Consider the following 49,921-nt stretch of genomic DNA (forward strand, 5'->3'; position numbering starts at 1 on the left):
TAAAATCGATAACTGACACCTTTTATTTCTTTTCAGAGACTGTTTTGTCCCAGCCTCTTCTCCGGTTTTGAAAAGTGGGTTAGGTAAGGGTAAATGTTCTCTAATCTTGGTAGCAGTTTATAAACATAAATCCAGCCAAAGAATATTCACCTTGCATACGAAAAGTATGACAAACATATTTTTTTATAAGCAAAGTCCATCCTAGGCAGTGCTGATAGTGTGTTGTAATAGGAGGGTGGGAGATTTGAAAATTATTTAAAATCACCTTATAAAAAGTAGTTTGTAAGATAGAAGTCATGCAGGATAGCAATACTCACCATATAGGAAAGGATCAGTTTTATGAGTCTTTATCTGTTGGTTAATATTTTCAGAAAGCTCCCCTAGTTCGATTCATCACTCGCAAGCTTTGTATGCGGTTAGATGGTAATCTGTATAAATAAGAGAAAAGAAAAGATCGTTAATGAGGTGGACGACTCTTCAAAAAGAAGTCCTAGAAGAAGTAAAGGCTCTTGTGATGAACCATATGAGTAGGGAAGACGTTTGTGTCTATTTGTTTGGTTCTTGGGCCAAGGGAGCGAAACATCCAATCCAGGACTTCATTATGTAGGAGAAGACAGTATTGCCGTTACTCCTTATACTATTGCTTCTGAAAGGAGTTATACCGTAAAGAAGGGCATGCCAAAATTGATTACTTAAATATCATTGGCTGGCGCAGTTACGGAGAAAGATTAGCTTAGTAAAAGATGTTGTAACTATAACGGGGAGGATCCAAAGCCGAAAACATAAGAAACAGCAAGCAACAATTCACGAGATCCACGCTGAAAAAGTAAAATACGATTACAAGACTACAAACAATGTTGAAAAATAACTTTGTAAGGGCAGACCAATGTATGGGCTGCCCTTTTTTTACTATCTAACTTAGTGAAGCTGGTTGCCGCCTAACCGCTTTCTGCTACCTGTACTAGACGCTTGGTGATTTCTCCACCTTCATTCCCCTCCGCCAGTCACACATTTTCTTTGTACAGACTAGAGGTATGTAGTAGGGGAAAGCGCTCAAATCAATCAAGCAGTAACTGTTCAACTTAGTCTAGCAGTTACAACATTATAAACAATGCAATGGAAGCCATGACAGCAGGTGGCGTTTTAGAGATTAAAACCAAAGAGTTGCATCTCAATAGCTGATTGAGATCATTGATCAAGGAGTAGGAAGTGAACCTGAAAGAATATAAAATATTGGGGAACCGTTTTATTCTTTAAGAAAAAGTAACTGGGTTAGGTTGAATGGTATCTTATAAGACCATAGAAGACCATCATGGAAAGATGGTTATTGAAAGCGAGGAAGGAGAAAGGAACTACAGTTAAACCAAAATTGTAATAAAGAGATTTCTTTGTCTCTTATATTTCTATGTTTTTATCTACTTCTTTTTGAACCTCCAAAGTTTAGACCATACTATGTGAAAGCAGTTTTATTTTGAGCTTTTCTTAATAAAAAACCTCCAATTGTTAGATGTCTCTAACATTGAGGGGCAATTCAAAAATATAATCTATTCAGAGCGTGAAATCACTAAAACAGAAAGGGATTTTAGTCCTTTGTTAACTGGAAGGGAATTAGTTACTTTAGGGTTTTAACGATAATTCTCTTTTCTAATGCCCTTTTATAAAGGTGACATTTATTTCTAGCTGATAAAATTTTCAAAATACGGGAAACGTGAGCGTTTACAGTCGGTAAAGCTAAAAAAACATCATTAGCAATTTGTTTGTTAGACTTTCCCTCTAATAATTCACGAAAGATGATCGATTGTGCATTAGTAAGAACTTTTCCTAGTTCTTTTTCTTGAATTTTCAGTAAATAAATGTCGTCATCTAGTACATCATGCTTTTCAGAGACAAGGGGAAAACTCTCCGGCTTTCTAATTATTTGGAGCAAGTAATTTTGAAAACATGGGTCTACATAGGCATGAAAGGTGACGGATCTATGATACAAAGAGTAAAAAGAGCTTGCTAAATACTCGTTACTATAAATGTGATTAATGTTTTCCTTTAGTAAATTTCTTATCCAATTTATGTTTGACGTAGATAAAACCACACTGATATGAGTTTTACCTTCTAAAGGAAATCTATTAAGTAACGTACATAAATGGTAGTATGATAGGAGGCTAAAATGATAATCGCTCCGTTATTCTCTTCTAAGACAACTTGGTTATCATTTTCGCTCAGTGTAATATGGTTCGAAATAAACTCCTTTTTATAATATTGCAGATCTCTCTTATTAAATAAAATCAACCTCTTGTTATACATACTAATTCAACTCTCTATACCTATTATTTAATATAAATCAAGCTTTTTTAGCCCTATCATCATCCAACTCGGATACCGTTACATAAGTATATTTGTACATACTTCTTAGAACATTACTCTATGTAATGTTCTTTCATTATCAATATATAGAACATGTATCATAATTTTCAATAAACGCTAAAAATTTATTTTTTCTGATTATGATTTCATTATACTGAAAAAAAAGTCGAAAAATATGTAGGTATTTATTGTTGTTTTGTTTAAAAAGTCTGGATATAAAGGATAAAAAGCCTAGAATAAGAGACAAAAGAAGAAGCTAACTTGGGAGTAGCTACGTAAGGAGGTTGTCGAATTGCAGTTACGAAAGGTTGCTATGGGGCTATTACTGATATGGTTTGTCCTTATCGGAGGGATCGTGCTTTATACTGTATTTTTACGATAGACTTCTTCTCAAAAATACACCAGAACTTTCATTAAAATCCATTCTTTAAGCGTAAATAGCCCATCATTTTTTCTACTTGTGTATGGTAAGTATATCTATTACTGATTGACTACTTACATAGTCAATATGCAAGAATTCCCCTTGAAGTTTCTTCCACTAGTCTTCACCAATATCTGGATAAAGTAAAATCTACCTTCCTCAAAATATGGCCAATGGATTAGTATAAGATTGCAAACATTTTGTTAATCCTTTTTTTCCTTTTTTAAAAGTTGCAGGAATAATATACAAGGGATCCAACAAACTAATCGTAAAAAAGGGGGGAAGTCAATGAGGGGAAAAAGCAGGAAGTTTACAACAAACAAGAACATTCACCTTCTAAATAGAGTGCATGACCTAAATGAAGACCTTGAGACAACTTCCCTTTCCCGAAATCTTGCTGAAAACAAATATAAATTAAAAAAGATTTACAATAACTGTGCTGATGTCATCTTTCGTTCTTTTACAATTGGTGGGCAAACCGAAGCTTTAGTTATTTACATTGAAGGATTAGCAAGTGTATATGAAATTAATGAAAATGTGCTCCAACCTCTTATGCCAAAAAAAGAACCAATGACACAAGACATAGAATCCTTTATAGAAGAATCTCTGAATATCTCGGAAATTAACAAAGTGAGCACTCTAGAGGCGTAAATAAATTTATTTCAGCCGGACAACCCGTTCTCCTCATACACGGCTTTGTGACGGCTGTTTCCCTAGGGATTGACCATTGGGAACAAAGGTCTGTTACTGAACCTGAAGCCGAGCAAGTCATTAAAGGACCAAGAGAAGGGTTTACGGAAGCAATTAGAGTAAATGTATCTCTCATTAGAAGGAGGATGAGAAGCCCAAAATGTAAAATCCAGTATTTATCCTTAGGTCGATACACGCACACTGATGTCGCCCTCCTCTATACTGAAGGAATAGCCGACAAAACAATCATAAAAAATGAATAACCGATTACAACGGATAGACGTTGATGGAACAATAGAAAGCGGAATGATTGAAGAATTCATTGAGGATAACCCCCTTTCGCCATTTCCACAAATCTTAAATACGGAACGTCCTGATGTTGTCGCTTCCTATCTTTTAGAAGGCCATGTCTGCGTATTGGTAGACGGTTCTCCTTCTGCGCTCATTGCTCCTGTTTCCTTTTACTCATTGCTCCAATCTCCCGAGGATTACTATCAACGATTCATGGCAAGTACATTACTAAGATGGCTACGGTATTTTTTTCTTGTTATTGCTTTATTATTGCCGTCAATATATGTATTAATCCCTTTTCCTGCACTTATTGAAGCATTTATCATGGAAATAATGTTTGAAGTACTGAGAGAAGCGGGGTTGCGTCTCCCAAAACAAGTGGGTGCTGCGGTTAGTATTGTTGGAGCACTTGTCATAGGAGAAGCTGCTGTGTCAGCAGGGATCGTTTCCTCTCCAATGGTAATGGTGGTGGCGATCACCGGCATCGCTTCGTTTGCTTTACCCAGGTATAACTTTGCCTTCCCGATCAGAATGCTTCGTTTTCCCATGGTTTTACTAGCAGGTGCACTAGGGTTATTAGGGGTGATCCTTGGTGTTTTAGCTATTCTGGTCCATTTGTGTACCTTACGTTCGTTTGGCGTTCCGTACTTATCTCCTTGGGCACCTTTTCAATTTAATTCATTAAAAGATGTCTTTTACCGAGCCCCCAGTTGGGCCATGAGCACCAGACCCAATGTGATTGGAGAAGATGATGATCACAGGATCGCAAAGCACCTGAAACCAGGCCCAGAAAAAGGGGGAGACTAAGGGGGAAGATGGAATGGAAAAAGGAAGAATTTCAGCCTTACAAATGGCATTTTTAATGTATCCTGCTATACTTGCAACCGCAACTTTACTGGTACCTGCAATCACTGCCCAGTCTGCAGGTCGAGATATGTGGCTTTCTCCTTTTTGGGGATCTCTCATTGGGGTTATAACTGTGCTGATCGCCTATTTTCTACACACAAGATATCCTGAAGATACGTTTATTCAGTATAGTGAAAAAATTACCGGGAAATTTTTTGGAAAACTGATTGGACTTCTTTTTCTGTTATTTTATTTGCATATTACTGCCATCATTGTAAGAGAGTATGCGGAATTCATCATAGGGGCATTTTTCTTACGCACCCCGCACGAAGTCGTAGATAAGAGGGGCATTGAAGTATTAGGAAGATGTGCTGACTTTCTTGTCCCTATACTCGTTCTCTTTATTTTGCTTCTTGTTATTTTGCCCGTGGGAGAATATCAGGTTGAAAACCTTCTTCCTACCTTTGAACATGGCCTTCGTCCCAGTATTGAGGGAGCTATTGCTCCTCAAGCCTGGTTTAGTGAATTTTTTCTCATGGCTTTTCTATTCCCTCTGATTAATAAAAAGGAGCGTAACAAAAGCTTAAAATATGGGCTGTTGACGGTTTTATCTGTGATGATCACCATGACACTCGTCAACCTTTTAGCACTGTTAGTCTTTGGAGAGTTAACAGAAACCCTGCTTTACCCGGTGATGAGTGCTGGGCGGTACATAGAAATTGGAGAATTCTTTGAACACCTTGAATCGTTTGTTATGGTAGTGTGGGTAGCTGGTACGTTCTTAAAAGTGGGAGTCTTTTATTATGTGCTCTCCGTAGGGACAGCTCAGTGGCTGGGATTATCGAATTATAAGCCTCTCGTTTTTCCTTTCGGCCTTTTGCTCGTGTATGTTGCCATGTGGTCTGCGAGTAATTTAATGGAGTTAAAAGATTTTTTAGCGTCAGAAGGGGCTCTCTATCTTACATTGGTTCAAACCATCCTACCCAGCTTTCTTTGCTTGATTGCTTTGTTTCGAAAAAAAGAAAGGCGGTCAACCCAATGAAACAAAAGAGTGTCATGACTTTTCTCTTGTTATTAGCCTTTTTACAAACCGGTTGTTGGGATCGTTTAGAGGTAAATGACATGGCATTAATTTTAGCTACTGGGATAAATGTGGTTGAAAACGGCAACGTAGAGGTTTCTGCTGAAATCAGTTTACCTTCCCCACAAGGAAGTACTGAGCTGATGGGTGGAGATCAAGGGGGAGGCATAGGTACTTACATCGAGTCCGCTACAGGAGAGACAGTTGCTGATGCCGTTTCCAAAATGCAACAGAAAGTTTCCCGGGAATTATTTTGGGGGCAAAGTGATATCATTGTGATTGGCGAGGAACTAGCGAAACAGGGATAGGGGATTCACTGGAATACTTTGTTCAGCATCCACAAGCCCGCTTACGAAATTTAGTATTTTCTACTAGACGAGATCCTAAGGAAATTTTAGGGGTCAGAGGTCATCTGGAAGAAAGCACAGCAGAAACTATTGAAGAGTTAGCCCTCCATCAAATAGGACCCGTCATTTATCTGAATAACATCTTACAATCGTTTGAAAATTCATTTCAAGAAGTAGTCATTCCTTTAATAGACATTTCATCCAATCCTACAAATGCCTCCAACGGGCCAACGGAGTTAACAATTGATGGCAGTGCCGTCTTTAAAGGTGACCAATGGAAAGGTGAATTAACGATGTATGAGACGAGAGGGTTAATGTGGATAAGAGGGATATAGACACTGCAATCATTAACACCCCAACCACAGAAGGCGGCACCGTGTCCATGGAGGTCATTCATTCTTTTACTCGTTTAAGGCCGTCAATTGATGGGGGGGAAATGGGCCATAACCATTGACGTAGAAAGTGAGGACGATATCATTCAAAACGGCAGTTCACTTGACCTAAAAGATCCAGAAGTCATAAGCATGTTAGAAGTACAATTAGAAACAGAAATTAAAGAAGCGATTGAACAGACTCTAAATAAAGCACAAGAAGAGATAGGTATTGATGCTTTAGGATTCTGAGACACGTTTTATCGAAAATACCCTACTGAGACCAGTCAATATCAAGATGATTGGAATTCAAAAATGAAGGAAGTACAAGTGAACATAAACGTTAACTCTGTCATTCAGCGTCCTGGCTTATCTACCAGACCTCACCACTAAAGGAAAAGAGTGAATTACCATGGAATACGGAAAAGTCATGTTGTTAGGGTTCGTAGTCTTTTTAATGATTGCTTATGAATGGCCAAAAATAGATGAGAATGAAAAAAAAGAAAAAATAAGCTTTGGAATCTTAGTAGGAATCGCTTTTTCAGTAGGGGTACTTCTTATCTTCATTAAGGATCTTACAAATTATGGACCAACTCAGGTTATAAGCCAGACTTTAGGTTTGTTTATTAAATGGCTTCACTGGTAACAGCTGAGCGTTCTCTACTCCTTAGTTTACTACTACTTTTTATAAGGTTAAAACTCTTCGCTTATTGAATAAATTTTAAGAAAAGGGGAGAGTTTAAAGGAAGAATATTTTTACCACTTAGATCATTCCAAAGCCTCTTAGAGAGGGAGAATCGTATGACTATATTACAAAAAATAGATGACCATCCCATTTGCTTTGGATACATCAACCATTTAAATAGTCTAGAAAAATGAGAAAGATATATCATTCAACCTACAACCTCTGAGGAAAGGTATTTTGTACTTTTAGTTTCTTTCCGATAGCATCCTCTACATAGTGCATAATTTATAAGTAAACTAATTTATTCTATAATTAAATGGGAATCCATGCTCATGAAAGAGCAAACAAGCTATTGTGTCAAATGAAGCACTTATTCAAGGTTGAGGAAATTATAAAAAACTTTTGGCAACTAAATAAACATCCTTCTAACAACACGTTAGAAGGATGAACGACACCTACCTATTAAATTATATCTTTAATACAAAATAAGGAGACTATAGTATTTACCCCTTCCATAATCTCTTCACGTCTAAGGGGACAAACACTTTATTCCCATGAATTTCTCGATGAATTAAAGGACGTTCGAAAAGTTTGTCCATGACTTCATTTTTTTGTTTTTCACGCGCAGCTTTAGTCTGTTTCCTCAACATTTTTATCCTTCCATGTCTTAATTTGTCAAATTTATTTTTCCATTTTAGGATATACATATTCCGCTTTTGTATTTTCGTTCACACTGCAGAATCATATTAAAGGTACAAATTCCATTAAATAAACTTTTTGTAGAAGGGGTTGATTTACAAGTGTGCTAAAATACCTCAATACAAAAGGCATTCCAAAACCTAAGTAGTTTTAGAGTGCCTCTTGAACGCCAATAATACACCGGGGGTAATTCAAAAATACGTGACTTTCTTTATGTTTTCCTATTTTCCCCTTATTCATACATCAATACCCCAAGGCATTTAACTTTTAATAATTAATCAGTCTGAGTTTTATCAAAAACTGCTGGGTGTACTTACTGACAATCAACACCGTTCGCCTTTGATTCAATTTGCTGAGAAGGACTAGGATTTTGTGCAACATATTAATGCGAAGGCCGTGTTTTTTTCTGCCAGGCATTTGAAATAAAATGCTTGAGAGAAAGGAAGGAAAGATTGTTAATTTAGCGTCCCTTCCTTTCAAGTAGGTTTTACTGTCCCAGCCTACGCAGCGAGTAAAGGAGCAGTTGCACAATTTACAAAATTACGGGCAAATGAATGGGCGAAAAGAAGGAGTATACGTGAATGCTGTCGTCCTGGTTTATATGGCGACTGATATAAACCAGGCTTTGATTGAAGATGAACAAAGAAGCAAGGAAATTCTAAATAGGATACCCGCAGATAGGAAAATCCAGAGGATATTACAGGTGCTGTGGTATTTCTTAAAGCGAGAGCTTCTAATTATATTCATGGGGAAACCATCGTGGTAGATGGATGGGAAGATGACATCCATTTAGTAAAATAAGCAAATAGTTTGGGTTTCCATACAAAGGAATCCCTTTATCTCCATAGGTAGAACAATATCAGGAAATAAAAAAATGAACTATGTATTTATAAAGTGAGTTTATTACTCATACTCTATTTATCCCATCAAAGTTATAACGAGGGCGAGGTAATTTCAGATTCTCTGCAAAATACGGACGTCCGTTAATGTACCTTAGTAAGAACCAGTATTTCCTGAGGAACCTTACCCCGCAAGCATGAACTTAGGTTTCTACTTGAAAAGACGGCAAACAAACTCTCTTAATACAAAGGGCGCTTTGAAAGTAAGTATAGGTCTCATTTAATAACGCGAGCCCGCCAATGTGGTCGAAGAACTGCTGCAACGTCTTTGGGAAACTGGGAAGCTAAATTTGCTTACAAAACCACCGGGAAGTATAGGTAGGGAGAAGAACTGGCAATGAAAATAGCCGGGATCACTGGCGGCTAAAAACCTGAAATTGATCCAGCTATGATAGTGATAATGGCAGTAGAGCATGGTGTTACCGCTGAAAACGTTTGTTTAAAGCCGATATCATCTACTGTATTTTGCCAAGTTAGATATACAAATCTTTAGCCAAGGACATCGTAAGTCCTTGGCTTAAAACTCTTGCTATGCTTCGTATTCATCCATGGCTTCCATCTGTTTTTCCATATCTCTCATATCCATATTAGTATAAATGGTTGTGGTTTGAATCGAATTATGCCCCAGCTGTCGCATTAAAGAAATTTGATCTTTATTTGCTAGCCAGTGCTTCGTAGCAAAGGTATGCCGAAACTTATGAGGAGACATTTTCATCACAAACTGCTGGGTGTATTTGCCGACAATATGCTGCACGGACCGGACAGAGAGGGGAGACCATGTTTTCCCGTACTTAGACACAAATACATGCTTTTGACTGTCGGGAATATTTAACTCCTTACGCACCTTTAGGTATTCCTTCACGTCTTCTAAAGAAGATTTTGTGGCAAGGATCACTGACTTTTTGTTACCTTTTCGCAACACAGTTAAGGTCTGTTGCTTAAAGTTGATATCATCCAAGGTAAGCTGCACTAATTCAGACACCCGAACTCCAGAACCAAGGAACAAACTTACGATGGCTACATCTCTGGTAATGTTACGTTTGTAGTGAGCCAACGCACGAGAGCTCAAGGTTGTGGGATATTCCTCAACCATGAACTGTAAAAATTCTTTATCAGTATTTCCCTGAAAAATTTGACTCGCAACATGGGCTGCCTTTTGCGAATCATCCTCTGTATTTCGAATTAGCTCAATCTTAGCAAAAACATTCCGATAAAAATAACTTTCTCCCTGGGCATCCTCCGTCTGAGTAGTAAGGTACTTAAATAGTGACTTTAACGAAGAGATGTTTCTGTTTACAGTATCATCAGAGAGGCCGCGATCAGCCTGAAGAGAAGCGACATAAGCCTCCGCATCTGTTTTTCTAAGGTCCGCTAACACTTCTACAGGAACAGAGGAGGGAGTCTTTTCTGGACTGATTTCCTGCTTTACGATCCATGTAAAAAAACTTATGTAGTCCCTGGCATACTGGGATAGGGTAGAGGGAGACATCCTTTTTCGTTGTTTCACTTCCAGATACTCAACAACATACCAGGGAAGATGTTGTTTTAAGTCTTGCAGTTTACGTAAATGAACGGTTGTTTCACGACTAACCATGCTGCTCACCACCTTTGTCGAATAATGTCGATATTTGCGTGAAATTCAATTTTAACGAACACATGTTCTAATTAACATAATTATATTATAGTGACTAAAATAATTGGGAGGAAACAATAATTTAGTAATTCATTATCACTCTAATGTATTTTTTAAACTCGGGTAATTCTTTTTCCAATAAACCTTTTAACTTGTCGAGGTCTACGTTTCTATCATCCTTGCTCACCATATCACAATATTCAACTAGTTCCCTCATTTTACTAGCTAGGGTAGAGGAGAGAACACCTGAATTCTCTAATAAAGTAAAGGCTTCAACTCTGGTTTTTGGAAGACCTAATTTCTCTTTTGTTATAATGTGCATGGCTATTGAAATACAAGCCTCACAAGCTCTTTGAAGATTAATGATAACGGCATCCTGCTTTGTAAGATTCTTTAAATTTGAAAATGTGTTGTTATATTCCTCATCTACACGTGAAAGACAGTTTTGTATTTTTTTGATGTTATTTAAGACGATGATATTATTCATGATAATCTCACTTTCAATCTTTAAAATATGGCATCCTAAGAACACCGACCCTTATCTTTGTTTAGGCAAAAAAGAACCTTATGAGACGGTACTTATATAGTTCCTCAGACTTTCTTCCACACTTGTTGATATGAGTTTTTTAAAAGGTTTTAGGTTATGATTAACGCTTGCCTCTTCTAAGGTATTGTAATATTCTTCACGCTGATTTTCTTCCGCTTGCACTATAGCTGGAGGGTAACCCTCCTTCATTAGAATCAAGTTCATTAATAACCTGGCAGTCCTACCATTTCCGTCTGAAAATGGATGCATACAAACAAACTTAAAATGAAATAACGTAGCTAACTCTACCGGGTGCAAGGTGCTTCTTTCTTTATCATACCACTTTAACAGGTCTGTCATTTCATTATTGAGTTGGAGAAAGTGGGGAGGGTAGTGCTTACTATACCGGTAATTCTAACATTTATTGACCGATATCTTCCTGCATTTTCATCATTTATATTCTTCAGGATCAAGTAGTGTATCATTTTCACAGTGCCCTCATTTAAAGTTACTTTATTTTGCACCTGTTGTTCTATATAACAAATAGCCTCAGAATGGTTAATGACTTCAAAATGTTCAATTAATCGTTTCCCACCAATGGCTAAACCACCCTCAAATACAATTTTTGTCTCTATTAATGATAACGTGTTTCCTTCTAAAGCATTAGAATGATAGGTCCATTCCACCCGATAGTACTCTTTAAGATTTTTAGCAGCCGCTGAGGGAAGTGGTTTTAGACGGTCTAAGTCTTTTTTCAATTCTGTGATTCTTAGTCTCAGATCCTTTTCACCTACTTATTTGCATTTTTCAGAAGTGAACACGGTTTCCTATTCACTTGAAAAATAAACTTCTCTGCACAGTGACTATATAGAGTATTGAGTGGAGACTTGAGTAACAAGTATTTTCGGCATCTCCAAGTTTTCTACTTTCTTCTTTGGTAATGAGATAAATAAAAACTCACCACTTATTTCACCTGGTGAGTAAGAATCCACTTTTTTATATTGTCTATCTCTAACTTTCCACTGGCAACCTCTAATCCAAGGTGAACAAGCTCTTCTTGGGTATACTGAATAGAAATGTTATTTATTTTTAAAAGTAGGAGCATGACCGAAACACCAATCCTTTTATTACCATCCACAAAAGCATGATTACTTATTATACCAAACGTAATAGCAGAGATTTTATCTATTATAGTAGGATATAGATCCTGCCCATCAAACGTAGCGTATGCCCGATTCAAAGCACTTTCAATAAGCGCACGGTCTTTGATTCCAACAGAGCCACCGGTTTCCTCTACGATCTTTTTGTAAAAAACGATAACGTGATCAGTATTTATCATCTTCATTATTTGGAAAGTTCCTCAAGAGCTTCTCGGTTATCTTCTATAATTTCATCCATAAGAGAGTATAGGTTTTCCTCATTTTTTTTCTCTTTTTGCTGTAAAAATTCTATAAAGTCGAGGACTTCTTGTTGCCTGTCTGAAGAGAGGTTTTGGAACTTACTTAAAAATCGCTTTTCAATACTCATGATCCACCTCAATTTTTTTACCTTTATTATACCGGTTATTTACACTTAATACCAAATAATCTCCTGTGTGAAATAAAATTGAAAATTTCCCACCTAAAACATACTAGGTAAGCTTAATTTGCTATTCAATTCTTACTCCATGGAATCAGCCTTGAAGCAACCATGTTAGTTACACAAATGAGAGATGTGTTTCTATGCGCATTACGACTTATGATTGGCATGTTAAGCAGCCAATCACGGCGATAAACCTAAAGCTTGAAAATCTATCACCAATCATTAGAATATAACTATAACTCGTTGCGCCTTAGACTAACGTACGCGTTATATTCAACGTAAGAGAGTATCGCGTGGAGCCAATGATTATCCGTGCGATACTCTTTTTACTATATCATATATTAATATATTTTCGTAAAATTATTATTTCACGCAAAGATATTAATATCATCTCCTTCCCCACTTCTGTGATTAAAAAAGCGTTCTTTCCGAAAACATGTAACAGAAAATGTATTGAAACCATGAATACACTAAAATTAAATATGGTAATTCCAAGAAAGCTTATTTAGTGCCATACTGAACCTGTATGATAGTTCTATTATCAACGCAGGAAGATGCGTAGAAAACGAACCAATGGAAGAGGACACTAAACATCTAGTCTTTAAGTAGGTATGATTAAAATGATCAAGACCAGGATACTAAAGACTTCTGGTTAAACAAAGTTGGTTTTGTCTTAAAATTTGAAAAAGCTATGGGACATAACATGTCATGGATAGAGATTGGTCAAAGTGAAGACGAATTTACCACCCTAGTTCTTTACTTTAAGTCAGCAATGGAGAATCCATCTGCTTCTGGTTGCCGCCCAATATAGAGGTTTTGTTTTTTTGCATTTTTTATTTAAGTTTGACATTTTGTATGAACATCAATATAATACGAGTAATCGTCGCACAAAAAATCTGTATTTGCACGTATGTGCAGAAGAGGGTGCGTAGAAATAATGACAAGCTGGAAGATCTTATTAACGAAGATAGCTCAATTAAGCGAGGCGTTACCATGCATTGTTTATTTTCTCCTAATAATCCTTCTTTTCGCAAACGTATCATACAAAAAATTTCTAATTGAGATAGGTATTTTATGTAAAAATTAAATAAAAGGGTTTTTGTACCTTCAAGTAATAAAATGCATTCGATTAAAAATAAAAAGTGTATGACATCTATGGCTATCGCCGAATGACGTTAAATATAAACCTGAAGGACAGAGCTTTAATCATAAACGTATGCACAGCCTAATAAAAATCGGTGGTATATAGTCTGTGATAAAAGCGTTCTTTCCTACAACATGTAACAGAAAATGTATTGAACCATGAATACACTAAATTTAATTATGTTAATTCTAAGAAAGCTTATTTTAGTGCATACTGAATCTGTATGATGGCTTTATTATCAACGTAGGAAGATGCGTAGAAAACGAACCAATGGAATCATTTTGGGGAACACTCAAATGGAAAAGTATTATTTAAAATAAGTACAACAGGTTTGAGGAACTTCTAGAGACGTGGATAAATACGTTAATTTTTATAAGCATAAGGAATATCCAAAACTATTAAACGGCCTTAGCTAATGAATATAGAGCTAAAGACGCTTAGAGTTGTTTTTATTGTTTCCTCTGTCTGCTTAACAGGGGACAGTTCGAAACGCATGTGCCCTTATAATCGAGTAGAGGCTCCATTATGTTTCTTGCATGATTCTCGCTTTACCAGGCGGTGTGGAATAATAACTTTTTTATTTGGTAAGGATGGATCTTTCAACTTCTCTATCAAATGGTGACAAGCTTTATGCCCTATGTCATAAATATGAATGTCAACCGTAGTCATCGGAGGAGAAGAGAGTTTTGAAATCATGACATTGTTAAAGCTAATAATTGAAAGTTCTTCTGGTACCTTAACACCCATGTCTGACAGCATGCGAAGCACCCCAAAGGTCATAATATCATCTGACACTACAAGAGCTGTTGGCGGCTCGCTTAGTGACATCAGTTCTATAATCGCTTCCTGGCCTCCCTCTTCTAACTCTTCATGATAAACCTTATAATGGTCTTTTAGTTGTAGACCAGCTTGTTTCAACGCCTGTTCGTAGCCGTTCAAGTGATCAAGCGTGACAACAAATTCCTCGTTTCCTCCCACAAACGCAATGTCTTTATGCCCTAGTAACAGCAAATAATCTGTCACCATTTTAGCGGCTTTTATATTATCATTATTGATAAACGTGACTTGTTCCTCGGGAATCTCATAAGGTCTTCCTATTAACACACACGGAAAATTTTTCTCTACTAAATAATGCAAGATTTTGTCATTGATCTTGGAATAAAGTAGGGCAATCCCATCCACGCGAGACCCTTCCACCATATGAGTAACTTCATCAAAAAGTTCTTCTTCTGTTTGACCTGTTGATAAGTAAAGGCCATACCCCTCTTTACGAGCTTTGCTGCTAATTCCTCGGATAACTTCCGGAAAGAATGGGTTTTGAAACGCTTTCTTTGCAGAATTCGGCATGACAATACCCAAAGTATTCGTGGTGTTATGATTCGCAAGACTTCTAGCATTATAGTTTGGGTGATAGCCCAGTTCCTCCATGGCAACTTTCACTTTTTCTTTTGTACGATGACTTATCCTCGGACTATTTGCTATGACCCGTGATACAGTTGACGGAGAAACATCTGCCAATCGAGCTACATCTTTTATCGTAACCGCCAAATGCATCACCTCCTTGTCTCAATCCTTTCTTCTTTCTTATTGTAAGTGAAATTGCCGTACCATACAAACATTATTGTAATTGCTTACATACGTGCATTGATCGTGCCTGATCTGCTTTCTGATCGTCCCTTTTCTTCTCCATTTATCTTGAGAACCATGCCATCTTCCACACCATGGACCACGATCTCGCTTTCCCATCCCGGCTTATAGGAATCATTAGTAGTATCAAAGGTAAAATCAATTGTATCCCCTTTTACTTCATAACGCACATAGCTTTCAAAAGCCTTTCCTTCCTTGTAATCAAAGGTCCTCCCGTCATCTTCATAAAAAAATAATCTCCTCCATCCATGGATGGATACACGTGAAAGGTAACCCTCTTATCTTTTTCTTCCGTTGATCGTTTTTCTTGGCCAAGAGCAATGATGGCTCCCTTTTTAATAAACATAGGTAAAGTATCAAGGTTGGCTTTTACTAGATGATATTCTTGCCCTGAGTATTCTTCTCCTGTCCAATAATTAATCCAAGTGCCTTTTGGTAAATAGACGGCTCGGTGATTTTTGTCGGGGTGTAAGATTGGAGCAATAATCACAGAGTCACCGATCATGAATTCATCTGACAAATTAAACACTTCTGGGTCTGCCGGATACTCTAGGAGCAATGGCCTCATTACAGGTACTCCCGTATCACTCGCTTCCTTAAATAATGAATATATATGAGGCATCCATATATAACGAAGATTAATGTATTTCTTTGTGATCGCTTCAATGTCCTCGCCAAACTCCCATGGTTCTTGCTGGACGGTGTCTAAGGCGGAGTGGTTTCTAAAAAATGGAGTGAAAGCTCCGACCTGTGTCCAACGGGCAAGCAGTTCTCCTGTTGTGTCATGAGCAAATCCCCCTACATCCGGACCACAGAATGGAACGCCTGAAATTCCTAGGTTCATGCACATCGGAATGGCCATTTGTAAATGCTCCCAAAAGCTACGGTTGTCCCCTGTCCATACTGCCGCATAACGTTGAACACCAGCATACCCCGCACGAGTCAACAGGAAAGGACGCTTGCCGTTTAGCCGTTCTTGCAATCCTTCATATGTGGCCTTACCCATCAACAGACCATATACATTATGCAATTCTCGGTGGGTTTTTGGATACCCATCGTTTCCGTGTACAACGGCTAAGTCCATGGTTTTTGTTTCATTAAAGACGGCTGGTTCATTCATGTCGTTCCAGATTCCCTCAACTCCTTTGTCTACATAAAAATCATGTTTTTCTCCCCACCAGTTACGGGTTGTTTCATTAGTGAAATCTGGAAACGCACTATTCCCTGGCCATACGTCCCCATTATATATTTTCCCATCCATATACTTACAAAAATGATCTCCTTGGATCCCTTCCTGATAAGTAGAATATTCTGGATCCACTTTGACCCCCGGATCAACAATCGGAACTACATGAATCCCTTCATTTTTAAGATCTGCGATTAATTGCCCAGGGTTTGGATAACGTTCCTCGTCAAATGTAAATACTCTATACCCGTTCATGTAATGTATATCTAAGTATACTGCATCCAGTGGAATCTGTTTATCTTTAAAGGTTTGGACCAATTCTCTTACTTCATCTTCTGTTTCGTAGCTATACCTAGACTGATGATATCCAATAGCCCACTTTGGAGGTAGTGGCATCCGTCCTGTTAAATAAGAATACTGCTTGATCACATCTTTAGGAGAAGGACCAGCCAGAACATAGTAGTTTATAACTCCTCCTTCTGCGGAAAAAGAATACGTCTCGTCTGAACTCTTCATATCAAACACTGTCTTAAAGGTGTTATCAAAGAAAATCCCATGAGCCTTTCCTTTATTCACAGTCATGAAATATGGGATTGACTCATAGAGTGCATCGATTTCGGGGTTATGAGGAGCAAAGACATCAGAATTCCACATGGTCATTTTTTCCCCTCGTTTATCCAGAAAACTCGTTTTCTCACCGAAACCATAGAAATGATCATCCTTATCCATCTCTTTGTAGCAAATGACTTCACCGGTAGCACTGTGCCCCATCCCTTTTTCGTTTTCCGAAACAAGTCCTTCCTTCACCATCAGTTATTCTTACTCTAAACGGAACTTTTTGTAAATGCACGGTGAGCTTTGATGTCTCCATTAGAATGTAGGAATCTCTTTCTTTTACCTCTACGTCTGCCGTTGTTGGTTCGGCCACCAATGCATGGCTGCTTGATACTACTGGTTCTTTTTTAGGGTCCATCATGACACGCACAATGTCGGCTTTGTAGAAAAAAATACGAACAAACCCTTTTTCACAATAGCCTATCAAACTACCATTGTCCTTAATAGTATAAGAGACTAAGTTTCCAATATCACGGTAATCCGTTCCTTCTAATTTCTTCTTGGTACCTGGATGTATAGCAAAACTTGTATCTTTCATTGACAACTCCACTCCTTTTCGTACTTTTAGATATACACATTAAATAGAAGATATTTACCCTTTTGTTGCCCCAGAAGCAAGACCGGAAACCAACCAACGCTGCAACAATAAGAAGACCGTTGCAATCGGAATAGCGATTAAGACAGCCCCCGCGGCAAAGCGAGTAAAATTGTTAGCAAACTGGTCACTTACAAAGGTAAACAATCCAACTGCCAAGGTGTAATTTTCCGGACTTCGTAACACAATACGAGCCAGCAAAAAATCCATAAAAGGCGCCATAAAGTTAAACAAAGCGACAACCGCTAAAATCGGTTTGGCGAGCGGGAGCATGATGGTAAAAAATACTCTGAAATGTCCGGCCCCATCCATTCTTGCCGACTCATCAAGCTCTTTTGGTATGGTGTCAAAGTACCCTTTTACCAAGAAGGCGTTCATCGGAATCGCTCCACCGACATAGATCAAAATCAAACCTATCAGTGAGTCAAGAAGCCCAATTTGGTTTAATAGTAAGTATAAGGCCACCATTCCCATCAAGACTGGGAACATTTGCAAAAGCAGAAAGGTATACAACCCGTAGGTTCTTCCTTTGAAGCGATAGCGGGAAAAAGCATAGGCAACCAACGCGACAATAAAGGTAGAAAAGAAAGAAGTGGTTATGGCCACAATCAGTGAATTTTTATACCACGTTACATACATACTGCTCGGGTCAAAAAAGAGCCAGCGGTAATGTTCCAGTGACCAGCTTTCAGGGATAATGGATGAAGCATACAAACTTCTTCCTTCATTTAAGGACAACCCAAGCGTCCATAACAGTGGATAGGCAATAACAACAAACATGATAGCCACAACCATGTAAATGCAAGCTACTTCTATCCTAGATTTTGTCTTCATCGTTAGCTTTATCATTAAATTTTGCCCTCCTCTTTAAACGAACGTGTTTTTCTAAATTGGAAGAATGCAAAGATCACGACCATTAATCCCATCAGAATTGAAACGGCAGCCGCCATGTTAAACATATTGTTTTCAAAGGTCAGCCCGTAGACCCAGGAGATTAAAATGTCGGTACCCCCGGCATACTGGTTTCGAACGGGAGGCCCCCCTCCGTTAAAGAGGTAAATGATATTAAAGTTATTAAAGTTACCAGCATATTGCATGATTAGTAAGGGAGCGGTGGCAAATAGCACATGTGGCAACGTGATAAATCGAAACTTTTGTAAGCGTGTCCCCCCATCGACATCTGCAGCTTCATACCAATCACTTGAGATGCTTTGAAGAACCCCTGTAAACAAAGCAAACACAAACGGGAACCCAAGCCACACCTGTATCATGATTAAAGCTATTTTCCCCCAAAAGGTCGGACATCCAAGGAATCCCACTCCCCAGGAAAGGCACTATGATATCCCTATTCACTGCCCCGAAGTTGTCGTTAAATAAAGCAGCGAAAATTAAAATAGTTACAAACGATGGAACGGCCCAAGGCAGAATAAAAACTGTACGAATCAGTTTTTTGTACCGCACTCTTGGATCATTTATGATCACAGCTAGAAACAGAGCTAAAGCAATTTGAAGAGTAGTCGCAACAAATGTCCAGATCAGTGTCCATGAGAGAACAGACAGGAACGTCTCCCTCCACAGAGGAAGGGTGAAGAGGTTAATAAAGTTCTCAAATCCGACCCAGCTTAGTAGGTTTCCCGGCGGTGAGTTGTAACGTCCGTAATCTGTAAACGCCAACGACACCATAAATAATAATGGAAATATAACTACAAAAACTAACAAGAGAAATCCTGGACCGATAAGAAGATATGGAAAACTGGATTCCCACCAGTTTTTAAATCCTGCCCTTACAGAAGGGATCCTCCACCCCTGTTGAATCTTTTTTGCATCCCTTCTAGCGTCCATCAAACATCCGATATAATAGCCAATGGCAAATACCGTTAAAATGACAGAAAGTAGCCCTTGCACAAGAAGGGTACGAGAATCATCCACTCCCGGAAGCGTACCTAGGTAAAGAGCCCCCAATAGCCCATGTTGAAAAAATCATAAAATGTTACAATAAAAGCCAGTGTCAGCCCCAGCATGATTACCCCTTTTATGTAACGGCGATTATATAATTGTCCTATCCCCGGAATAAGACCTAAAAGTAAAGCTGTTTTAACACTATGCTTTTCTGGATCGATTTGCTTTCCAGATCTCTTCCCCATGTGAGCTCCCTCCTAATGTAATGTTGTAAGATATAGAGTCAGAAGCAAGGACGGATTCCTCTCCCTTACTTCTGACTATTCTTTATTGGCCTTGAATTTGAATTTCAGCTTCAATCTGTTCAACGGCTTCGTCTAAAACTTCTTTAGGGTCTTCCCCTTGGGAAATGAACTGAAGAGCATCACTCATTGGATCCCATACCTGGGACATTTCAGGAACATTAGGCATCGCTTCAGCATGTTGAACCTGTTGGGCAAACCCAGCAAAAAACTCATCCTCTTGTATCAAGTCAGATTCAATTACATCATCTCTTGCTGGAAGCTCTCCAGCTGTTTCAAAGTAAATTTCTGAACTTTCTTGACTTGTCATATATAAAGCCAAGTCTGTGGCCCAGTACTGACGGTCGCTTTCGATGAAATTAGAAACCAACCATCCTTTGACCCCGGCAAAGGAGTTTAATGATTCTCCCTCATCGGTCGTCGGAAGGGAGGCCACAGCTAAGTTGTCTCCTAAAGCATTCCGGTATCCAGGGAGTGACCACGGTCCGCTCACAACTACTCCCACAGAACCATCCGTGAAAAGGCCATCTAAAACGTCATCATCCAAACCTGTTGGAATCCATCCATTCATAAACCATTCTTGAATTTGCTCTGCTCCCTCTACGGCCCCTTCGTTATTCAAACCAATATCAGATGTGTCATAGTTTCCGTCTTCATCTTGTGCAAAGACATATCCACCCGGTCCACTGAAGAAAGGATAACTCCAATAGAAATTTGCCGCTTCAATGAGAAAACCAAATTCATTGTTATCCCGGTCTGTTAGGTCGTCAGCCAACGCAGTGATCTCGGACAAGGTTTCTGGCGGTTCTTCTACGATTTCTGTATTGTAGTACATCGCATACGTTTCAGTTACAGCCGGAATTCCATATAACGTCTCTTCATATGTCATTGCATGAATAGCCTCTTCTTGGTACTCGCTTACCTTGTCTTCGGAGAGTTCTAGTGGTGCTGCTAACCCTTGCAAATGAATATCTCCTATACGGTCATGGGCTGATAGAATAAATCAGGTCCTGAACCACCAGGGCCATCAAGTGATATTTGTTCTGTTTGTTCCAACATTGCCTCAGCTTGAATGGTCACCTCAATTCCGGTTTTCTCCTCATAATTTTCTAGTATTTCCCTGGTGGCTTCTAGACCTGCTTCCTCATCATTTGCCCAAATGGTCAAAGACTCTGGTTTTGCTGGCTCTTCACCATTTTCCATATCGACACTAACCTCTTCTTCCTCCCGATCAGGCCCGCATCCTGCGATGGTTAAGGCAAGTGGTACTGTCATTAGCGATGCTAATACGTATGGCTTCTTCACTGTAAATCCCCCCATTAATTTAGTAGTACAAACGCGTGCATAAAAAGTGAAGATAAGACACAAAATACATAATCTTGTTCCAATGTTATAATTTCCCTCTTTTCTAAAAACGAAGATTATAGTATAATTTGCGCAAACGCTTGCATTAGTTAAGAAAAAAATATATCTAACTTTGAAAGCGTTTCTATTATGAGTACAATCTTACAATTTACTAAAGTTTTTGACAAGTTATTTTCTTAATTTTCTTTCTTCTTGAACTCAGAAACAATTTCCACAGTTTTTCTCATGAGTCGTTTGTATTTTAATCAGAAAAAACGACATCCTTACCCTAGAATGTTTTCTAGCATTATTATTACACAAAGGAGAGATTGACATGGCTGAGATTAAATTAAACCAAATTTTTAAAACCTATGATGGAGACGTTACTGCAGTAAAGGATTTTAACTTAGATATAGAGGACAAGGAATTCATTGTATTTGTAGGGCCCTCCGGTTGTGGAAAATCAACTACGCTTCGCATGATCGCAGGATTAGAAGAGATTTCGTCTGGTGACTTACTAATTAACAATGAACGGATGAATGAGGTAGCTCCGAAAGATCGAGACATTGCCATGGTATTTCAAAACTATGCGTTGTATCCACATATGAGTGTCTATGACAATATGGCGTTTGGTCTAAAGCTTCGTAAGTTCAGTAAAGACGAAATTCGAAGAAGAGTTGACAATGCAGCAAAGATCCTAGGATTAGAGGAGTACCTTGATCGAAAACCTAAAGCTCTCTCCGGGGGGCAGCGCCAGCGTGTAGCTTTGGGAAGGGCAATCGTAAGAGATCCTCAAGTCTTCTTAATGGATGAGCCACTTTCGAATCTGGATGCTAAGTTACGTGTCCAAATGCGGGCAGAAATTACTAAGTTACATAAAAGATTAGACTCAACTACGATCTATGTAACTCACGATCAAACAGAAGCAATGACGATGGCCACAAGGATTGTTATTATGAAAGACGGCATTGTCCAGCAAGTCGGTACCCCAAAGGAAGTCTATAAAAATCCGAGTAATATATTTGTTGGTGGCTTTATAGGTTCCCCAGCGATGAACTTTATCAAGGGTAGGGTAGAAGAAGAACATTTTAAGGTGGGAGATATTTCTATAAAAATACCAGAAGGACAGCTGAAAGTACTGGAAGAAAACAGAGCCATGGAAGGTCCTATTATTCTTGGATTAAGACCAGAGGACATGCATGATGAACCAGTATTTATCGAATATTCGAAAGATTCAAAGGTTACGCTGGACATTGAGGTTGCGGAGATGAACGGTGCAGAATCGATCCTTTATAGCACAATTGGGGAGCAAAATATCGTCGCCAGAATCGATTCAAGAACAGATGTACGCTCTGGTGATACACTTGAAGTTGCTTTTGATATGAACAAAGCCCATTTTTTGATCCACAAACAGAAGAAAGAATTAAAAAGTAGTACTATTGCGTAAAAAGCAAATTTTAAAGATATTTTGACGATAAGGAAGGACGACCAACATTTACACCCAAGGGGGAATTCTGAGTGGAAAAAGCATCTATATTCCATGAACCGAAGTACAGAGACGCATTTGCCGTGGGTCCAAGAACTGTGGAAGTAAAAATAAGAACAAAAAAACATGATGCCATAAGTGTAGAATGTATTTATGGTGATCCTTACAACGTAGAAAATGGTTTGTGGCTCTCAAAATCCACGCCTATGACACACAAGGGAAGTTGCGACCGTTTTGATTACTGGTCGGTTTTCCTTAGTCCATTGCACAAACGATTGCGCTACGGATTTCGGATTTCCAACATGACCGACATTTTGTTTTATACCGAAAAAGGAATCTTTAAAACAGCTCCTCAAGATGTTGGTTCATACTTTTGCTTTCCGTTTCTTAACCAAGCAGATATCTTTACTCCTCCAGAATGGGCAAGGGACACTGTTTGGTATCAAATTTTTCCCGAAAGGTTTGCTAATGGAAATCCTTCATTAAACCCTGAAAACACCCTGCCGTGGGGGAAAACTCCTCCATCCCCCTCTAATTTCTTTGGGGGGACATTCAAGGAATCACAGAGAAGCTGGATTACTTGCAGAGATTGGGGATCACAGGCATTTATTTGACACCTATATTTAAAGCAAAATCAAATCATAAATACGACACCATTGACTACATGAATCTTGACCCTCAATTTGGTACGAAAGAAGATCTAAAAATATTGGTGAAAAAATGTCACCAACGAAATATACGAGTCATGCTTGATGCAGTATTTAACCACAGTGGATTTTTCTTTCCCCCGTTCCAGGATGTACTGGAAAACGGGGAGGATTCCGATTATAAAGACTGGTTTCATGTGAGTGACTTTCCCGTTGTCACAGAACCTTATCCAAATTACGACACCTTTGGGTATGTGGCATCTATGCCAAAACTTAATACGGAGAATCCTCACGTAAAAGAATATTTGTTAAATGCCGCTGTGTATTGGATAAGAGAATTTGATATAGACGGTTGGCGCCTGGATGTCGCGAATGAGGTGGATCATGATTTCTGGCGTGATTTTAGAAAAACAGTTAAAAAGGAAAAGCCTGACTTATTTATCCTTGGGGAAGTGTGGCATGATTCCATGCGTGGTTGCTTGGGGATCAGTTTGACAGCGTTATGAATTATCCTTTTACCCAAGCCGTTCTTGATTACGGAGCGTATGGAACTCTTACTACTACCGAGTTTGCTAAAAAGCTGGTAGCCATACAAAATCATTACCCTACAAGTGTCAATCAGCTTTTATTTAATTTGCTTGGCAGTCACGATACCCCTAGAATACTCACACAAGTTCATGAAAACAAAGAATTGCTTGAAATCCTTTATGTCATGCTTTTTACCGCTCCTGGAACCCCGTGTATTTATTACGGGGACGAAATTGGCATAACGGGTGACCAGGATCCTGGGTGCCGAAAGTGCATGGTTTGGGAAGAAGAAGAGCAGGATAGAGAGCTTTTTACTTTTATTCAGTCATTGATTCAATTGCGAACAGAAAATCCAGCTCTCACTCATGGGAAATCTTTTTCAATTAATTTGGCAGATAATGATAAAAAAATACTCATCTACAGAATACAGGGTGAGGGTGAAGACCAGGACCTTATCGTTACTCTTTGTTTATCTCCAACAGAGCAACACGTTACACTTCCTGCTGACTTACATGAATTTAATAGAAAAAAATCTTTGATGCAAAAAGGATTATCTCTCGATGGTGAAACAGTGATATTCCAACCCTTTAGCTATGCAATCTTTTCGACGTAAGTGTTCTGGAGATTCCTGGGAAGTTCAGTAAAGAGACCTTCCTCTAAGAAGGTGACTTGATGTCAGAAGCAACGAACTCAAATAAAAAAAACTAACGCTTTTTGCTTTAACGTGGCCGATTTTTATCGAAACTCTCCTCCATATGGTGATGGGAAATGCTGATACTCTAATGTTAAGTCAATATTCGGATGAAGCCGTAGCCGCTGTAGGTGTTTCTAATCAAATCCTCTCTTTGGTTATAGTCATGTTTGGGTTTGTGTCTACAGGTACTGCTATTCTTATCGCCCAACATGTAGGGGCCAAGGAAGAGTCATCTGCTGGAAAAGTGGCTGTCGTCTCCCTAGGAGCTAACCTACTTTTCGGATTTGTGCTTAGCATTGTTTTATTTAGTTCGAGCTCTATTCTTATGCAAATGATGAACTTGCCAGAAGATCTTTTTGATACCGCCAATGTTTATGTGATGATCGTCGGTGGATTCATCTTTATTCAAGCCATTATTATGACGTTAGGAGCGATTCTCAGAAGTTACGGTTACACAAAAGACTCTATGAAAGTCACAGTGGGAATGAATCTTTTAAATATTATAGGAAATTATTTATTTATCTTTGGTCCCTTTGGCTTTCCAGTTCTTGGTGTCACAGGTGTAGCGATTGCTACCACAGGGAGTCGTTTACTAGCAATGATTGTGTTGTTTGTAATTGTTTATAAGAGAGTCAAAGGTGAATTACCCTTTTCTTACCTTCTAAAAAAACCAGTACGGGAACTAAAACAATTGTTAAAAATAGGTATACCTTCAGCAGGTGAACATCTAGCCTATAGTACTTCCCAAATGATGATTACTTACTTTGTTGTTCAGATGGGAACCGAGGCACTAACTACGAGAGTCTACACTCTTAATATCATAATGTTCGTTTTCCTGTTTTCTGTCGCAATTGGGCAAGGTACACAAATACTGGTTGGTCACTACACTGGTGCAGGTGATAAAGAAAAAGCGTACTATCGCTGCATGAGAAGCCTGAAGCTTGCGGTCATCATTTCTACACTCATGGCTGCCATGGTATACCTTAATAGTTCCTATATTTTTCCATTTTCACAGCTAATGAGTCCATTATTTCGGTAGGGTCGACACTTATTCTTCTAACAGTGATATTGGAACCAGGACGAGCAGCAAACCTAGTTGTTATCAATTCCCTCCGAGCCGCAGGGGATGTACAATTTCCAGTTATTTTGGGCATCATATCCATGTGGGGGATTTCTGTTCCGTTAGCCTATATCCTCGGTGTAAATGTAGGCTGGGGATTAATCGGGGTGTGGGTCGCTATGATCAGCGATGAATGGTTTAGAGGATTAGGTATGATCTGGAGATGGAAACAAGGCAAATGGCGGAATATGGCTTTTACAAAGAGAAACACCATACAGGAAGCCCAAGGATACGAGTAGTGCCCCCTCCCCCGCCTGTTAGAGGTATTTTAAACACATTCAGCCGAGAAGTCTCCTCCCTTAAAAACCTTACACCTTTACCTATAAGGGGGAGATAAATCGGCTTCAGACAAGGACAAGCTTTTGCCTGTTCTATTTTATGACATTTTGGTACCAATAAACCTATGGTGTTCTTTGATAACTGGATATAGGAGGTGCAACAGGAAAAATGATGCGAAAACCAAGCACCTCTGTTGCGGAAAATATCCAAGGTAATAAAAGAACTCCGAAACATCGGATATCTAGGGTAGGAACTACCCAAAGCTAGGAGACGAATGATTGCTTTCGTCGGGGAGTTGAGAAGCTCCAACTTCAAACGTTAGTTAAGTGGTGAGTAGTTCACTAAAATTTTTTACCCCCTTTTATTAAATATAAGGGTAAATGCATAACCCCGTACCACTTTAGTGGTGATACGGGGTTATTTTTAGGATTCGGTAATTTCGACTTACCCTTTTGAGACAACTCCTTTGCATTATTATACAATTACTGGGAATATTTCCCCTAAACGGTTCGCACGAATAACCTTCTCTTGAGAAAAATGAGTGGAAAAATCAAGAATGTAAAGCCAACCAGGCAGCTCCTGTTACCCCTGCATCATTCCCTAATTCTGCAACCACAAACTCCGTGTCATCTTTTACCTTTTTTAATGCAAATCGACTAAAGTGGCTACGAAGAGGATCTAGTAATGCATCCCCTGCTGAAGAAACACCTCCTCCAATCACAATCTTTTTAGGATTTAAAAGAGTACAGGCATTGGCAATGACTAGTCCTAAATAAAACATGGAACGATCTATTACTTCTTTTGCCAATTCGTCCTCCTTAGCTGCTGCTTCAAAAATATCCTTTGCTATTAATTCGTTTCCTTTCTTTTGGTGAAGAAGTGAGTTGCTCCGTTGCATTAATCCCTCTAGTGCTTCATTTACCATTCCGGTTGCAGAGGAAATTGTTTCAAGGCAGCCTTTTTTTCCACAGTTACACTTCTTTCCTCCGAAAGGGTCTACAGTAATATGCCCTACCTCTCCAGCCATCCCTCCTACTCCATGGACTATTTTCCCGTCAATTATTACTCCTCCTCCCACACCTGTTCCTATCGTAAAACACATTACATCTTGTGCGCCTTTCCCCGCTCCTTTCCAAAACTCACCTGCTGCAGCCAAGTTAGCATCATTATCCATAAGGACTGGTGTCCCTAAACTTTGAGATAAAATGGAGACGAGTGGATAATCTCTCCAACCAATGTTTACAGCAGATTCTACCCTTTCATTTTCATTATCTAGAAAACCTGGAACACCAATACCCGTTCCACTAAGATTATCTAAAGAAAGCCCTTTTTCCTCTAGTTTCATCACAACAGACTGTTTAACCTGAGGTACAATGTAATTTCCTTCCTCTTGGTTATCTGTAGGAATGGACCACTTTTTTACCATTTCACCCTTTCTTGTAAACAATGCCATTTTAATTGAGGTACCTCCTACATCAATTCCCAGTATGTATGCCCTGCTCATCTTTTCCTCCCCCTCCTCGAAATGTTTCATGGTAGTTATCACCTTTAAAATCTACCTCTCATAAAACTACGAGCCTCCTGTAGTTATAAGGTGTCCCTCACTTTATCTCCTACGCTGGATACTAATTCCTCAACAGTTTGCATAGCAGGGTTCTCGATCACTAGAAAACAGAGCGACACCTCCGTTTTCCCACACGCTCATCTCTTATATTCAAACAAGGAAGAGAACCTTTCTGGACCCTACTTTCTTTAATTTGAGCAAACGGTTGCACATATTCTCATTGAACGTTCTTGTCACTCCATAACTCTATAGATTCTACACCCGGTTGGGGATATATTCCCCCAGTCATCACTTTTTCTCCCTCTTTGATAAAGATCTCAACAGAAGAATGGTCTCACAAAGATACGAAGCTTTAACAAGTTTAATCTTCGGTTCATTGGTTTCCTGTGTACATTTTCCATCCTTCTCGATTGCACTTCCAGAAACACATCCATCTTAATCATAGGCTTCCTAGGGCTAACGCCACTGGAAGGTGCTCCTAGTTTACAAGACCCCTGCTCTTTAGATGATCTTTAGATGATCTTTAGATGATCTTTAGATGGACCGACCCAATGTATGGATCGCCATTTTGGTGAATAAGGATCGTGCTGATAGAAAAGATGATATTCTCCCTTTTAATAAATAACCCATTTGGATCATTCATCCAAAAAGCAAGCGGGGCAACATATAATTCAAACGCCATTTGTTTTATCTACTTCTTCCTGGTGTCTCTGTAAAGAAAGGGTTGCCTTGTGCAGTTGTTCGTTAAGGTTGCTAATACTCTCTCTACTTTACCGCCATTCCACTTATTACAAACCTCTCTTATTAGAAGTCTACTTGAACCATTAATCTTCCAGAACGTTTATCCAACATGGTCTGTTGTTCACCTCGTAATCATAAGCTTCTCTTCAATGTGTGTTTACGTCAATTTATACACAAATGCCTCATAGGGTTGTATGACCATAACCTCCTGATCATCTGATTCCTCACGTGTTTTGTCATTTGTAATCAACAATTCTTTGTTCTTTTTGTTATACCTTGCTCCTAAGTTACGTTTAATCACCTTGTTTGAGAAATTACAAACGACTAAAAGCATTTCGCTACGGAGTGTTCTGGTGTACGCAAATATATTTTCATCTTCTTCTAACAAAGGATCATACCTACCATATACCACTACGTCTTCACGTTTTCTCAACTGAATCAATTTTTGATAAAAATAAAAAATTGAATTACGATCTTGTAAAGCGCTCTGTACATTTATCTCCTTATAATTTGGATTAACTTTTAACCAAGGTGTTCCTTTTGTAAATCCAGCATGTTCGTCGGAATTCCACTGCATCGGTGTCCTGGCATTATCCCGTCCTCGAGCATGGATCGATTGTAAAAGTTTAGCAGGATCACTATTCTTTAAAGTGATCTGTTCGTTATACCAATTTACTGTTTCTATGTCTTTGTAATCTTCGATGGACGAAAAAGCAACATTCGTCATACCAATTTCTTCACCTTGGTAGATATAGGGAGTACCTTTCATCATGTGAAGACATACAGCAAGCATTTTTGCAGACTTTTCCCTATACTCCCCGTCATCTCCAAACCGTGATACTACCCTGGGTTGATCATGATTATTCCAATAAAGGCTATTCCACCCCTCATTTTCTAGGCCTTTTTGCCATTTTGTCAATATTTTCTTTAGATCGGTTAATTTCCAAGGTTGGTCCTCCCATTTACCAGAAGGTCCATTTCCCAGGTCCATGTGTTCAAAATGAAAAACCATGTTTAATTCATTTTCGTTTTTCGCCTGTATATTGTTTTGCCTCATCTATATTTATACCTGGCATTTCACCCACTGTCATGATGTCATAATTTGAAAGAACCTTCTGATTCATTTCTTGTAAAAACTGATGAATTCGTGGACCATTCATAAAATGCTTTGCACCTGATGCAAACGGATAACCCGGCTCCCGATCGCCATCAGGAAAGTTTTGGTTTTTGGATATAAAATTAATAACATCCATACGAAACCCATCAATTCCCTTATCAAGCCACCATCTCATCATATTATAAATATCGTTTCGTAGGTTTTCATTTTCCCAATTTAAATCGGGCTGCTTTTTACTGAATAAATGTAAAAAATATTCCCCTGTCTCTTCATCATATTCCCAAGCAGATCCGCTAAAGTTAGACTCCCAGTTATTTGGTTCAGAACCGTTTTTTCCTTCTTTCCATATATAGTAATCTCTTTTGGTGCTTTCCTTGGAAGAACGTGATTCAACAAACCAATGATGTTCATCAGAAGTGTGATTCACCACAAGATCCATGACAAGCTTTAAGTCTCGCTTATGGATTTCATCTAGCAGCTCCTCAAAATCCTTCATCGTACCGAATTCTTCTAAAATCTTTTGATAATCACGAATGTCATACCCATTGTCGTCATTAGGAGAGTCATACACAGGAGAAAGCCAGATTACATCTATGCCCAGCCTTTTTAAATAATCGAGCTTTTGAGTAATACCCTTAATATCTCCGATACCATCATTATTACTATCCTTGAAACTTCTGGGATAAATTTGATAAACAACACTTTCTTTCCACCATTTTTTTGTTTCCATTTCTACATCCTTTCTAGAGTAAACGTTTACTCTCTTGAGATTATAAAAACTCCGCTTTTCGCCGAGTGTTTTACTTTTGACTCTATCTTATATGGCCTCCCCTTCGGAAGAAATACACCGCCCGTTTCAAGCCTTTTATCGTTTATGAACTCGAGCGGTGACATACACATTTCATTTTTTATGCTTAGCTAAACTCTTTATTGATTCCTGTTACTTTTTATATTCTGCTTCCTTTATGACCTTCCCCTTTCTCACTAATCCACCTTTATTACTACTGATGTCAAAGGCTCAATTGTTATAGTGCGCCCTGTCCGTTTAAAACCCGACGGTTCAGATACTTCCTCTATGCCAGCTTCATCACTATCTACTAAAACTGTACCCCTCATTAAATCCCTACTTGCGCGAGGTGGTAAAGTGAGTGCTCTTTCTTGATCGTCTGCATTGATAAATACATAATACGTTCCCGTTCCATCTGTTGATTCAGCTTTATATCCAATCATTAGATCCGTTTCTTCGATTTCTGGTGCATCAATGAATGATACATTAGACTCCACTTCATCCATCGTTCCTAATCTAAACGCATCCGTTGACCTTCTTAATTCAATAAGCCCTTTTGTGAACTCTCTCGTCAGATTATTGATTGGATATTCTTCCTCATTGGTCGCTTTTTCCCAGTCGATCATATTTATAGCGTCACTAGAATCATATGAGTCATTAATGAAATATGGATATTCAAATGGATTCCCATCTTCATCAACTCCATAATGTGATTTATATGGCGCTTCATCTGTCTCTGCTCGAAACTGTTTTGTACGACCAAATTCCTGCCCGGCATGAATAAATGCCGTTCCTTGAGAAGTTAACAACATCGTATTTCCTAGACGAATACGTTGATGAATTTCCTCTTGATGGTAATCAGGATCTTTCTGAATGGCAACAGCGATGACATCATGAAGGGTTAAGTTATCATGCTTTTCAATATAAGGAACCACATCACCTGGATGTGTCGCTTTAAAGTTGTGAGGTTGCGCTCTTACATTATCAAAAATTTGTTGAATATCTCTTGCGCCACCTGTAATAAATCTTGGCTCCCCTTCATGTCCAAAACCAGATTTTAATTCGTTTCTAAAATCATCAGAGAAAACGCCAACGCTCTCTGTATGTTGCATCCAATCTTGATCAGCTGGCATAACATCTTCATCACCATCATCACCTTCATATGTTCTCCAACCTTCACCAATCATGACTACATTCGGGTTGATTTCTTTTGCTTCGTCATAAGCGATTTGGATACTTTCTGCATCATGATCACCCATCAGATCAAAACGAAAACCATCTACCTTAAATTCTTCTGTCCAATACTTAATCGAATCAACAAGAATTTTTCGGCTCATTGCATGGGTTGTACCTAAACGACCACCGCCGTAACTGATTTTAGGTGTGCCGTCGGCATACATAAAATGGTAGTAGTTCGGAACTAGATCCTCAAATATTTCTACTTTTGCCGTATGGTTATACACGACATCTAAAATGACACCCATATCACGCGAGTGAATCTCATCGATAAGATTTTTCAGTTCTTCAATTCTTAATTCCGCATCATCGGGATCTTCTGAATACATTCCCGTTGGAGAGAAATAACTGTGTGGATCATAACCCCAGTTATAATTGTTCCCGGTTGAGGAATAATCTAACAATCTCTCAGAATCATATTCATTTACATGAAGATAACTCATGATAGGAAGCAACTCAATATGGGTTACACCTAAATCTTCAATGTAATCAAGCCTCTCAGCAAACGCTGCAAACGTCCCAAATTGACTTTCTAATTTCTCATCAATACTTGGATCAGAGGTGAAATCTCTTACGTGGGCTTCATAAATAATCGCATCTTCTCGCTTTTCAAAACCATCAATTTCCGCAAATTCGAGGTCCGGACCGATAGATGATGGATCGACAATGGCTGCTTTTCCAATCGGTACATCACCATCGCTATCCCAAGTAGCCATTGATTTAGCATAAGGATCAAGCCCAAGCTTTTTGTCTCCATCTCTTTCAATGACAAGATGATAATAGTAACCTGTTAAATCAGCTACACCTGTATTTCCTTCATTTAAATCAACTTGCCATACGCCACGATCCCCTAGATTCATGTCGATGTCATCAGTAACGACTTCATCTTGATCATCTTTATCATATAACCGCACGGCCACATTGTCTGCACCTGGGGACCAGAACTTTAATGTCGCAGTTCCGTCCTCATGAAGATCAATCCCTAGGTCACCGTCATATGCATACAATTCATCAATCGTTCTCCAGTCATTTTCTTGCCCTGCTACTTGATCTGTCGTGAGAGAATCAACTAGTGAAAAGTTCACTAAAGAAAATAGTATTGTAAATACCGTTAGAAATACAACGAGCTTTTTCCGGTGCATACTCAACGCAACCAACTCCTTTTTAAATAAAATGTAGAATGAATTTTAAGTAAGTACACTGATTTTCTCCTTTTTATCGGGTTTCCTAAGCTCAATGGAGCATTGTTAGAGCAAGTAGAATCACCTCCTTAGTGATTTATAAACACACTTGCATAAGTAATTTCACAATATGTGCAAACGTTTGCACATATTTGTAAACGCTTCACATAGAATAAAGCTTAATATAGCTTTTGTCAACATAAAATTTGCAATTTTTTGAATAGTAGATGATTTTTAACACAAGGGCTTGTTCATGCGTATAACTTGAATCCCTGCAGGCTCTAAGCTATCTTCAAGGCTAGAATCTGGTCGGTTTGTATATGTAAACACACATCTGGCTGTAAGCTCAACTCTCTATTCTTTTTTGTCGATAGAGGTGCTTTTTATTTTGAGAATACTTTGATAAGTTAATGAGATTATACTATAATTAATAATAGTAATCATTACGATTTAAAAAAGAGGAGTGTGTACATATGTATAAATTGCCTTTAGCGTTAGTGTTTATTGTTCTCTTGACTGCTTGCAGGAACAACAAACTAATGAAGAGGAAGGTCAAACGATTACGTTTGAAGATTCAGCTGTTATGGATAATTTTTTCACCACGACTGTTCACCTTAGTAAATGGAATGCTCCTAAGAGAAAAACATCCTCCTTTGAAGTATTCTGTAGCCACCTTTCACCTTAGAAATTTCACAACTTTTAATATCCTCATAAATAGATTTTTTATCCATTCCCGTGCCTATAAATACCATTTTTTCAATAGAAACTGACCAATCAAGAGGGTCCAAGGTATAGTTGGTTGGTGTATATTGAAAAATATATGTATTATCTTCAAAAGGAATAAGTTCCTTGGCCCTAAGAACCTTATTGTCTAAAGTAGTTAGAAACTGTTCAAATTTTTCCTATTAATAGGTTCTCAAAAGTATAAGAAAACGTATGTATACTCACTATACTTGCCTTTTCTATATTGCCTTTCTCCGTCTAATATGGCTACTTTTATAATGTAGATAAGAGTAAATAGGAATTATTACAAGATTGTAAAGGGTATTACGTCCTAGGTCAAATGCAGATTTACTTTTTCGTTAGGCCAAAATATGTTTTGATATTCTTGATGGCTGAGTAAAGAAGAAGATATACCAACGTCCACCATTCTCCAATAGTCAGTAAAACCTCAAAAGTTAATACTAATCTTTTACACACGGCACGACGAATAATCCTCTACCAAGAAGAGGAAACAAGTGGTCAATCTCTTCAGTAGTAAGTGCACAATTTCTAGTTAAGGAAAGTTATTTTGGTCCATACTCTACATGATTCTCAAGAACACGATCTAGCGCTTGCCACGTCATCAATGCACAATTATGACGTGCTCTTAGCTTATGAACCCCTTCTAAGGATAGAGCGTCTCCTAAATCGACTTCTTCAGCTATTTTACCTTTTCGAATCATTTGTTCCATGGCATGACGGAGTTGCGTCGCTTCTTTTAGGCTCCTTCCTTTTAATTGCTCTGTCATCATGATGCAGAAGCCATGCTAATGCTACATCCTTCCCCAATAAAAGAGATATCCTCAATATAACGTTCGTCCGACAACTTTAAAAACAATGTCATGACGTCCCCACAGGTAGGGTTTTTATAATGTTGCTGCAAGACTTGTTCGCCTTCTAGTTTTCTATGGTTTCGCCTATTCCTAGAATGCTCTATGACTAACTGTCGGTATAATTGATCTAGCACCCTTTACCCCTCCTTTACTCTTTTTACAAGTTGATGTGTCACTTAACACCACTTAATCGTAAATTGGTTTATTTTAACACTATAAAATATTCATTTTTTCATGATACTGGCTACCAAGTAAACATTTTAATTCCTTTTCTATAATCTCTTCCTAATTTCTACTTACTTGCCATTCACCTAAATGTTTTTCTATCTCACTTTGGTTTAGACTTTCACCTATGAAGACCAAGAAAGGTCCATAGGTTTTTCCCACCGTTCAAACAAAGGTTCCCCATACGAATAATTAAACAAAAATGATCCTGGGGACTCTTTTAATTGAACAAATCCTTTCACTCGGTAAAGGTGTTGTTCCATTCTCGTAGAGTTTCCACCAGTTGAACTCGATCTATTGGACCTTTCATGGGAGCGGTGATCGTTCTTAGATGTAAATGATTATGAACGTGAGAAGAAACCTGAACATTTTGTGTAGATCGACTCGAGTGGAGAGAAGTTGAACAAAATAATAAAGTAGGGTCAACGTTCGCAAACGTTACCGGCTTAACTAGTCCCCTTGGATTGATCTTCTGAACATCTTCTTTTATAGTATCTAATGCTGACTCACTTATCTGATCTATTTTATTGATTAGGACAATGTCAGCAAATTATACTTGTGCTTTTATAAGCTTTCTTAACTTTTTACATGCGCGAGTTTGGCTCTTCCAACAAAGCATAAAATCCTTAGTTATAGCAACCTATATGACTGGACAATCAATAAATGTAACAGGCGGTCAAGTAATGCATTAAAAATGGGGGATACCTCCATTTTTATTTTTACTATGATCCACTGACGGTTGCTAGCATTCAGGATGCGGTAGCAAATTACAAAGTGATCACTAGTGGGGGAGAAGTTGAAAATAATAAACTTTACATTATTATTCTCATAGGAGGAGCTTGGCTTTTACAAAGCTTACTAGGATTTCTACAAATAAAACACTTTAATAAACATTTTTTAGCGCACACTCCTCCTTTTGGGATTTTACTATACCAATGCTATTCCCTTTTTATAGAGACAAGTTGAGGGAAATACCCCGAGAATTGAATACCTTCGTGCAAGGAAAAACGATAAGATAGGCCACAAGCGGGTATATTTAGCTAAAATATGCTGCTTGCAAAACTTCTTTTAGTACACGAGAATAAATGCGGGTTAAACAATGCAAATTCTAAAGAACAAAAAAGGACCGAAATCTTCGGTCCTTTACCTTTTATTCTGATCGAGCGTAGTCAGGTTCAGTGTATTTAGCTTTTCTTTTGTAAACCACAACTTCGGAACCTTTTCTCCGATTAGAAACTACATGTGGTCTAACTTCCTTGACGGATTTTCCGATTCTATAAGAGCTTTTAGGAATTTGCTTGTCTGATGACAGGGTGTATTTTTTCATTACACATCACCTCTAAAAAGGTAGTTAGCTACCCTTAACAATTCATGGTTATTTACGAATAACAAATCCAGTTCCTCTGTACTTAATTCCCTTGCACCGCTCATATGAATCGTTGCAACTAACTGATTGCCTATAGGATAGCACAGCAAATAAGTTTTTACAATGTAATCATCTTTCAAAACAACGAGGTCTTCACTATTAAGGTAACTTTCAACCACTTTTATTTTTTTATCATTCTGATCCACCTTATTGTTAACATTAAAAGGGAATGATTTCCCTTTTCCCTCATTTCCAGCAACTTGAGTTAATTCTTCTTCTCCCGCTACCCAAATGGCCCCCCCGCTAACAGTGAAACCTTCAGGAGTTGAATATGCAGTCCGCAAATTTTCATATAGAGCATTAAATTTGTCTGAAGGATTATGTAAAACATATTTTGTGAAGTGAAAAAGAAATTTAGTGACTATGGCATTGTTAGATTCTTTTCTTTGAAGTTGACCGACAATTTCTTCTAGGTTGGGAAATTTCCCAAATACTCAATTTCTTTTTTATAATCGCACATGAACTGCTTACCGCAGCTAAAAGGTTATTATCGCGACGCACTTCATAATGGAGGGGCGCCAGGCAGATAAATCGGTCGGTATCCTTATTCCGGTGACTTGATTATAGTCTGAATGGTCTGGTAATTGCTCTGGCATTAAGAAAAATACTCGATTTCTCCTTAGCTTTCCCCAAAATAATCCCATTTCAAACAGTGTGTTATCACGTGAAATAAAAAGTACTTCATCACGAATTTTCACAATATCATCAGGTGAGAAGACAAAGACAGCAAAATCTGCTTGATTAAGTTCTCTTTCTAAATGCTCCATATTGTATGTGTTTGGTTGTGTAAAAGCTGTATGCCACGGTGTAACTTCGGCAATATAACTTAAAGATTGATGAATAGCATCTACGTAACTTATTGATTCACGTGCTGATCCAATAAAAACTTTTGGTTTTTTAGTCATCTTCCTCCTCCTTTCTAAATGTTTTTCTATTTTAAGTTTATCATTTATTAATAGGGTATAAATTACTGAGTTAACCCTTTAGTGCAGAGTTAATAAACTTTAATCGATCCGTCTTTATTTGTTTGAAAGTATTGAATTAGTGATAACGTGTAATTATTTATAATTTCGTTTGAGAAACTTCTACATATTCTCAGAAGTGTTTTAGCTACAAACTACCCTAAATAGTAAACCATCTTCCATATAATCCAAAGGAAACCCTTCTACCTTGTACATATTAATATTTCTTTCTTAATAAAATGAAAATGAGTTAAGGATGGAGAGGAGAAGATATTGTGCTACAACTTATCGCCCTTGTAATTATTATCATTTCCTTGTTAAGTTGGTTAATAATCTTTTCCTATTTATTTAAAAGCATGATAAGCAATATGGCAGGCATGGTAATTGCTATGACATTAGGAATGATCGTTGGTTTAAGCACAGGGACAGTAACATCTATTTTATATCCCACTGCCTTTTTTGAAATGACAGTTATCAGTATGCTTATGGGTTTAGTCATTGGGGTTATATCAGGCTACCCCTTCTCTCTGGCAGCCTCTTTAGAAGGTGTTATGGCTGGAATAATGGGTGGAATGATGGGTACGATGCTCGGTGTTATGAGTGCTCCTGAAACATATATTCAGTTGCTACTGATAATGAGTCTTTTAACTGCAGCTGTTTTCTTTCTCGTGTACCTGTTACAAATTTCTGAGATAAATAAAGTAAAAGCGGAAAAAAAGGTTTTGTTTCCACCAGTTGCTTATTTTTTTGTTGTTTGCCTTTTCATTATCAGTTTTCATACTTATTCTTTTCAGACTCCCAACAGTATTATAGATGACTCTTCTCATTCTCATGCTTCAAACAACAACATCATGCTTCATGCCACGGAATATAGTTTCCATCCCAAGAATATTCCTATACAACCAAACGAAGAGATTACTTTTACGTTAATGAACTTGGGTTCTCAGGAGCATGACTTTGTAATTAAAGAGGCAGGGGTTCATATTCATACATTTCCCGGGACCACTAATAGCCAGTCGGTTATTTTTTCGGAGCCTGGAATTTATCAAGCTATATGTTCGCTTCCTAATCATACAGAAGCTGGCATGGTAACAACCATTACAGTGAGTAGTACAGATTAATAATGGGAAGACATAGGGCGTCTTTGGTTCACTTACTTTCATTATATCTGTTGGTTTAATCGATGGTCTCACAAACCCATTAGAGTTTCCTTTATTCGTCCCCTGAACCGGAACCCATGTTTCTTTTTCAATTGTGAGTGTTTCTTCGACCCCTATTAATATTCAATACACCATGGCATCTGCGATACAACAGATAAAAGAAACCCTTAAACAAAAAGGGCAATTAAAAGGCGAAATACATGATTTATTTAGGAGCAAACATTGGTTGGAGAAAGAATAGACCAAATCCTGCTGATTTGGTCTTAAGATTGAACTATTTTCTCGAGTTCCTTTAAATAGGTTACTTCTTGTTTTTCGGATTGACTGATTCTCCAGTTTTCCTATCGACATAACCGCCTTCCCCGTCCGGATTTACTACATTTACAGAAATAGCTCTATGCTCTTCTGCAGGCCCGGTATGTAACCTCTCATGAATATGATGGTGATTCTCATGAACATGAGGTGGCTCTTCCCGGATAAGTACTTGTTTACCGTTAGGAGTTTCAATATAATGTTGATGAGCACTTGCACTGCTTGCAAAAGATACTCCAACTGCTACCGTAGCTATCACTATTGCGGCCTTTTTTATCATAAAACTTTCTCCTTCCTGTGCTAATTCTAGATAATATATCAAAAAGAGTTTCTTATTTATATTTTAGTATACTATCTACGTTCACATGGCCACGTTAAGCAAATACTGAATTATATAGATGTATGCATGTTTGCACACAACAAGAAACGACAGGAACAGTCCTGTCGTTTACCTTGGAGATCTTCAAATTGATTGATTTATAACTAAGGACAGCTTATCTTGCAGGCACTTTAATGTTTATGGTCTTGGCTAAATGTAGTAAAAAGCAAATCAATATAAGATAGATAAGGGGATATACGCTTTCTAAATTTAAAAAATAAATGAGTAATAAAATGGTTGAACCTACAAAGGACAAGAGAAGAGATTTCATTATCGTCTTCTTATGGTGCTCCCACTACACTCATATTTTGTTCGAGGAAAAAAGCTTTAAGGAGAAACCTGTTTTTACACAGCTGTTTTGAACTTTCTTAACCGTAAAGTATTTAGAACCACTGACACTGAACTAAATGCCATAGCCGCTCCTGCCAGCATTGGGTTTAACAAAATTCCAAAGAAGGGATATAAAAGACCTGCCGCTACTGGAATTAACACCACGTTATAGCCAAACGCCCAGGTAAGGTTTTGCCAAATCATTTTCATTGTTGACTTGGATAAACGCAAAGCCGTTGCGATACTTGTTATATCTCCACGCATCAGTGTGATATTGGCGGTTTCCATAGCCACGTCTGTACCAGTACCGATAGCAATACCAACATCCGCTTGTGCTAAAGCTGGGGCATCATTAATCCCATCACCAACCATAGCAACCAACTTTCCTTGGTCTTGCAACTTTTTAACTTCCTCTGCTTTGTGCTCTGGCAATACTTCAGCAATAAAGTGATCAATTCCAGCTTCCTTGGCGATGGCTTTTGCCGTACGCTCATGATCTCCTGTTAACATAATCACATCAATTCCCATGGACTTAAGTCGTTTTATCCCAGGATAGTATCTTTCTTCAGGGTATCTGCAACAGCAATCACCCCTGCAAACTCTCCGTTCACTGACACATACATAGGGGTTTTCCCTTTGTCAGCCAACTGTGTGGCTTTTTCCTCAAATGCCTTTAACTCAATGTTATACTGCCTCATTAATTTTACGTTGCCAATCAATACGTCTTTTCCTTCCACCTCTGCTCTTAAACCTTGGCCTACAATGGCTTCAAAGGATTCAGGTTTTTGAATCTCTATACCCCTTGTCTTCGCTCCTTCAACGATTGCCTCCCCTAATGGATGTTCGGAACTAGTCTCCACAGAAGCAGCGATTTGCAATAATTCATTTTCAGAAAAACCGTTAGGAGTAGGAAGCACATCAGTTAGTTTAGGCTTACCTTCTGTAATGGTACCTGTTTTATCTAAGATCACAGTTTCTACTTTATGAGCACGTTCCAGGCTAGTGGCATCTTTAATTAATATTCCATTTTCTGCACCTTTTTCCGTACCCACCATAATCGCTGTGGGTGTAGCCAAACCAAGAGCACAAGGGCATGCAATAATGAGTATCGCAATAAATGTTGTCAGGGCGAAAATAAGGGATGGTTCTGGACCGATAAAATACCAAGTAATAAATGAAAGAACAGCAAAAATGACAACCGCTGGAACAAAATAAGCTGAAATGACATCCACTACCCGTTGGATAGGTGCTTTGGACCCTTGGGCCTCACTGACCATTCTCACAATTTGGGCTAAGGCAGTTTCTTGCCCCACTTTTGTTGCACGGAAGGTAAAGCTTCCGGATTTGTTAATAGTAGCCCCAATCACTTTATCTCCCTCAGTTTTCTCTATTGGCAGTGATTCACCGGTTAACATCGACTCATCCACTGCAGACCTTCCTTGAAGTATCGTTCCATCTACTGGAATACGCTCACCCGGTCGTACAAGAACATGATCATTAATTTGAACCTCTTCTACTGGCAGCTCAAGTTCTTCCCCGTCTCGAACTATTCTTGCTGTCTTTGCTTGCAAACTCATTAATTTTTTTATCGCTGTAGATGTTTGCCCTTTTGCTTTTGCTTCAAAGTAACGACCTAACAGAATAAGTGTAGTAATAACAGTCGTTACATCATAGTAGAGTTGGTAAGGAAACCCCATTTCCGTCAGCTGACTTGGAAACAAAGTCATCGCCCCGCTATAAAACCAAGCGGCCGTTGTTCCCATAGCCACAAGTACATTCATGTCAGCTGATTTATTTTTCAGCACTTTATAACTGTTCTTATAGAATCTCCACCCGGGTACTAGCTGGATATAGGTGGTTAATAACAATAAAAAAAACGGACTTGCAATAGCAGCAGGTACCCAATTACCCCATTCGTGCATCATATGTGGAATGCTTCCGATTAAAACAATTGAGGTAAGGATAGCTGCAATTGTAAAGTCTTTAAACAATTTCTTTGTTTCTTCTTCATTTTCATCTCTAAACTCTCTATTTGTTTTTTCTTCAATTAAAGTAGCTTTATATCCTGTCTTTTTAATTGCCTCTATGACACTTTCACCAGAAATCACTCCTTTTTCTCCGGTAACTTGAGCTTGATTTGAAGCTAAGTTTACATTCACTTCGTGTATACCTTCCACTTTTGAAACAGCTTTTTCGATTCTGTTAACACAAGAAGCACAACTCATCCCCTCGATTGAAAAGGTAAGTTTACGGCGAGTTGGCTCTTCTTCTATTTGTCTTGCACTATACCCGGCTTTATCAATGGCTTCCACGATTTGAGGGTGGATACTTCCTTTTTGTCCCCTTTCACTTGAGCTTGGTTTAACGCCAGGTTCACACTTACTGAATGTACTCCTTTGAGTTTGGATATTTCTTTTTCTATTCGGTTCACACAAGAAGCACAACTCATTCCCTGAATTGAAAACGTCCTGACAGTCATATCTTCCTCTCCTTTTCTACGTATTAAGGAAATTCAATTTATTGAGATACTTTTAGCGTTTTTTTGTCGCTAACTTCACGGCAAAATAAATAACAATCCCAATGAGAAGGAAACAAACGAAAACGAATAATATCATTCCCCAACCCATTATGTTCCAACCAAGTCCATTCATCATTTGCATCCACGTCCTTTAGCTTTTTTTCATTTTATCTAAAAAGTTAAAGAACCCTAGTGATTATTCTCACTAAAGGAAGAAAAATAAAGAAGGCAATCGTAATTATTTTAATAATACAATACCCTTGTATGGTATGTAAAGGGCACATTAATATTACATTTGCGCTGGTATTATAGAAGTAAAAAACCTTCTCTTTAGTAAAGAGAAGGCCACAGAGGTGGGATTTAAGAATCTACACTGTAACCTAGATCCTCAATCATTTCTTTAATTTGTTTCCGTTTTAGTTGGGTAGCATCAAAAGAAACTTCCACTACACCTTTCTCGAGTTCAACTTTCACTTCTTCCACACCATCTAGATCTCCAACGCTGTTTTCCACAGAGGAGACACAATGACCGCAAGTCATTCCTTTAACATGAAACGTTTCCGTTAGCATTACATCCACCTCCTTTTCCAGTCGTATTCACTACTTAACAAATCGTTGAAAAACATCCATTAACTCGCTTATTACCTCATCACCGCTATTTTCTTTTACCGCTTTAGAGACACAATGGGTAGTATGGTCTTCTAAAAGAGCTAGTGATACTTTATTTACAGCAGAATTTATAGCTGCAATTTGGTTTAATATATCAACACAGTAACGATCTTCTTCAACCATCTTATGAACTCCACGAACTTGACCCTCAATTCGTTTCAGTCGATTCAATAATTGTTGTTTATTTGGCTGGACTACCCTTTTAGGAGATGGGTTAGAGAGGTCTTCCATCTATTTCACGCCCTTCTTGATAAACATTCTTTCAAAACTAGTTATACAATATGTGATCCGTTATATGACCGAATAACATACCACTATATAGATCTTACTATACCCCAGTTATGTATCTCAAGAATAAATAAAAGTCCAGAAGAATAATTTGGACTTTTATTCCATTCTTTCTTCTCTGGTTTCTATAACTTCCAGTTTCAAGATCCTGAATTTTTCCAAAGGTTCTATTAATTCATTTGGGTAATAAGGGGATGGGTTTGTGTTTAAGAAAGACTCTTTTTCCTTCATTTCTTCTTGGGCATAATTTTCAAACCCATAGTCTAATAACCTTGTGGTGTCCTGATAACTCTGATCGGCAGTTCCGGCATTTAACACAACAACAATAAGTTCACGGTTATTTCTTTCGGCTGCGGTTACTAAGGTAAACCCAGACCTTTGGACAAAACCATTTTTAACCCCAAATGCACCATCATAGTTCCAAAGCATCCGATTGTGATTAAAAATGGTTGTTTCCCAGCCCTTGCCATTCCATTCCATTTCTTTTGTTGCTACAATTTCCCGGAAATCCTCATTAGATAAAGCATACCTCGTAATCTCAGCCATGTCATAGGCTGTAGTGTAATGATTTTCATTAAATAGTCCGTGAGGGTTCGTGAAATTGGTGTTCTGTAGATCTAAACGTTTTCTTATAAATTCATTCATTTTCTCAGAAAAGTCTTCTTCACTTACAGCCAGGTGCTCAGCAATCGCATGACCCGCGTCGTTCCCGGAACTAATCATGAGTCCTTGGACTAATCGTTCTAATGAGACGACTTCATCCTCTAGAAGATATACCCTTGTGCCTTCTATTGTTGTCGTTTCTTCACTAATTATTACTTGTTCTTCTGGCTTTCCCATTTCTAATGCAAGAATGCCAGTCACAATCTTTGTGATGGATGCCGGGTACATCTGTTTTTCGCCTTGTTTTTCATATATTATTTCCCCAGTTTTTCCATCCATTAAAAGAACAGATTCACTATAAAGGTCCAGGCGCTCTTGGGCAGAGGAAGAAAGCGGTGAATGGTAAAATAAACAAATAAACAATGATTGCTGTAACTAAGATTTTAGGTAGTAAAAACATAACTTCTCTCCCTTTTATTTGGTAGGTAAGAAATACAACATCATTTAGGTTCAGAGAAAGCACGATGTTACTTTACCTATAAAATATGAAGATATGATGAAGATTGATGATTTATTAGTTATCTTGTAAAAATTCTTTGGTCTTTGTCAGAAAACGTTCTTCATTCAAAGTGTTTAACTAAAAAACTGTTGAGAAGAATACACAACAGTTCCTTTATCCTTACCACTTATCTTTAGTTAAGGGGACCATTCCACTCTTCCATGCCTCCACCAAAATTAAATACATCTTGAAAACCTTGTTCGACAAGATAATCGACACTTTCTATACCCATCCGTCCTGTATGACAAATTAAAATTATACTTTGATTGCTGTTAAGTTCAGTCGTTCTTTGCTTAAATTCATCGTAGGGAATATTAATAGCACCAGATATATGACCTTCAGAATATAGTTCTTTTTCTCGCATATCAACGAGTTCTACAACATCTTTGTCCATGTTAGCTAACACAGTGTCTTGGTCGATTTCCTGCCACCCTTTAGAGATTTCAATTGAAGTCTGAAGCAAACGAATTAATGAATTGAAAAAGTATAACGGTTACCCCTACAGACAAGATAATCATGTATATTTTCTTAATTGTCCTCCCCTCCTATTTTTGATCTTGAAGCAAATGAGATGCCGGCTCCTATCATGTGCACGCAATACTTTCCAGTTAATTATTGTTTTGTAATTTAGCCTCTTTTTTAAGTTGTTCTTTGTGAGCCCTCCTTAATAAAACAAGAGTAATCCATGCTATAAAGTAAAAGACTGTCATAGCAACAAACGTATACCCATAATTCCCCTCTTCCCAACTAGGTAAATGAACAATGAGACCATGTACATCTTGATACATGCTTCTGCTCGCCTCCCTTTTAAACTAATAAACAGCTGCCAATACAATATTATCCTTTTAATAGTTAAAAATTCCCTAAATAAAATTATATATTGCATAATTTATTATTTCGTGAAATAAGTAAACTGATTTGTAAAGAGAAGAACATTAATTATATAGATGAATATCTAAATAAAGTTTAATTAGTATTATAAAGGTTAGAAAATCTCAGAAGGTTAAAATGAACCTACAGATATTTTAGGAAAGGCAGGCTGCAATAGGATCAACCTGCCTGTGCACATAGTGGAAGGTTATTTAAGACGTCTTTTATTCCGGTTTATTTGGAGCATTAGGGTCTGGAGTAAAGGAGGGTTCAAACCCTTCGTACTTAATTTCACTAACCATTCCATTACTTGCATGATGGAACTCATGGCAATGGAACAGCCAATTTCCTGGATTATCAGCCTCAAAGATGATTTCATACTCTTCCCCTTCTCGAACGTTTAACGTTTCCATTATGATAGGAGAACCGGAAACCTCTTCACCATTTCTAGAAATAACTTGGAAGAAATGACCGTGCAAGTGCATCGGATGATCCACTTCTGTTTCGTTTGCAATGGTCATTTTTACCACATCGCCTTCTTCAACTTCATACACTTCATGCCCTTCAGCTGTTTCCGTATCCATTTTTTTATTATTGATGGTAAAAGTTTCCCCACCATCTTCCGAGTCTAGGACCATATCGAATTCTTTGGTTACTTCTTCTAGGTTGAGAGATTCAGCAGGTTTTCCGTAGGATAAAGTATCAAATTCAGCTTCAGCCTCTTTTGTAGCAAGCTCTTCCTCTGTATACTCCTCATATACAAATGGTAGAACTGTGTGTAAGTTATCTTTATTTGTATCAGCAAATATTTCGACTCCGTAAGCTCCCGGGTTGTTAGCTTCTATTTCAATATCTACTCGTTCAGCAGCGCCTAAAGTTACAGAGGTATTAGAAAGAGTCTCAGGTTCATTGACTTTTTGTCCATCATAATGAGTCACTTTAAAATTATGGTCAGGGATTTGAATAACTTGTGTAAACAAACCTGCATTTACAAAACGCAGCTTCACTGCATCTCCTTCTTGCACTTCTACTCTTTCAATTTCAGGAGAAGCTTTACCATTAATGAGCATGGTATCGTACATGTGTGCCATCATTTCATCATGCGTCATCTCTTCTACCGCGCCGTGCGACTCATGATCCATCATACCTTCCATATTGCCATGATCTTCCACGCCTTCCATATTGCCACGATCTTCCATATTGCCATGATCCTCCATGTCTTCCATCATAGAAGAGTAATCATCTAAGACTAATACCTCGTCGATGTCATACTTTTGATCGTTCTCTGTTTCAATAACAAGGGGACCATATAACCCTTTTTCTACTTGGGTGGCTCCGTCTTGATGAGAATGGTACCAATACGTTCCAGGAGCATCCGCGGTAAATTCGTAGGTAAAGGAATCGCCGGGCATCACAACATTTTGAGTAATCCCTGGAACCCCATCCATCTCATGATCCAACGGAATGCCGTGCAGATGGAGTGCAGTAGGAACAGGTAAATCATTTGTCAGTTTTATTTCTACCTCTTCCCCTTCTTGGACTCTTATTTCTTCGCCAGGCAAAGTGTTGTTATAAACCCAGGCGTCAAAAGAAAGGTCTTCATTTAGAGACCACTCTTCCTCAGACGCTATTAAATGAACGGTGGTTTTTCCCTCCTCGTTTTCACTAGTCGAAGTATCACTATCTGAATTCTCAATTGCTATCGCCTCTCCAGTGACATCGCCAGTCTCGTTTATTTCTTCATCTACACTCTCGTTTGAACAAGCTGTTACTAATAAAACAGTAGAGAAAAAAAGAATATGCTTTTTGTTATTTTTCATATTTACCCTCCTCCATGAGTGATTGTGACATGGAAATGTGAAAAGATTATGTAGTTAAATAATTTAAACAGAGGGCAAACATAAAAAACCACTCTGCTTATAAACAGAATGGTTTTTACTGCCTTATTGATTGACTCGTCCAGCTCCTAGATAGCGGGGTCCCCAATAGGAACTATTCATATCCGAAACTGTTACACCGGTAGAAGAACCTGCTTGAATGAACTTTCCATTTCCTAAGTAAATTCCTGCATGTGATGGACCTGGTTTATAGGTTTCAAAGAATACAAGATCCCCACGTTGCGGATTAGACACACGGGTTGTTGCATTCCACATTTGAGCGACTGTTCTAGGGAGGGAAATGCCATGTTGACGATGGACATATTGTAAGAACCCACTACAATCAAACCCACTCGGTGAAGTACCTCCCCACACATAAGGAACTCCCTCAAAACTTTTTGCGGTATTAATCAAACTGTCAGCATTAGTTACTGTTACCCCTGCTACTCTTTGATTACTTGATAAAGAGGAGCTGCTGGTGCTATTAGAAGAACTATTAGCAGTGCTAGTATTAGAACTTGAATTATTTGAGGTAGATGAACTTCCACCCAAGGCGGCAAATGTTTGAGGACCTGCAATTCCATCTACTGTAATTCCTGCTGAACGCTGAAAGCTTCTTACTGCTCTTTCCGTTCGAGGACCAAAAGTAGAACCAGTAGATCCTGAGAAGTGTCCCTGTTCTTTCAGCTCTATTTGCAGAGCAGCTACAGAGTTATTTACTTGACCTCTTCTTAAAGTTCCGTTGCTTTGTATGGTTTCCACCCTGTCACTAGAAGAAACTGAAACACTGTTAGACGATGAATTTGAGGTGGAAGAAGAGCTGCTATTTACATCTAGAGCTCCAAATGTTTGAGGACCTGCAATTCCATCTACTAATAACCCATTTGCACGTTGAAAATCGATGACTGCTTGACGTGTAATAGGACCGAAGTAGTTAGTAGTTGTGTGGAAATTAAAGTGGCCTTCTTCTTTCAATGCTTGTTGTAGCTCTTGGACATCATTATTATTCATCCCCTGGCGTAATGTTTGGTCACCTAAGGCTGCCTCGGTGATGGTTGGAGTTAATAATAAAGCTCCTACAATTACTGTTGAGATCATAAACTTTTTCATAAAATTATTTTCCTGCTTTATAACCTTGTAAACCATTTATGTATTTCACAGGTGGGTGTTATAAGTCAGGAATACACCTCCATTTTGATTTTAAGTTAGTTGTTGGTTACTCTATGAGTCTTAATTCTAGATTGTAGTTTGCTGCTAAAAGCTTATACATAATCTTTTATGACGACAATCACTAATTGCAATTTGTAAACAAAGAGTAATACTTGTAACAAGAAGTAACATCTTGGTAAACAAAAGTATTAATTGTAGAAGATTGATATAAAACTTACTAAATTTATTATAGAATCCTATTATAAAAGGCCTCCTATTATAAAAGGCCCCTGAAATAAGGTACTTATTACTATGTAACACCTAGGTAACAGCAAAAGAGATCCCTGAGCTGATCAGGAATCTCTTTTGCTGTTACCTTCTTTTGAAATATTTTACTGTTTTCATCTACTCCTTTGTAGGATTCATCTACGACTATAGGTTTACAGTTTCGTATCTTCACTAAACGTTAGCCATACTAAATATTAGCATATCATTGAATAATATAGTGGCCGTAATCATTCTATCCAATTTCTTTTACATTTATAGTGCCCAGGTTCTTTTCTAGAATAAAAAGAACTAATGAATCAGTGAATACATAATTTCTCCATAAAAGCTTTTTATAATGTAAATAAATGTACCTTCTGTAAGGCTTAAGGGAAAGAGCACAGTAAAGGCAATACCAGTACTTCAATTTGTATTTTACAAGGAAAGCAGTCACGAGGTGATTATATGACAAAGAAAAAAGTTTTAATTATTGATGACGAAAGTGAAATGAGAAAACTCTTACGTATTTGTATTAAACCTACAAGCAAATTTACTATAGATACCGCTTCTTCAGGTGAAAAAGCTATGAAAATGGTAACAGAAACAAAGCACGACTTAATTCTACTAGATATCATGATGCCAGGTATGAGTGGATTAGAGATCCTTCATCAATTAAGGAAAAAGGAAAAGAATCAAGTACCCGTGATCCTGATTTCTGCGCTAGGAGACAAAGAAAGGATTGTAGAAGGCATCAACCTTGGAGCAGACGATTACGTAGTGAAACCTTTTGACCCGAAAGATTTACAAAAATGCATTCTGTCTGTACTCCGCAGAAGGACTTCTGTCAGGGAGGATGTCATCCTATTCCCCGATGGATTAAAAATAAGCATAGAAAAACAGCACGTGACCTATCAAAACAAACAAATTCCTCTAACGAATAAAGAGTTTGTTGTTTTTAAGAGAATGTCTCAATACCCAGGGCAAGTATATACGAAAGAACTGCTTGCTCAACTTGAGTTGTCTGGTGAAAGTGAGAGTATAAATATAGATTCTTATATAAGAAACATCCGAACAAAACTAAAGGATAGTGGCTTCGAAACAAACGTCATTAAAAAAGTCGATGAGATAGGATACCAAGTAATAAGAGAAGATATAGAATGTAATTAACTCCTTTTCCCTTATTCAAAGAAAAAAGAGTATCACCGTTTCCCTGGATAAGAGGAGTTACTGGAACCAATTCTTCCAACACCTATCAAGCTCCAATAAAAGATTTCACTTCCACCACATATCCTTAAAATACATTAACAATTAGTGTATATAGTTCCAATACGTTTCATGAAAAGCCAGTATTCTATTGACAAAAGCTACAGTGTAATCTTTAGGAATGTGAAAAAACAATATCCTTAATTACAGAAATGAATGGAGACTCTCCTGTCTGAAATTCTCTGTAACCAAATACCTTTGTTTATTTTCTTTGCATGTTCCCTTCTTGGAGGTTAAAGGGATCACTCGTAAAGACACGTTCTCCAACATTGTTTACCTTTTATTTTGTATTCATCTTGGAACGTGACTTCTTGCTTTCCTTACAAAAAGCCAGACCCTGTACTAAAATAATAACCAAAATAGAAATCAAAAACGGCCCTTGGATCCAATTAGGATTTTGAGGCATGTGTAAAAAAATGAAGTATGTAGTATGTAACACAACCAACATATAATATATGCCTGCTTTTGTTGTACGTGCTTCCATGTTTTTTGACCCAAGAAACGCATACTTTTATTATTTGAGGTCAGCAAGAGAAAGATTAAATAGATCGTAGCAACTATTCCTATAATGTTTCCTATGGCAAATCCAGGATGAAGAAAGAAGCTTCCCTCAACAGGACTAAATACGACAAACAAGCGTGAGAACTCCCACTCAATCCAACCACCAAAAATAATAAAAATATGAATGAGTGCAGCAATTCCTCCCCAAATCCCAAGTTCCCTTCTCGCAGGCAGCCACTTCCCAACCCCTTTTTAATCTTAGAGAAAGGCCCAAGAAACATAATAATAAAAAGATACAAGAGAGAAACATTAGCAAAAGCCCTATTCCAAGCGTGCATTGGATCCCACTCTGATCTAGTCAAAAAGAATAAATATGATATAAGTATTGTAATTACCCCATATACAATATGTTTTCGACAAAGTTTCACCCT

Annotated in this window: 39 protein-coding genes and 11 pseudogenes; 14 read left to right on the forward strand and 36 right to left on the reverse strand. The window is 38.1% G+C overall.

All coding sequences use genetic code 11. The features are described 5' to 3' along the window. Positions 1 to 460: 460 nt before the first annotated feature. A complete protein-coding gene (locus tag JCM19033_RS24480; protein WP_198153568.1) occupies positions 461 to 607 on the forward strand; it encodes a hypothetical protein in 147 nt (48 codons plus the stop codon). Positions 608 to 1,612: 1,005 nt separating this feature from the next. Here JCM19033_RS24480 and JCM19033_RS18450 read toward each other — a convergent pair. Then, positions 1,613 to 2,086, reverse strand: a complete 474-nt coding sequence (locus tag JCM19033_RS18450; protein WP_054637408.1) for a response regulator transcription factor — start codon at positions 2,084 to 2,086, stop codon at positions 1,613 to 1,615. A gap of 981 nt (positions 2,087 to 3,067) precedes the next feature. Here JCM19033_RS18450 and JCM19033_RS26920 point away from each other — a divergent pair. From JCM19033_RS26920 to JCM19033_RS18465, 4 genes and pseudogenes are all read left to right on the forward strand, one after another. Continuing rightward, a pseudogene (locus tag JCM19033_RS26920) lies at positions 3,068 to 3,732 on the forward strand (spore germination protein). Further along, entirely contained in the window at positions 3,725 to 4,567 is an 843-nt protein-coding gene (locus tag JCM19033_RS26515; protein WP_269758372.1) for a spore germination protein, read from the forward strand. The pseudogene JCM19033_RS26920 and the gene JCM19033_RS26515 overlap by 8 nt, the downstream one beginning before the upstream one ends. A 13-nt stretch (positions 4,568 to 4,580) precedes the next feature. After that, positions 4,581 to 5,648: an endospore germination permease gene (locus JCM19033_RS18460; protein ID WP_054637409.1), complete on the forward strand. Its 1,068-nt coding sequence runs from the start codon at positions 4,581 to 4,583 to the stop codon at positions 5,646 to 5,648. Then, positions 5,645 to 5,995: a hypothetical protein gene (locus JCM19033_RS18465; protein WP_054637410.1), complete on the forward strand. Its 351-nt coding sequence runs from the start codon at positions 5,645 to 5,647 to the stop codon at positions 5,993 to 5,995. Before JCM19033_RS18460 ends, JCM19033_RS18465 begins: the two co-directional genes overlap by 4 nt. 205 nt (positions 5,996 to 6,200) lie before the next feature. On the opposite strand, the gene JCM19033_RS23760 is transcribed toward JCM19033_RS18465, so the two are convergent. Next, a complete protein-coding gene (locus JCM19033_RS23760) occupies positions 6,201 to 6,431 on the reverse strand; it encodes a hypothetical protein (RefSeq protein ID WP_157049964.1) in 231 nt (76 codons plus the stop codon). Here JCM19033_RS23760 and JCM19033_RS26520 point away from each other — a divergent pair. The 3 genes and pseudogenes from JCM19033_RS26520 (at position 6,328) to JCM19033_RS18480 (ending at position 8,555) form a co-directional block, all read left to right on the forward strand. Next, positions 6,328 to 6,798 (forward strand): annotated as a pseudogene (locus JCM19033_RS26520) (Ger(x)C family spore germination C-terminal domain-containing protein). The gene JCM19033_RS23760 and the pseudogene JCM19033_RS26520 overlap by 104 nt on opposite strands. Before the next feature lie 19 nt (positions 6,799 to 6,817). Beyond that, a complete protein-coding gene (locus tag JCM19033_RS18475) occupies positions 6,818 to 7,051 on the forward strand; it encodes a hypothetical protein (RefSeq protein ID WP_054637412.1) in 234 nt (77 codons plus the stop codon). 1,288 nt (positions 7,052 to 8,339) lie between these two features. Then, positions 8,340 to 8,555: a hypothetical protein gene (locus tag JCM19033_RS18480; RefSeq protein WP_054637413.1), complete on the forward strand. Its 216-nt coding sequence runs from the start codon at positions 8,340 to 8,342 to the stop codon at positions 8,553 to 8,555. A 662-nt stretch (positions 8,556 to 9,217) separates the two neighbouring features. Here JCM19033_RS18480 and xerS read toward each other — a convergent pair. The 14 genes and pseudogenes from xerS to JCM19033_RS26535 form a co-directional block, all read right to left on the reverse strand. Beyond that, a complete protein-coding gene (xerS, locus tag JCM19033_RS18485) occupies positions 9,218 to 10,282 on the reverse strand; it encodes a tyrosine recombinase XerS (protein WP_054637414.1) in 1,065 nt (354 codons plus the stop codon). 121 nt (positions 10,283 to 10,403) lie between these two features. Continuing rightward, the gene (locus tag JCM19033_RS18490) at positions 10,404 to 10,808 is read right to left on the reverse strand and encodes a DUF86 domain-containing protein (RefSeq protein WP_054637415.1); all 405 of its coding nucleotides are present in this window, start codon (positions 10,806 to 10,808) and stop codon (positions 10,404 to 10,406) included. 78 nt (positions 10,809 to 10,886) lie between these two features. After that, on the reverse strand, positions 10,887 to 11,207 hold the full coding sequence (locus JCM19033_RS26525) for a Fic family protein (protein WP_269758373.1): 321 nt from the start codon (positions 11,205 to 11,207) through the stop codon (positions 10,887 to 10,889). Then, positions 11,204 to 11,605, reverse strand: a complete 402-nt coding sequence (locus JCM19033_RS26530; protein WP_269758374.1) for a Fic family protein — start codon at positions 11,603 to 11,605, stop codon at positions 11,204 to 11,206. Before JCM19033_RS26530 ends, JCM19033_RS26525 begins: the two co-directional genes overlap by 4 nt. A gap of 206 nt (positions 11,606 to 11,811) precedes the next feature. Beyond that, entirely contained in the window at positions 11,812 to 12,192 is a 381-nt protein-coding gene (locus JCM19033_RS18500) for a type II toxin-antitoxin system death-on-curing family toxin (protein WP_198153570.1), read from the reverse strand. Continuing rightward, a complete protein-coding gene (locus JCM19033_RS18505) occupies positions 12,192 to 12,374 on the reverse strand; it encodes a DUF2281 domain-containing protein (protein ID WP_054637417.1) in 183 nt (60 codons plus the stop codon). Before JCM19033_RS18505 ends, JCM19033_RS18500 begins: the two co-directional genes overlap by 1 nt. A gap of 1,699 nt (positions 12,375 to 14,073) precedes the next feature. Beyond that, a complete protein-coding gene (locus JCM19033_RS18515) occupies positions 14,074 to 15,120 on the reverse strand; it encodes a LacI family DNA-binding transcriptional regulator (protein WP_054637419.1) in 1,047 nt (348 codons plus the stop codon). A gap of 83 nt (positions 15,121 to 15,203) precedes the next feature. Next, positions 15,204 to 15,389 (reverse strand): hypothetical protein, encoded by a 186-nt coding sequence (locus tag JCM19033_RS27665; protein WP_306301394.1) that lies wholly within the window; start codon positions 15,387 to 15,389, stop codon positions 15,204 to 15,206. Continuing rightward, on the reverse strand, positions 15,374 to 17,176 hold the full coding sequence (locus JCM19033_RS18520) for a glycoside hydrolase family 31 protein (RefSeq protein ID WP_306301395.1): 1,803 nt from the start codon (positions 17,174 to 17,176) through the stop codon (positions 15,374 to 15,376). The genes JCM19033_RS27665 and JCM19033_RS18520 overlap by 16 nt, the downstream gene beginning before the upstream one ends. Continuing rightward, a complete protein-coding gene (locus JCM19033_RS27670; protein WP_306301396.1) occupies positions 17,154 to 17,558 on the reverse strand; it encodes a DUF4968 domain-containing protein in 405 nt (134 codons plus the stop codon). Before JCM19033_RS27670 ends, JCM19033_RS18520 begins: the two co-directional genes overlap by 23 nt. Positions 17,559 to 17,612: 54 nt before the next feature. Continuing rightward, a complete protein-coding gene (locus JCM19033_RS18525) occupies positions 17,613 to 18,464 on the reverse strand; it encodes a sugar ABC transporter permease (RefSeq protein WP_083465580.1) in 852 nt (283 codons plus the stop codon). Continuing rightward, positions 18,464 to 19,759: pseudogene (locus tag JCM19033_RS18530) on the reverse strand (carbohydrate ABC transporter permease). Before JCM19033_RS18530 ends, JCM19033_RS18525 begins: the two are co-directional and overlap by 1 nt. Positions 19,760 to 19,841: 82 nt before the next feature. Next, positions 19,842 to 20,780, reverse strand: a complete 939-nt coding sequence (locus tag JCM19033_RS18535) for an extracellular solute-binding protein (protein ID WP_269758375.1) — start codon at positions 20,778 to 20,780, stop codon at positions 19,842 to 19,844. An 11-nt stretch (positions 20,781 to 20,791) separates the two neighbouring features. Then, entirely contained in the window at positions 20,792 to 21,121 is a 330-nt protein-coding gene (locus tag JCM19033_RS26535; RefSeq protein WP_269758376.1) for a hypothetical protein, read from the reverse strand. 373 nt (positions 21,122 to 21,494) lie between these two features. On the opposite strand from JCM19033_RS26535, the gene JCM19033_RS18540 reads away from it, so the two are divergent. From JCM19033_RS18540 to JCM19033_RS18550, 3 genes and pseudogenes are all read left to right on the forward strand, one after another. After that, complete coding sequence (locus JCM19033_RS18540; protein ID WP_054637420.1) at positions 21,495 to 22,607, forward strand: ABC transporter ATP-binding protein; 1,113 nt, start codon at positions 21,495 to 21,497, stop codon at positions 22,605 to 22,607. 71 nt (positions 22,608 to 22,678) lie between these two features. Continuing rightward, positions 22,679 to 24,434: pseudogene (locus JCM19033_RS28445) on the forward strand (glycoside hydrolase family 13 protein). 118 nt (positions 24,435 to 24,552) lie between these two features. Beyond that, positions 24,553 to 25,874, forward strand: a pseudogene (locus JCM19033_RS18550) (MATE family efflux transporter). Between the two features lie 590 nt (positions 25,875 to 26,464). On the opposite strand, the gene JCM19033_RS18555 reads toward JCM19033_RS18550, so the two are convergent. From JCM19033_RS18555 to JCM19033_RS28465, 8 genes and pseudogenes are all read right to left on the reverse strand, one after another. Then, positions 26,465 to 27,418: an ROK family glucokinase gene (locus JCM19033_RS18555; RefSeq protein WP_054637437.1), complete on the reverse strand. Its 954-nt coding sequence runs from the start codon at positions 27,416 to 27,418 to the stop codon at positions 26,465 to 26,467. A 277-nt stretch (positions 27,419 to 27,695) separates the two neighbouring features. Next, a pseudogene (locus JCM19033_RS28450) lies at positions 27,696 to 27,800 on the reverse strand (GH32 C-terminal domain-containing protein); the annotation flags it as partial. Between the two features lie 190 nt (positions 27,801 to 27,990). Then, positions 27,991 to 28,062 (reverse strand): annotated as a pseudogene (locus tag JCM19033_RS28455) (hypothetical protein); the annotation flags it as partial. 314 nt (positions 28,063 to 28,376) lie between these two features. Continuing rightward, positions 28,377 to 30,066, reverse strand: a pseudogene (locus tag JCM19033_RS18560) (alpha-glucosidase). 254 nt (positions 30,067 to 30,320) lie between these two features. After that, positions 30,321 to 32,501: a pullulanase gene (locus tag JCM19033_RS18565; protein ID WP_083465583.1), complete on the reverse strand. Its 2,181-nt coding sequence runs from the start codon at positions 32,499 to 32,501 to the stop codon at positions 30,321 to 30,323. 671 nt (positions 32,502 to 33,172) lie between these two features. Beyond that, positions 33,173 to 33,430: pseudogene (locus JCM19033_RS28460) on the reverse strand (GTP-binding protein); the annotation flags it as partial. A gap of 396 nt (positions 33,431 to 33,826) precedes the next feature. Continuing rightward, positions 33,827 to 34,269 (reverse strand): annotated as a pseudogene (sufU, locus tag JCM19033_RS18575) (Fe-S cluster assembly sulfur transfer protein SufU). Positions 34,270 to 34,485: 216 nt separating this feature from the next. Next, a complete protein-coding gene (locus JCM19033_RS28465; RefSeq protein WP_374701269.1) occupies positions 34,486 to 34,623 on the reverse strand; it encodes a GTP-binding protein in 138 nt (45 codons plus the stop codon). Between the two features lie 511 nt (positions 34,624 to 35,134). On the opposite strand from JCM19033_RS28465, the gene JCM19033_RS22690 reads away from it, so the two are divergent. Beyond that, positions 35,135 to 35,326 carry a transcriptional regulator GutM gene (locus tag JCM19033_RS22690; RefSeq protein WP_083465582.1) on the forward strand — a complete coding sequence of 64 codons (192 nt, stop codon included), beginning with the start codon at positions 35,135 to 35,137 and terminating at the stop codon, positions 35,324 to 35,326. A gap of 360 nt (positions 35,327 to 35,686) precedes the next feature. Here the strand turns inward: JCM19033_RS22690 and JCM19033_RS18580 are convergent, their stop codons facing one another. After that, entirely contained in the window at positions 35,687 to 36,070 is a 384-nt protein-coding gene (locus JCM19033_RS18580) for a hypothetical protein (protein ID WP_054637422.1), read from the reverse strand. Between the two features lie 192 nt (positions 36,071 to 36,262). Then, entirely contained in the window at positions 36,263 to 36,691 is a 429-nt protein-coding gene (locus JCM19033_RS18585; protein WP_054637423.1) for a TIR domain-containing protein, read from the reverse strand. 332 nt (positions 36,692 to 37,023) lie between these two features. Here JCM19033_RS18585 and JCM19033_RS18590 point away from each other — a divergent pair, with 332 nt between their 5' ends. Next, positions 37,024 to 37,869, forward strand: coding sequence for a cupredoxin domain-containing protein (locus tag JCM19033_RS18590; protein ID WP_054637424.1), 846 nt, complete (start codon positions 37,024 to 37,026; stop codon positions 37,867 to 37,869). Positions 37,870 to 38,209: 340 nt separating this feature from the next. Here JCM19033_RS18590 and JCM19033_RS18595 read toward each other — a convergent pair whose 3' ends face one another. From JCM19033_RS18595 to JCM19033_RS18640, 10 genes and pseudogenes are all read right to left on the reverse strand, one after another. Then, the gene (locus JCM19033_RS18595; protein ID WP_054637425.1) at positions 38,210 to 38,500 is read right to left on the reverse strand and encodes a hypothetical protein; all 291 of its coding nucleotides are present in this window, start codon (positions 38,498 to 38,500) and stop codon (positions 38,210 to 38,212) included. 444 nt (positions 38,501 to 38,944) lie between these two features. Beyond that, a pseudogene (locus tag JCM19033_RS18600) lies at positions 38,945 to 41,408 on the reverse strand (heavy metal translocating P-type ATPase). A 38-nt stretch (positions 41,409 to 41,446) separates the two neighbouring features. After that, positions 41,447 to 41,593 carry a hypothetical protein gene (locus JCM19033_RS26545; RefSeq protein ID WP_269758378.1) on the reverse strand — a complete coding sequence of 49 codons (147 nt, stop codon included), beginning with the start codon at positions 41,591 to 41,593 and terminating at the stop codon, positions 41,447 to 41,449. Positions 41,594 to 41,807: 214 nt separating this feature from the next. Then, positions 41,808 to 42,017, reverse strand: a complete 210-nt coding sequence (gene copZ, locus JCM19033_RS18610; RefSeq protein WP_054637427.1) for a copper chaperone CopZ — start codon at positions 42,015 to 42,017, stop codon at positions 41,808 to 41,810. 30 nt (positions 42,018 to 42,047) lie between these two features. Continuing rightward, positions 42,048 to 42,347: a metal-sensitive transcriptional regulator gene (locus JCM19033_RS18615; RefSeq protein ID WP_054637428.1), complete on the reverse strand. Its 300-nt coding sequence runs from the start codon at positions 42,345 to 42,347 to the stop codon at positions 42,048 to 42,050. A gap of 156 nt (positions 42,348 to 42,503) precedes the next feature. Beyond that, a complete protein-coding gene (locus JCM19033_RS18620) occupies positions 42,504 to 43,430 on the reverse strand; it encodes a D-alanyl-D-alanine carboxypeptidase family protein (protein WP_269758379.1) in 927 nt (308 codons plus the stop codon). Between the two features lie 269 nt (positions 43,431 to 43,699). Beyond that, positions 43,700 to 43,972 carry a rhodanese-like domain-containing protein gene (locus tag JCM19033_RS18625; protein ID WP_269758380.1) on the reverse strand — a complete coding sequence of 91 codons (273 nt, stop codon included), beginning with the start codon at positions 43,970 to 43,972 and terminating at the stop codon, positions 43,700 to 43,702. 202 nt (positions 43,973 to 44,174) lie between these two features. Next, positions 44,175 to 44,354 (reverse strand): hypothetical protein, encoded by a 180-nt coding sequence (locus tag JCM19033_RS18630; protein ID WP_054637431.1) that lies wholly within the window; start codon positions 44,352 to 44,354, stop codon positions 44,175 to 44,177. 306 nt (positions 44,355 to 44,660) lie between these two features. Continuing rightward, positions 44,661 to 46,256 (reverse strand): multicopper oxidase family protein, encoded by a 1,596-nt coding sequence (locus JCM19033_RS18635; protein WP_054637432.1) that lies wholly within the window; start codon positions 46,254 to 46,256, stop codon positions 44,661 to 44,663. A 123-nt stretch (positions 46,257 to 46,379) separates the two neighbouring features. After that, on the reverse strand, positions 46,380 to 47,423 hold the full coding sequence (locus JCM19033_RS18640) for a peptidoglycan-binding protein (RefSeq protein WP_054637433.1): 1,044 nt from the start codon (positions 47,421 to 47,423) through the stop codon (positions 46,380 to 46,382). A gap of 768 nt (positions 47,424 to 48,191) precedes the next feature. On the opposite strand from JCM19033_RS18640, the gene JCM19033_RS18645 reads away from it, so the two are divergent. Further along, the gene (locus JCM19033_RS18645; RefSeq protein ID WP_054637434.1) at positions 48,192 to 48,893 is read left to right on the forward strand and encodes a response regulator transcription factor; all 702 of its coding nucleotides are present in this window, start codon (positions 48,192 to 48,194) and stop codon (positions 48,891 to 48,893) included. The last annotated feature ends 1,028 nt before the right edge of the window (positions 48,894 to 49,921 follow it).

The organism is Thalassobacillus sp. C254 (assembly GCF_001310615.1).

Bases quoted from the DNA above. Each gene is read 5' to 3' on its own strand.
- JCM19033_RS18555 (WP_054637437.1), bottom strand. From the start codon at position 27,418: ATGAGCAGGGCATACATACTGGGAATTGATGTAGGAGGTACCTCAATT.
- JCM19033_RS18585 (WP_054637423.1), bottom strand. From the start codon at position 36,691: ATGACTAAAAAACCAAAAGTTTTTATTGGATCAGCACGTGAATCAATA.
- JCM19033_RS18475 (WP_054637412.1), top strand. From the start codon at position 6,818: ATGGAATACGGAAAAGTCATGTTGTTAGGGTTCGTAGTCTTTTTAATG.
- JCM19033_RS18540 (WP_054637420.1), top strand. From the start codon at position 21,495: ATGGCTGAGATTAAATTAAACCAAATTTTTAAAACCTATGATGGAGAC.
- JCM19033_RS18505 (WP_054637417.1), bottom strand. From the start codon at position 12,374: ATGAGTATTGAAAAGCGATTTTTAAGTAAGTTCCAAAACCTCTCTTCA.
- JCM19033_RS18595 (WP_054637425.1), bottom strand. From the start codon at position 38,500: ATGATAAAAAAGGCCGCAATAGTGATAGCTACGGTAGCAGTTGGAGTA.
- JCM19033_RS18525 (WP_083465580.1), bottom strand. From the start codon at position 18,464: ATGATAAAGCTAACGATGAAGACAAAATCTAGGATAGAAGTAGCTTGC.
- JCM19033_RS18645 (WP_054637434.1), top strand. From the start codon at position 48,192: ATGACAAAGAAAAAAGTTTTAATTATTGATGACGAAAGTGAAATGAGA.
- JCM19033_RS18500 (WP_198153570.1), bottom strand. From the start codon at position 12,192: ATGAAGATGATAAATACTGATCACGTTATCGTTTTTTACAAAAAGATC.
- JCM19033_RS28465 (WP_374701269.1), bottom strand. From the start codon at position 34,623: ATGGAACAACACCTTTACCGAGTGAAAGGATTTGTTCAATTAAAAGAG.
- JCM19033_RS18465 (WP_054637410.1), top strand. From the start codon at position 5,645: ATGAAACAAAAGAGTGTCATGACTTTTCTCTTGTTATTAGCCTTTTTA.
- xerS (WP_054637414.1), bottom strand. From the start codon at position 10,282: ATGGTTAGTCGTGAAACAACCGTTCATTTACGTAAACTGCAAGACTTA.
- JCM19033_RS18630 (WP_054637431.1), bottom strand. From the start codon at position 44,354: ATGTATCAAGATGTACATGGTCTCATTGTTCATTTACCTAGTTGGGAA.
- JCM19033_RS18640 (WP_054637433.1), bottom strand. From the start codon at position 47,423: ATGAAAAAGTTTATGATCTCAACAGTAATTGTAGGAGCTTTATTATTA.
- JCM19033_RS27670 (WP_306301396.1), bottom strand. From the start codon at position 17,558: ATGAAAGATACAAGTTTTGCTATACATCCAGGTACCAAGAAGAAATTA.
- copZ (WP_054637427.1), bottom strand. From the start codon at position 42,017: ATGCTAACGGAAACGTTTCATGTTAAAGGAATGACTTGCGGTCATTGT.
- JCM19033_RS26525 (WP_269758373.1), bottom strand. From the start codon at position 11,207: ATGACAGACCTGTTAAAGTGGTATGATAAAGAAAGAAGCACCTTGCAC.
- JCM19033_RS24480 (WP_198153568.1), top strand. From the start codon at position 461: ATGAGGTGGACGACTCTTCAAAAAGAAGTCCTAGAAGAAGTAAAGGCT.
- JCM19033_RS18480 (WP_054637413.1), top strand. From the start codon at position 8,340: ATGAATGGGCGAAAAGAAGGAGTATACGTGAATGCTGTCGTCCTGGTT.
- JCM19033_RS18520 (WP_306301395.1), bottom strand. From the start codon at position 17,176: ATGGGGCACAGTGCTACCGGTGAAGTCATTTGCTACAAAGAGATGGAT.
- JCM19033_RS23760 (WP_157049964.1), bottom strand. From the start codon at position 6,431: ATGAATGACCTCCATGGACACGGTGCCGCCTTCTGTGGTTGGGGTGTT.
- JCM19033_RS18490 (WP_054637415.1), bottom strand. From the start codon at position 10,808: ATGAATAATATCATCGTCTTAAATAACATCAAAAAAATACAAAACTGT.
- JCM19033_RS18615 (WP_054637428.1), bottom strand. From the start codon at position 42,347: ATGGAAGACCTCTCTAACCCATCTCCTAAAAGGGTAGTCCAGCCAAAT.
- JCM19033_RS18565 (WP_083465583.1), bottom strand. From the start codon at position 32,501: ATGCACCGGAAAAAGCTCGTTGTATTTCTAACGGTATTTACAATACTA.
- JCM19033_RS18460 (WP_054637409.1), top strand. From the start codon at position 4,581: ATGGAAAAAGGAAGAATTTCAGCCTTACAAATGGCATTTTTAATGTAT.
- JCM19033_RS18635 (WP_054637432.1), bottom strand. From the start codon at position 46,256: ATGAAAAATAACAAAAAGCATATTCTTTTTTTCTCTACTGTTTTATTA.
- JCM19033_RS26515 (WP_269758372.1), top strand. From the start codon at position 3,725: ATGAATAACCGATTACAACGGATAGACGTTGATGGAACAATAGAAAGC.